The sequence below is a fragment of the Parapedobacter soli genome (assembly GCF_025460835.1).
Lineage (GTDB): Bacteria > Bacteroidota > Bacteroidia > Sphingobacteriales > Sphingobacteriaceae > Parapedobacter > Parapedobacter soli.
In genome coordinates, this window is sequence record NZ_JAMXAY010000014.1 from 1 (window position 1) to 57,671 (window position 57,671).

The 57,671-nt window shown below is 50.0% G+C and carries 45 protein-coding genes and 1 tRNA gene (1 of these 46 running past the window's edge); 19 read left to right on the plus strand and 27 right to left on the minus strand.

All coding sequences use genetic code 11. The features are described 5' to 3' along the window. Positions 1–862, plus strand: an 862-nt coding sequence (locus tag NGM62_RS08140) for a PorP/SprF family type IX secretion system membrane protein (protein ID WP_262247029.1), incomplete at its 5' end; no start/stop codon positions are given. Positions 863–883: 21 nt separating this feature from the next. Here the strand turns inward: NGM62_RS08140 and NGM62_RS08145 are convergent. The 6 genes from NGM62_RS08145 to NGM62_RS08170 all read right to left on the minus strand — a co-directional run bounded on the left by NGM62_RS08145 (position 884) and on the right by NGM62_RS08170 (position 5,324). Then, positions 884–1,249: a DUF2200 domain-containing protein gene (locus NGM62_RS08145; protein WP_262247030.1), complete on the minus strand. Its 366-nt coding sequence runs from the start codon at positions 1,247–1,249 to the stop codon at positions 884–886. 175 nt (positions 1,250–1,424) lie between these two features. Further along, entirely contained in the window at positions 1,425–2,711 is a 1,287-nt protein-coding gene (locus NGM62_RS08150) for a citrate synthase (RefSeq protein ID WP_262247031.1), read from the minus strand. 119 nt (positions 2,712–2,830) lie between these two features. After that, positions 2,831–3,400: an aminoacyl-tRNA hydrolase gene (gene pth / locus NGM62_RS08155; RefSeq protein ID WP_262247032.1), complete on the minus strand. Its 570-nt coding sequence runs from the start codon at positions 3,398–3,400 to the stop codon at positions 2,831–2,833. Positions 3,401–3,499: 99 nt separating this feature from the next. Next, complete coding sequence (locus tag NGM62_RS08160; RefSeq protein ID WP_262247033.1) at positions 3,500–4,084, minus strand: 50S ribosomal protein L25/general stress protein Ctc; 585 nt, start codon at positions 4,082–4,084, stop codon at positions 3,500–3,502. 109 nt (positions 4,085–4,193) lie between these two features. After that, a complete protein-coding gene (locus tag NGM62_RS08165; RefSeq protein ID WP_262247034.1) occupies positions 4,194–5,138 on the minus strand; it encodes a ribose-phosphate pyrophosphokinase in 945 nt (314 codons plus the stop codon). A 115-nt stretch (positions 5,139–5,253) separates the two neighbouring features. Further along, positions 5,254–5,324, minus strand: a tRNA-Gln gene (locus tag NGM62_RS08170). Positions 5,325–5,525: 201 nt separating this feature from the next. Here NGM62_RS08170 and NGM62_RS08175 point away from each other — a divergent pair. The 11 genes from NGM62_RS08175 to NGM62_RS08225 all read left to right on the plus strand — a co-directional run bounded on the left by NGM62_RS08175 (position 5,526) and on the right by NGM62_RS08225 (position 22,245). Further along, positions 5,526–8,552, plus strand: coding sequence for a glycosyltransferase family 117 protein (locus tag NGM62_RS08175; protein ID WP_262247035.1), 3,027 nt, complete (start codon positions 5,526–5,528; stop codon positions 8,550–8,552). A 223-nt stretch (positions 8,553–8,775) separates the two neighbouring features. Then, positions 8,776–9,327 carry a bifunctional pyr operon transcriptional regulator/uracil phosphoribosyltransferase PyrR gene (gene pyrR / locus NGM62_RS08180; protein ID WP_262247036.1) on the plus strand — a complete coding sequence of 184 codons (552 nt, stop codon included), beginning with the start codon at positions 8,776–8,778 and terminating at the stop codon, positions 9,325–9,327. A gap of 32 nt (positions 9,328–9,359) precedes the next feature. Next, a complete protein-coding gene (locus tag NGM62_RS08185) occupies positions 9,360–10,298 on the plus strand; it encodes an aspartate carbamoyltransferase catalytic subunit (protein WP_262247037.1) in 939 nt (312 codons plus the stop codon). A 148-nt stretch (positions 10,299–10,446) separates the two neighbouring features. Continuing rightward, a complete protein-coding gene (locus tag NGM62_RS08190; RefSeq protein WP_262247038.1) occupies positions 10,447–13,479 on the plus strand; it encodes a tetratricopeptide repeat protein in 3,033 nt (1,010 codons plus the stop codon). Between the two features lie 15 nt (positions 13,480–13,494). After that, the gene (locus NGM62_RS08195) at positions 13,495–15,981 is read left to right on the plus strand and encodes a tetratricopeptide repeat protein (protein WP_262247039.1); all 2,487 of its coding nucleotides are present in this window, start codon (positions 13,495–13,497) and stop codon (positions 15,979–15,981) included. A gap of 18 nt (positions 15,982–15,999) precedes the next feature. Continuing rightward, entirely contained in the window at positions 16,000–17,736 is a 1,737-nt protein-coding gene (locus tag NGM62_RS08200; RefSeq protein ID WP_262247040.1) for a hypothetical protein, read from the plus strand. A gap of 69 nt (positions 17,737–17,805) precedes the next feature. Then, positions 17,806–18,846, plus strand: a complete 1,041-nt coding sequence (locus tag NGM62_RS08205; protein WP_262247041.1) for an SPOR domain-containing protein — start codon at positions 17,806–17,808, stop codon at positions 18,844–18,846. 47 nt (positions 18,847–18,893) lie between these two features. Next, positions 18,894–19,595, plus strand: a complete 702-nt coding sequence (locus tag NGM62_RS08210; protein ID WP_262247042.1) for a MotA/TolQ/ExbB proton channel family protein — start codon at positions 18,894–18,896, stop codon at positions 19,593–19,595. A 14-nt stretch (positions 19,596–19,609) separates the two neighbouring features. Continuing rightward, a complete protein-coding gene (locus NGM62_RS08215; protein WP_262247044.1) occupies positions 19,610–20,017 on the plus strand; it encodes an ExbD/TolR family protein in 408 nt (135 codons plus the stop codon). A gap of 66 nt (positions 20,018–20,083) precedes the next feature. Continuing rightward, on the plus strand, positions 20,084–20,905 hold the full coding sequence (locus tag NGM62_RS08220) for an energy transducer TonB (protein ID WP_262247045.1): 822 nt from the start codon (positions 20,084–20,086) through the stop codon (positions 20,903–20,905). A 29-nt stretch (positions 20,906–20,934) separates the two neighbouring features. Beyond that, complete coding sequence (locus tag NGM62_RS08225; RefSeq protein ID WP_262247046.1) at positions 20,935–22,245, plus strand: bifunctional folylpolyglutamate synthase/dihydrofolate synthase; 1,311 nt, start codon at positions 20,935–20,937, stop codon at positions 22,243–22,245. A gap of 14 nt (positions 22,246–22,259) precedes the next feature. Here NGM62_RS08225 and NGM62_RS08230 read toward each other — a convergent pair whose 3' ends face one another. The 16 genes from NGM62_RS08230 to NGM62_RS08305 form a co-directional block, all read right to left on the minus strand. Then, complete coding sequence (locus NGM62_RS08230) at positions 22,260–23,276, minus strand: asparaginase (protein ID WP_262247047.1); 1,017 nt, start codon at positions 23,274–23,276, stop codon at positions 22,260–22,262. Beyond that, entirely contained in the window at positions 23,277–24,044 is a 768-nt protein-coding gene (locus NGM62_RS08235; protein WP_262247048.1) for a TatD family hydrolase, read from the minus strand. A gap of 109 nt (positions 24,045–24,153) precedes the next feature. Further along, complete coding sequence (locus NGM62_RS08240; protein ID WP_262247049.1) at positions 24,154–25,122, minus strand: FKBP-type peptidyl-prolyl cis-trans isomerase; 969 nt, start codon at positions 25,120–25,122, stop codon at positions 24,154–24,156. A gap of 17 nt (positions 25,123–25,139) precedes the next feature. Next, positions 25,140–26,150 carry a DHH family phosphoesterase gene (locus NGM62_RS08245; protein ID WP_262247050.1) on the minus strand — a complete coding sequence of 337 codons (1,011 nt, stop codon included), beginning with the start codon at positions 26,148–26,150 and terminating at the stop codon, positions 25,140–25,142. Positions 26,151–26,224: 74 nt separating this feature from the next. Continuing rightward, on the minus strand, positions 26,225–26,980 hold the full coding sequence (locus NGM62_RS08250; protein WP_262247051.1) for a 3-keto-disaccharide hydrolase: 756 nt from the start codon (positions 26,978–26,980) through the stop codon (positions 26,225–26,227). Continuing rightward, positions 26,977–28,131, minus strand: coding sequence for a Gfo/Idh/MocA family protein (locus tag NGM62_RS08255; protein ID WP_262247052.1), 1,155 nt, complete (start codon positions 28,129–28,131; stop codon positions 26,977–26,979). Before NGM62_RS08255 ends, NGM62_RS08250 begins: the two co-directional genes overlap by 4 nt. A 74-nt stretch (positions 28,132–28,205) precedes the next feature. Next, a complete protein-coding gene (locus tag NGM62_RS08260) occupies positions 28,206–29,456 on the minus strand; it encodes an MFS transporter (RefSeq protein WP_262247053.1) in 1,251 nt (416 codons plus the stop codon). 113 nt (positions 29,457–29,569) lie between these two features. Then, positions 29,570–30,427 (minus strand): sugar phosphate isomerase/epimerase family protein, encoded by an 858-nt coding sequence (locus NGM62_RS08265; RefSeq protein ID WP_262247054.1) that lies wholly within the window; start codon positions 30,425–30,427, stop codon positions 29,570–29,572. 34 nt (positions 30,428–30,461) lie between these two features. Then, positions 30,462–31,511, minus strand: coding sequence for a ThuA domain-containing protein (locus NGM62_RS08270; RefSeq protein ID WP_262247055.1), 1,050 nt, complete (start codon positions 31,509–31,511; stop codon positions 30,462–30,464). 21 nt (positions 31,512–31,532) lie between these two features. After that, a complete protein-coding gene (locus tag NGM62_RS08275) occupies positions 31,533–32,570 on the minus strand; it encodes a sugar phosphate isomerase/epimerase family protein (protein WP_262247056.1) in 1,038 nt (345 codons plus the stop codon). 53 nt (positions 32,571–32,623) lie between these two features. Continuing rightward, a complete protein-coding gene (locus NGM62_RS08280; protein WP_262247057.1) occupies positions 32,624–33,841 on the minus strand; it encodes a hypothetical protein in 1,218 nt (405 codons plus the stop codon). A gap of 64 nt (positions 33,842–33,905) precedes the next feature. Then, positions 33,906–34,985, minus strand: a complete 1,080-nt coding sequence (locus NGM62_RS08285) for an aldose 1-epimerase family protein (protein ID WP_262247058.1) — start codon at positions 34,983–34,985, stop codon at positions 33,906–33,908. A 2-nt stretch (positions 34,986–34,987) separates the two neighbouring features. Continuing rightward, complete coding sequence (locus NGM62_RS08290) at positions 34,988–37,684, minus strand: c-type cytochrome (RefSeq protein ID WP_262247059.1); 2,697 nt, start codon at positions 37,682–37,684, stop codon at positions 34,988–34,990. A gap of 331 nt (positions 37,685–38,015) precedes the next feature. Continuing rightward, entirely contained in the window at positions 38,016–41,207 is a 3,192-nt protein-coding gene (locus NGM62_RS08295; RefSeq protein WP_262247060.1) for a PVC-type heme-binding CxxCH protein, read from the minus strand. A gap of 315 nt (positions 41,208–41,522) precedes the next feature. Then, the gene (gene panD, locus NGM62_RS08300) at positions 41,523–41,891 is read right to left on the minus strand and encodes an aspartate 1-decarboxylase (RefSeq protein WP_262247061.1); all 369 of its coding nucleotides are present in this window, start codon (positions 41,889–41,891) and stop codon (positions 41,523–41,525) included. Between the two features lie 49 nt (positions 41,892–41,940). Further along, positions 41,941–43,002 (minus strand): DUF6695 family protein, encoded by a 1,062-nt coding sequence (locus tag NGM62_RS08305; protein ID WP_262247062.1) that lies wholly within the window; start codon positions 43,000–43,002, stop codon positions 41,941–41,943. Between the two features lie 294 nt (positions 43,003–43,296). Here NGM62_RS08305 and NGM62_RS08310 point away from each other — a divergent pair, with 294 nt between their 5' ends. Both NGM62_RS08310 and NGM62_RS08315 read left to right on the plus strand, forming a co-directional pair. Beyond that, positions 43,297–46,209 (plus strand): ThuA domain-containing protein, encoded by a 2,913-nt coding sequence (locus NGM62_RS08310; protein ID WP_262247063.1) that lies wholly within the window; start codon positions 43,297–43,299, stop codon positions 46,207–46,209. A 3-nt stretch (positions 46,210–46,212) separates the two neighbouring features. Further along, positions 46,213–47,235, plus strand: coding sequence for an LLM class flavin-dependent oxidoreductase (locus NGM62_RS08315; RefSeq protein WP_262247064.1), 1,023 nt, complete (start codon positions 46,213–46,215; stop codon positions 47,233–47,235). A 19-nt stretch (positions 47,236–47,254) separates the two neighbouring features. Here the strand turns inward: NGM62_RS08315 and NGM62_RS08320 are convergent, their stop codons facing one another. Genes NGM62_RS08320 through NGM62_RS08330 form a run of 3 tightly spaced genes read right to left on the minus strand, consistent with a single transcriptional unit; the run spans position 47,255 to position 49,801 of the window. Then, the gene (locus NGM62_RS08320) at positions 47,255–47,980 is read right to left on the minus strand and encodes a hypothetical protein (protein ID WP_262247065.1); all 726 of its coding nucleotides are present in this window, start codon (positions 47,978–47,980) and stop codon (positions 47,255–47,257) included. A gap of 20 nt (positions 47,981–48,000) precedes the next feature. Then, positions 48,001–48,723, minus strand: coding sequence for a DUF4397 domain-containing protein (locus tag NGM62_RS08325; protein ID WP_262247066.1), 723 nt, complete (start codon positions 48,721–48,723; stop codon positions 48,001–48,003). A 40-nt stretch (positions 48,724–48,763) separates the two neighbouring features. Then, positions 48,764–49,801: a cytochrome-c peroxidase gene (locus tag NGM62_RS08330; RefSeq protein ID WP_262247067.1), complete on the minus strand. Its 1,038-nt coding sequence runs from the start codon at positions 49,799–49,801 to the stop codon at positions 48,764–48,766. Positions 49,802–50,011: 210 nt separating this feature from the next. Here NGM62_RS08330 and NGM62_RS08335 point away from each other — a divergent pair, with 210 nt between their 5' ends. Beyond that, positions 50,012–51,067, plus strand: coding sequence for an NAD(P)-dependent alcohol dehydrogenase (locus NGM62_RS08335; protein ID WP_315975857.1), 1,056 nt, complete (start codon positions 50,012–50,014; stop codon positions 51,065–51,067). 245 nt (positions 51,068–51,312) lie between these two features. Here the strand turns inward: NGM62_RS08335 and NGM62_RS08340 are convergent, their stop codons facing one another. Then, the gene (locus NGM62_RS08340) at positions 51,313–52,044 is read right to left on the minus strand and encodes a hypothetical protein (RefSeq protein ID WP_262247068.1); all 732 of its coding nucleotides are present in this window, start codon (positions 52,042–52,044) and stop codon (positions 51,313–51,315) included. Positions 52,045–52,164: 120 nt separating this feature from the next. On the opposite strand from NGM62_RS08340, the gene NGM62_RS08345 reads away from it, so the two are divergent. Both NGM62_RS08345 and priA read left to right on the plus strand, forming a co-directional pair. After that, positions 52,165–52,554, plus strand: coding sequence for a DUF423 domain-containing protein (locus tag NGM62_RS08345; RefSeq protein WP_262247069.1), 390 nt, complete (start codon positions 52,165–52,167; stop codon positions 52,552–52,554). 26 nt (positions 52,555–52,580) lie between these two features. Further along, a complete protein-coding gene (gene priA, locus NGM62_RS08350; protein WP_262247070.1) occupies positions 52,581–55,064 on the plus strand; it encodes a replication restart helicase PriA in 2,484 nt (827 codons plus the stop codon). Here priA and NGM62_RS08355 read toward each other — a convergent pair. Next, positions 55,058–55,795, minus strand: coding sequence for a hypothetical protein (locus NGM62_RS08355; RefSeq protein WP_262247071.1), 738 nt, complete (start codon positions 55,793–55,795; stop codon positions 55,058–55,060). The genes priA and NGM62_RS08355 overlap by 7 nt on opposite strands. 98 nt (positions 55,796–55,893) lie before the next feature. Here NGM62_RS08355 and NGM62_RS08360 point away from each other — a divergent pair, with 98 nt between their 5' ends. Both NGM62_RS08360 and NGM62_RS08365 read left to right on the plus strand, forming a co-directional pair. After that, positions 55,894–56,550, plus strand: a complete 657-nt coding sequence (locus NGM62_RS08360) for a protein-L-isoaspartate(D-aspartate) O-methyltransferase (RefSeq protein ID WP_262247072.1) — start codon at positions 55,894–55,896, stop codon at positions 56,548–56,550. 17 nt (positions 56,551–56,567) lie between these two features. After that, positions 56,568–57,671, plus strand: partial view of a MutS-related protein gene (locus NGM62_RS08365; RefSeq protein WP_262247073.1) — the 5' portion only. It continues 696 nt past the right edge of the window; 1,104 of the gene's 1,800 nt are visible here — the first part of the coding sequence; the start codon lies at positions 56,568–56,570; the stop codon falls past the right edge of the window.

Below are 57,671 nucleotides of genomic sequence, written 5' to 3' on the forward strand. Positions count from 1 at the left end.
GTTATTTGTGAGCCTTGAGTTACCCGCACAGCAACCCCTCACACATACGCAACACGGGCAGCTGCGCACGGTGGTGAACCCTGCCGCAAGCCTGATGCAGCTGGGTGGCGAGGTATCAGTAATCGGCCGGAGGCAATGGGTGGGCATCGAAGGCGCGCCAACGGTATTCTGGGGCAGCGGACATATCGGGTTCGAAGGAATCGGATCGACGGCGGGGCTGAACATCCGGCATGAAAGCCTTGCCGTGGAAAAACTGACCGAAGCGAGTGTGTTTTTCGCCAAGTCGGTCCGGATTTCCGAAAACGAATACCTGGGGCTGTCGCTGAATGCGGGATTCAGCTACCTCGACGGCCGCTTTTCACAGCTGGACCCCATGGATCCGGCGTTCCAGGAGGACATCCGGGAAACGGATGCGTTGGTGGGCTTCGGCGTGATGCTGTACCGCCCGGAGCGCTACTATGTGGGCCTATCGCTGCCCCGATTGATGCTGGGTAACCTCGGGTTGACCGGCGACAGCCGGTATCAATTTACCAACGTTTACCACCTCACCGCCGGGGCGCTCTTCCACCTGGGGCCAGACTTCCAGTTCCGGCCCTCATTACTGGTTACCTACTCCGAAAGTCTGCGGCCACAGGCGGAAGCCTCGGCGATGTTCTTCGTCAAGGAGGTGTTCGGCATCGGCGCAAACGTGCGCACGTATGGGGAGATTGCAGGCATGGCACAATTCAATTTCCCGCGTTTCGGCTTGGGTTACAGCTATCAGTTCAATCCGGGCAGTGAACCATTGAACAGGCGTATCAACAACACAACACACGAAATCGGGCTGAGCTATCGATTTGCCGCGGGTGCCGGACTGCTTTGACGTCGTTGGTCGGGCAGGTGATTACTTTCGTAGAATTTTCTCCATGGCCTTTCCTTTGGCCAGCTCGTCGATCAACTTGTCCAAATAACGGATTTTTTGCATCAAGGGTTCCTCGATTTCCTCGACCCGGTAGCCGCAGATCAGACCCGTGATTTTTGATGCATTTGGATGGATTTGCGGCGCTTGGTTGAAGAACGTTTCAAAGTTGGTTTTGTCGTTGATGTGCTGCGTTAGGCTTCGTTCGTCGTATCCGGTAAGCCAATGGATGATTTCGTCTACTTCAGCCTTGGTTCGGCCTTTCCGCTCGGCTTTGTTAAGGTAATGGGGATAAACACTTGCAAACGACATGTTGTATACCTGCTGTAAATTGTCTGCCTTGTTAGCCATTGATTATCCATTTGATTCAGGTTTAAATTTCCAGATTTTTATTGATATACGCAAATGGTTCCATGTATGGGTGAGGGCGATCGTTGATTAGCTATGAAGTTTTGCTCATGAGCTTTGGAGCGTTGTTAATGAACAACAGCACCTTTTAAACGATAACGGTTCTTCACCGTATCACCTACCGCTTATCCAGCGGAATGTAATCGCGTCTTGTACTACCTGTATAGATCTGCCGGGGACGTCCGATCGGCTCCTTGTTCGCTTTCATCTCTTTCCACTGTGCAATCCAGCCGGGTAAACGTCCCAATGCGAAAAGTACGGTGAACATATCGGTGGGGAAACCCAGTGCCCGGTAAATGATACCCGAATAGAAGTCGACATTAGGGTAAAGCTTCCGGTCTACAAAATACTGGTCTTTCAGTGCTGCCTCTTCCAGTTCTTTTGCGATATCCAATACCGGGTCGTCGATGCCCAGTTTCTCCAGTACATCATCACACGCCTGCTTGATGATTTTGGCTCGGGGGTCGAAGTTTTTGTATACGCGGTGCCCGAAGCCCATCAGGCGGAAAGGGTCTTTTTTATCTTTTGCTTTGGCAATCCACTTGGCACTGTTCCCACCGTCTTTACGGATGTTTTCGAGCATTTCGATAACGGCTTGGTTCGCGCCGCCATGCAAAGGGCCCCAAAGGGCCGAGATACCCGCAGATATGGAAGCATAAAGGTTGGCATTTGAGGAGCCAACGATGCGTACTGTAGATGCCGAGCAGTTCTGCTCGTGGTCGGCATGCAAGATCAGCAGTTTGTGCATGGCGCGGACAACGGCAGGATCTATTTTGGTGTCTTCGGTAATCTGGCCGAAGGTCATGTTCATGAAGTTGTGGACGTAGTTGAGCTCATTACGCGGGTATATTACCGGATGGCCTAGTGATTTCTTATATATCCACGATACGATGGTTGGCATTTTTGCCAACAACTTCATAATAGTCAGATTTTCTTCTTCCTCACTGGGGTTTGGATCGAGCGATTCGGGATAAAAAGCAGATAACGCCCCCACCAGGCAAGAAAGCTGCCCCATGGGGTGCGACTTCGACGGGAAACCGTCAAAGAATTTCTTCATATCTTCGTGGATGAGCGTGTGCCTGCTGATTTTGGCCCTGAAATCTGTCAATGTGTCGGGCGCCGGCAAATCGCCATATATCAGCAAATAGGCCACTTCCAAAAACGTAGACTGCTCCGCAAGCTGCTCAATCGGATACCCGCGGTAGTGCAATACTCCTTTCTCACCATCCAAAAAAGTAATCGCACTTTGCGTGGCACCGGTATTCTTGAAACCGGGATCGAGCGTAACTGCACCCGTTACGTCACGCAGTTTCGAAATGTCGATGGCCTGTTCGTTTTCCGTACCCGTAATGACGGGTAATTCGTGAGATTTACCGTTTATTGATATGGAAGCTTTTTCTGACATATTTTTTTGGATGAAGTGCAAACATAGATAAATTAGCGTTTATATGCAACTTATTATGCCGTAAATGACGCTTAATTTACCTGCATTACGAGGCCCTGTGTAAGGCCTGTCGTTCCTCGTTATCCGTTAAACTGCGACATTGTCAGATCTACGCCGATATTGATGAAGCTATTGATGATTTGGGTGGAGCGGTCGATAAGGGCCGGCAGTTCTGCAAGTTCATCGTCATCGAAACCGCTAAGTACGTAATCGACCTGGCGGCCTTTCGGGAAATCGCTCCCGATGCCGAAGCGGAGCCGTGGGTACCCTTGCCCGCCGCACAATGCCTCGATACTCTTCAATCCATTGTGTCCGGCACTGCTGCCTTTGGGACGGAGCCTGATCTTGCCAAAAGGTAGTGCAATTTCATCGACGATGACCAATACGTCTTGCAAGGGGATTTTTAATTCATGCATCCAATAGTTGACCGCTTTGCCGCTCAGGTTCATGTAGGTGGTGGGTTTGATAAGGTAAACGCTGTTGCCACGCTGGCGGTATTCGGTATAGTAAGCGTATCGTAGGGTGGAAAAACTAGCGTCCGCCTGCTTGGCCAGTTCATCAGCAATCATGAAGCCAATGTTGTGTCTGGTGTCTGCGTATTCGTGGCCGATGTTACCGAGGCCGACAATCAACTGTTTCTTTGAAGCCATATCCGTGCAAACATACAATTATTTGTGTTTTACCAATTAAAAAAGCACCAGCGTGATGGGCTGATGCTCTTCTATTTTTCCTATGTTGATTACCGAACCTTACTTGGTAGCCTTCGCGGCTTCTTGTTCTGCTTGGCGCAACGCACGTGACATGATAACCGATACGATGGTATCGTCACCATTGTTGAGTACTTTGCCGTTTTCAACTTGCACATCCTCCACACGGACGGAACTGCCTACCTCAAGGGTATCGATGTTTACCTCGATGTATTGCGGTAAATTGTTCGGGAGTGCTTTAACGCGTAGGCTGCGGAGTTTTTGGACTAATTTACCACCAACTTTAACCCCGGGTGAAACACCAACAAGTTTGATGGGGATGTTCAACGCAACCTCTTTACCGTCGCTCAGCTCCAGGAAGTCAACATGGCGCACTTGGTCGGTAAGTGGATGGAACTGGGCGTCTTGTAGGATCGCCTTGAATTTTTTACCCTCGATGTCGAGGTCGACGAAATGAACATCCGGTGTATAGATAACCGGCTTCAAATCAGTTGCGGACACAGAAAAGTGGTATTGTTCTTTCCCACCATAGAGTACTGCTGGTACCTTACCTTGGTAGCGCAGCTCTTTCGCGTCGCGTTTCCCTACGTTCTTTCTTGAAGAACCGCTAATAGCAATTGATTTCATTGTTTTTTATTTAAAAAATTGAGGATGCAAAGGTATGCAATGTTTTCATATTTCGAAAACGAATCCGTTAAAGTTTTGTCCGCCTGTAGCTCCACGCTAATTTATAGCGTTAGTCCACTTTGAATAGATTACTGATGGAGCCATGTTCATTGACATTCTTGATCGCACTCGCGAATAGACTGGCTGTTGAAAGCACTTTGATTTTTTCGCTTTGACGTTTCAGAGGGATGGTATCTGTGACAATCAGTTCGGTCAACTGCGATTTTTCGATCGTATCGTAGGCTTCGCCCGAAAGGACGGGGTGGGTACATACGGCGCGTACGCTGGCGGCACCATTTTCCATAATAAGGGATGCCGCTTTGGATAACGTGCGGGCCGTATCGCAGATGTCATCAATCAATACGATATCCTGGCCGGTCACATCGCCGATGATCGACATGGACTCGATTTCGTTTGCCCGTTTGCGCTGCTTGTCGCAGATGACGACTTCGGCGTTGAAATATTTCGCAAATGTGCGTGCGCGGTACGAACCGCCCATATCCGGTGAGGCGATGGTAAGGTTGGGGAGGTTTAGCGACTTGATGTGCGGTACGAAAATCACCGATGCATCCAGGTGATCTACCGGAATGTCAAAAAACCCCTGGATCTGTGCCGCGTGGAGGTCCATGGTCATGAAACGGTGTGCGCCGGCGGCTGTAATCAGGTTGGCGATCATTTTCGCGCCGATGGCCACACGGGGTTTGTCTTTGCGGTCTTGGCGTGCGAATCCGAAATACGGTACTACCGCGGTGATGTAATGTGCCGAGGCTCGCTTGGCAGCATCGATCATTAATAACAGCTCGAACAAGTTGTCGCTCGGCTGGTTTGTCGACTGGATGAGGAACACGTCGCATCCGCGGACCGATTCATTATAGAATGGCTGGATTTCACCGTCGCTAAACCGCGAAACGGTCATTTCGCCGAGGTCTTTGCCGTAGGCGACTGCTATTTTTTTGGCTAATTCGATAGCGCCGGTGCCTGAAAAGAGCTTCACCGGATTGAATTGCAATGGCATGGTGTTGTAGTTGTTTTGAGGGTCAGCAATGGATTGGGGTATTGTAATATTCTTGCGATAAATATACGTTAAAAAATTACGGATTGCCAAGTGACAATCCGTAATTTTCTTTTTGTTGCCCGACCAGGATTCGAACCTAGACAAACAGAACCAAAATCTGTCGTACTACCATTATACTATCGGGCAATCCGAACTGTTTTACCACCCTTTCGAATGGGTTTGCAAATATAGGAGGAAGGAATAATTAATGCAAAAATATTTTGTTTTTTAGTAGAATGCCCTGATTGCATGCACAATGTGTTAAAAATCTAAATATTATGTCGCTCTTATCAGACTATTCTTTATTTTCGGGGCGTGAATTTTCAGGGAACGTACGCGAAAAATGATATGAACTACAATAAAATCAATAACATTTTGGGTTGGGTGTGTGGTTTGATCGCCATGATTGTCTATGTAATGACCGTGGAGCGGACCACCAGTTTTTGGGATACGGGCGAGTTTATCGCTTCCGCTTATAAGATGCAGATCGTACACCAGCCGGGTGCCCCGCTCTTCCTGATGCTACAGAATGTTTTTTCGAACCTTGCTTTCGGCAATCCGGAGCGGATAGCCTATTGGATGAATATTGGTTCGGCTGTATCCAGCGGACTCACCATTTTGTTTTTATTTTGGACCATCACCGCATTAGCAAGGAAAGTGGTATGGAAGCCGGGGACGGAACTTTCCCAAGCAGGGCTAATCCAGATTATGGGTGCCGGAGCGGTCGGAGCATTGGCATATACCTTCACAGATACCTTTTGGTTTTCTGCAGTTGAGTCGGAAGTCTATGCGATGTCGTCACTCTGCACGGCGGTGGTATTCTGGGCCATCCTCAAATGGGAAGCACACGCCGACGAACCCCGTGCAGATAAGTGGTTATTGTTCATTGCGTATATCATGGGGCTCTCCATAGGTGTACACTTATTGAATCTCTTGGCTATCCCAGCCATTGCACTGGTTATTTATTTCCGCCGCACAAAACAAGCTGCCAGTGGAGGGGCTATCAAAGCATTGCTCATCGGCTGTGTGGTGGTAGCCATCGTCTTGTGGGGGATTATCCAATACCTTATTAAGTTTGCCGCTTATTTCGATTTGTTTTTCGTGAACACATTGGGCATGGGCTTCGGTACCGGTGTAGTAGTGTTCGCACTGTTGGTGCTCGGCGGAACGGCGTATGGGATATGGTATTCCATCCAAAAGGTTAAACCGTTGCTTAATATTATCCTCTTATCATTTGCATTCATCTTATTTGGCTACAGCTCATTCACCATGATCCTTATCAGGGCTAAAGCCGACCCGACGTTGAATAACAGCGACCCCGATAATGCATTTTCATTTCTCAGCTACCTCAACCGCGAACAATACGGCGATAACCCCCTTATAAAAGGGCCTTACTTTGATTCGCGACCTATTGATATAAATTACGGAAGTAACATCTACCGTAAGGGTGCGGAAAAATATGAAGTGGCGGGGCGCAACTTCGACTATGTGTACGACCGGGAGACCGTATTCCCGCGTATCCACAGTAGCCGGGAGACGTCGCATCAGCAATATTACCGCAATTACCTGAACCTCGGTGAGAATGAACAGCCGACCTTCGGCGATAACCTGCGTTTCTTCTTCAGCTACCAGGTGGGGCATATGTATGGCAGGTATCTCCTTTGGAATTTCGTAGGCCGGCAGAATGACCAGCAGGGTCATGGCGACTTCACCACTGGCAATTGGATCAGCGGCATCAAGTTTGTCGACCAATTGCATGTGGGTGGACAGAATGCACTACCCGAATCATTGAAGTCTGACCCCTCGCACAACCGCTTTTATTTCTTGCCACTCATATTGGGGCTGATCGGTGCCTTCTGGCATTTCAAACGCCGTCAGAAAGACGCTGGTGTGGTGGGCTTATTGTTTTTCTTCACCGGATTGGCAATCGTGCTTTACCTCAACCAAAACCCACTGCAGCCCCGGGAGCGCGACTATGCGTATGCGGGATCATTTTACGCATTTGCCATTTGGATCGGCTTGGGAGTGATCGGTATCAGCGAATGGCTAAAGAAGCTCAACGGGAAAGCTGCCGCGTGCGTGGCAACGGCCATCGGTCTGCTGGCCGGGCCTATTATCCTTGCCAACGATGGTTGGGACGACCATGACCGTTCGCAAAAATACCTTGCCCGCGACATCGCCAAAAACTACCTGGAGTCTTGTGCGCCTAATGCTATTTTATTTACTTATGGTGATAACGATACCTACCCGCTGTGGTACGCACAGGAGGTAGAAAATGTTCGCCCAGATGTGAGGGTGGTAAACCTAAGCTTGCTCAGCGCTGATTGGTACGTACGCCAGATGACGAAGAAGGTGAACGAGGCCGACGGGCTACCGATCAACATCCCTGAGGAAAAGTACGTAAAAGGGGTGCGCGATGTTATTTATTATCAGGATGCCAAAATCCCCGGGGCAGTGGAATTGAAAGACATCGTGGCACTCATGCTTTCGGACAACCCGAACGATAAGCGGCCGATGCAAAGCGAACAGCCGGAAAATTTCCTGCCTACCAAAAACTTGCGGTTAACAATCGATAAGGAAGCTGTTATCGGAAATGATGTGGTGCCGGAAGCCTGGCAGGACAGTATCACAGACGTTATGCAGTGGACGTATAACCGAAATTACGTATCGCGGGCAGAATTGGCTATTATGTCGATTTTGGTCAACAATAAATGGGAGCGGCCGGTTTATTTCGCCAGTACGGTTCCGAGTGAAAACTTCATGGGACTGGACGACTATCTCGTTTCAGAAGGGTTTGCCCTTCGGCTGATGCCGATAGCTATGCAGCCCAATACGTCGCAGGGGCTGGTGAATGCGGAAGCGGTCTATGACAATGCGATGAACAAATATGTGTGGGGCAATATCAAGGATGCTTCATATATCGATCCGGAATCCTATCGGATGATTAGCTTGATATTGAATAATATATATGCTATGCCAGCCGAAGCACTCATCGCATCCGGTAAAAAGGAGCAGGCAAAAGAACTGTTGAACAATGCTTTGGAGTACATGCCGGAACGTATTTACCGCATTATGGACTCGTACGGATATTCGTTCGTCGCAGAGAACCTGTATGCCGTCGGGGAGAACGACAAGGCGAATGCGCTGATTGAGCGGAATGTCGATTACTTGGCAGGCCAGCTCCAATACTATGCCGCAATAGCCGAAACCAAGCCGAACTTGGAGATGCAGAATATCCAATCCAGTATGTTTACCCTGAATCGGTTCGCAGCAGCAGCGCAAGAAAATGGCGAGGATGAGTTGGCAGCGCGCGTATCGGATGTTTTCAGCCAATATGAGACACGTTTTTTCGGCGGATTGCCGACTAGCCCATAGTTGATCCGGTATTGAGGAGGGCGTCGGGGCCTAGCCGACATAGCGGCTGGAGGGGAAGTGGCGGGGTATTACGGGCCCGGGAACCGGTTGTGTTCGACGTAGATGGCCGACTGTGGGACCGGCTGCCATGGCGTGAAAAATATCCCTGTAGCAGCCCTATTAGTGAAAAAAATATAGTAGTTTTGCACCCGTATCCCGTGTTCAATTTGAAAGTTCAGCTCAGATGAAACGATCCATTTTATTGGAAGGCCAAAAGTTCCAAATTACCATCCAGCGGCTGTGCCACCAGTTGATCGAAAACCACGGTGATTTTTCCGATTCCGTTATTGTTGGCATCCAGCCCCGTGGTATCTACTTGGGCCGCCGGATTGTTGAAGAGTTACAGCAGATACCTGGTTTGCCGAATATTGCTTACGGCGAACTGGATATCACTTTTTTCCGCGATGATTTCCGGCGGAAAGATAGTGGCTTGCTTGTGCCCAGCAGTACAAATATGGATTTTATCGTAGAAGGGAAAAAGGTCATTCTGATGGATGACGTGCTGTGGACAGGGCGTACCATACGTGCTGCCATGGATGCATTGCAGGCATTTGGCCGGCCGGAGAAGATCGAGTTATTGGTATTGGTAGATCGCCGGTTTTCAAGGCAGCTACCCATTGAACCCGACTACATCGGCATCCAAGTGGATTCCATCGACTCGCAGCGGGTGATTGTCAGCTGGAATGAAGTGGATTCGTACGATCGGATTGAATTATTGACAGAAAGGAATAATTAGCGCCATCAAAGCGATGGTGCCTCGGATAAAAAATGACAGCATCACCAAGGCAACTGAGTACCAATCATCTGTTGGGAATCAAGGATCTCCAGGCGACCGATATCGAACTTATTTTCGAGACTGCCGACAATTTCAAGGATGTTCTTAACCGGCCGATCAAAAAAGTACCTTCATTACGTGATATCACGATAGCGAATGTGTTTTTCGAGAACTCCACCCGTACGAGGCTGTCTTTTGAATTGGCTGAAAAGCGGTTGTCTGCAGATATCATCAACTTTGCGGCGTCCTCTTCGTCGGTAAGCAAGGGTGAAACGCTTATTGATACGGTGAATAACATATTGGCCATGAAGGTGGATATGATCGTGATGCGCCACCCATACCCCGGTGCCGGTGTTTTCTTGAGCAAACACGTGAACGCCCAGCTGGTGAATGCGGGCGACGGTGCCCACGAACACCCGACACAAGCCTTGCTGGATGCGTTCTCGATCCGGGAGCGGCTTGGAGACGTAGCGGGTAAGAAAGTTGCTATTATCGGGGATATCCTCCATTCACGCGTGGCATTGTCTAACATCCTGTGCCTGCGTAAATTGGGTGCGGAAGTGATGGTGTGTGGACCTACCACTTTAATACCCAGGTATATCGGTTCTTTAGGGGTGAAGGTAGAATATGACTTGCTCGCAGCATTGAAATGGTGCGATGTGGCGAATATGCTACGTATCCAGTTAGAACGGCAGGATATTGCATATTTTCCGTCGTTGCGGGAATACTCCATGCTTTATGGTCTGAATAAAAAAATACTCGATTCGCTCGATAAGGAAATTACCATCATGCACCCGGGGCCGATCAACCGCGGAGTGGAAATCACGAGTGACGTAGCCGACAGCCACCATTCCATTATTTTAGATCAGGTGGAAAACGGGGTTGCTATCCGAATGGCTGTGCTATACCTCCTCGCTGGTAAGCGAGGATAGGGCGCCGCAGTACGTTATCAACATTTGTGGACAACTTTTGAGGAAAACTCTAGCGTTTCCCGCTAATTTAGCGGGTTAAATTGGGTGAGGTGTATTTTATGGCCCTAACTTTGCATAAAAAATAGAAACAGTAGCATAATTTGACGGCATGTTTAATCGGATTTATCAGTTAGTTGTTGCGTTCAGTTTGGTTTCGTCGGTTGCGTTAGCGCAGCAAAGTGCCTGGCAGGAAGTGAACCAGGCATACAAAACGGGGATGGAGTTGTTTGAGAAAGGGAAATATGCGGCTGCCGCTAAACATTTTGATCAGGTAGAAGCTATCCGGATAAAGTCGACATTGCAACAGGATGAACATGTCGAATTGTCCCTGCTGAAAGAAAACGCTCGTTTTTACCAGGCTATATGTGCTTTGGAACTTGGCGAATCGGATGCGGAGAGCCAATTCTTGCGTTATATCAAAGATTACCCGGCAAGTGCCAATGCTAAAGCCGCTTACTTCCAAGTGGGGCGATCATATTTTGCCAAGAAAGATTACGAGCGCGCACTCGAGTGGTTTACCAAATTGGATAGCCGGAACCTGGCTGGCTTGGAGAGTAAAGAATTCCGGTATAAGATGGCGTATTCGTATTTCATGACGGACGATTACGATTCGGCGAAACCACTCTTCGGACAACTGAAGGATGAAGGCGGTATATACCAGGAAGCATCTATCTACTACTATGCTTATTTATGCTACCTGGACCGGGAATTCAAGGTTGCGCTGGCAGAGTTTGAAAAACTGAAAGGTTCGAAAACGTACGAAGCAACGTACCCGTATTACATTACAGCGCTTTATTACCTTGATAACCGGTATGACGACGTACTAGATTATGCGTTGCCGATTTTGGAGCAGACTAAACAGGCCCACGAGACCGACATGTTCCGTATTATAGCAGCTACCTATTTCGCTAAAAACGATTTTGAAAACGCATCTGCATACTACGATAAATTCCAAGCGGACGACCGTGGCCGGACCCAGAATAATCAGGATAGCTACCAGATTGGGTACATCGCATACAAAACGGGCGATTATGAGCGTGCGATTTCGGAATTGGAGAAAATGGAAGAACCGGATGCTTATTATCAAAGCGCGATGATCGCATTGGGCGACGCATTCTTGAAAACAGGTAATAAACAAAGCGCACGCAATGCATTTTTCAGGGCCTCGAAGCTCGACTTTGATCCCGCGCTGAAGGAAGAGGGGTTGTTCAACTATGCAAAACTGTCGTCCGAGCTTGAGTTTCACCAGGTGGCGTTGGAAGCAGCCAAGGAATACTTAGACACTTACCCTAATACGAGAAGACTGGAAGAGGCAAAAACGCTATACGCCGAAACGCTTCTCGGCACCAGTAACTACCGTGCCGCGGTGGATATCCTTGAATCTATTAAAGACCGGGGGCCGGAGGCCGATGCTGCCTATCAGCGGGTTACGTATTACCGGGGGCTCGAATTCTATAATGAACGCGCTTTCGAGAACAGCATCTCCCTGTTCATGAGGTCAGAACAATACCCTATCGATGCACGTATCGAAGCGTTGGCGACCTATTGGAAAGCGGAGGCGATGTATGAGGTGCGCAAATATGGCGAATCGGTCCAGGCGTTTTCGCGTTTCCTAAGGATGCCTGCTGCCCGCCAAACGGATGTATACAGTTATGCAAATTATGCGTTGGCTTATGCCGCGTTCCGTAACAATAGTTTCAATACCGCCGCCAATTACTTCGAGCGTTTCCTTTCAACCGGTGGGAATGCTATCGAGACCAACGTGCGCAATGATGCGATTGCCCGGTTGGGCGACTCGTATTTTTCGATGCGCAATTACAGTCGGGCGATGCAGTATTATGACCGGTTGATTAACAGTAAGGCCCAAAGCCAGGACTATGCGCTCTTCCAGCGTGGTATTATCCAGGGACTGCAGGGCAACAACGAGGCGAAACTTAGTACATTGCGGGCCGTAGTGGAGCAGTTTCCGAATTCCAATTACGCCGACGATGTTGCCTTTGAGGTGCCATACACCTATTTCACGATGGGCGATTATGAAACGGCCATCGATGGTTTGCAACGGATGATCGAGCAGTATCCCCGCAGTAGTTATGCACCGCGTGCACTGATGACGATCGGCCTTGTGCAGTATAACAACGACGAGACGGAGGCAGCCATGGCTACGTTCAGGAAGGTAGTGGAGGAGCATTCTACTACCGATGAAGCCCGGCAGGCCCTGCGTTCCATCGAAAACATCTACCTGGAGCGTGGGGATGCCTCGGGATACATCAATTACGCTACAAGCGCCAATATCGGTGACCTCTCCAAAGAGGAGCAGGACAATCTTTCCTTCCAAGCGGCACATACATTGTTTGCCAGAGGAGAGTATCAGGGAGCGGTGGAAGCCATCAATGCTTACTTTGATAAATTCCCGAATCCGCTCCGGGAAAAACATGCACGGTACATCCGGGGCGTAAGTTACTATCGGACAGGCCACCCGAAAGAGGCATTGCACGACCTCAATATCATCCTGAATGATTGGACCAGCCAATACACAGAAAACACACTGCTCACGGTATCTGAACTATACCTTGGGTTGGAACAATACAATGAAGCTATTGTACATTTGAAGAAACTGGAGCTGACGTCTGAATACAAGGCGAACTATGGCTACGCGGTAAACAACCTGATGCTGTGCTACGACAAAATCGGCGATATGGAGCAGGTCGTTAAGTACGCGGATTTGATCAAGGCTTACGATCGTTCGTCGGAAGAGGATATCGCCAAGGCACACCTGTATACTGCCCGGGCTTTACTAAGGAAAGGTGATGTGGCGCCTGCGATGAAGGAGCTCAACCTTGCTGCGTTGAAGAGCCAAACGGTGACTGGTGCCGAAGCACGGTACCGCGTTGGCCAGTTGCAATATGAAGCGGGCGATTATGACAAGGCCATCGAATCAGCTTTCGATGTCATCAATAACCTGGGCTCTTATGAATATTGGGTGGCCAAAAGCTTTATCCTCCTTGCGGATGCATATGCCGGCAAGGGCGACGACTTTCAGGCAAAGAGCACTTTGGAGAGTATCATCGAGAATTACGAAGGAGAGGATGATATCATCCCGGCGGCCAAGGAACGGCTGGCTAAGTTGAACAGTAAAGGATAAGAGTTTAAACAAGCGATGATAACGCGAGGACCGATCGGCTATAGATATTTGCTTACCGGGGCTTTTTCGGCCTTGCTCGCAATAACTTATGCGCAGGAAGGGGAGAAACAGGATCCCGTTACGATCGATTCTATCGACGTGGTACGCGACTACCGCCCGATGCTGGAGGATGCTGTGAAGGTTCGCCGGAGCCCGGACATGGGCATGGACCGGCAAACACTGGAGACCGAGCTGCGATGGAGTGTCGCCACTGCCTATTTCGTAAAGAGCAAATTCAGAAAACCGTATTACAGTAGATTGCTTGAGCGGCACCCCGATGCAGCGCCAGACAATATCGATAACTACCGGATCGGATACATGGCCTACGAGAACGGTGAATATGAACGGGCAGCTGCCATTTTGAAGCAATTGGAGGAGTCGGATGCCTTTTACCAGGGCTCATTGATAGCGTTGGGTAATATCTACATGGCAGCCGGAGATAAATATGCCGCACAGGATGCGTTTGTCAAGGCATCGGAACTGGACTTTGACCAAGCATTGAAAGTGGATGGCCTGTTTAATTACGCTAAGCTTTTGTTTGAAGCGGATTCCCCGCGGGTTGCCTTGGAAGCCGCCCGCGAATATGTCACTCAGGTACCCTTGGCTGCGGCGCCGGATAGTGAAAAAACGGAAACCCCCGAGACCCTGCTGGCAGAAATCTTGCTAGGCACGAGCAATTTCGAGGCTGCCGTGAATATGCTGGAATTAATCAACAACAGGGATAGGGACGGTGATATGATCTACCAAAAGGTGGCATATTACCGTGGACTGGAATTCTACAATGAGCGAGCATTTGAAAACAGTATTTCCTTGTTTATGAGGTCGGAAGGATTCCCTATCGACCCATTGATAGCTGCCCTGGCTACCTATTGGAAAGCGGAGGCGATGTACGAAGTACGGAAGTATAGGGAAGCGGTGGAGGCATTTTCCCGTTTCCTCCGGATGTCCGCGGCGCCTGAAACGGAAGTGTACGTTTATGCCAACTATGCACTGGCGTATGCGGCATTCCGCAGTAGTAACTTTGACACCGCGGCCAATTATTTCGAGCTCTTTTTGTCGGCCGGTAAAAGTTCGATGGAAGAGAATATACGAAATGACGCTATGGCGCGTTTGGGGGATTCGTATTTATCCTTACGCAATTACGGGCGGGCAACCCAGTATTATGATCGGTTGATTAGCACCGGGGCGCCAAATCAGGACTACGCCCTGTTCCAACGCGGGATTATCCAAGGACTGCAAGGTGACAACCAGGAAAAGATGAATACACTGCGGTCGGTTACCGAGCAATTTCCGAATTCGAATTATGCCGACGATGTGGCCTTTGAAATACCGTATACCTATTTCGTGATAGGCGACTATGATACAGCCATTTCGGGGTTGCGGCAGATGATTGAAAAGTATCCGCGCAGTAGTTATACCCCCCGCGCATTGATGACAATAGGCCTGGTGCAATATAATAAGGGCGACAGTGAAGCAGCAATGGCTACATTTAATAGGGTAGTAGCAGAGTATTCCACCACAGATGAGGCCCGCCAGGCACTACGCTCCATCGAAAATATATACCTGGACAGCGGAGATGCGTCGGGATATGTCGACTATGCGACGAGCTCGAACCTCGGAGACCTGACGAATGCTGAAAAGGATAATCTGGCATTTAGGGCAGCCCAGACGCTGTTCTCCCGGAAACAATACCAGGCAGCAGTAGAAGCTGTAAATGCTTATTTTGACAAATTCCCCAATCCTGCACAAGAGAAACACGCCCGTTACATCCGAGGAGTGAGCTTATACAACGCTGGCTATCCGGAAGATGCACTGCACGACCTGAATATCATCTTGAACGATTGGACCAGCCCGTATACCGAAAAGACGCTGCTTGCGGTAGCAGATTTATATCTCGGATTGGAACAGTATAATGAGGCCATAGTGCATCTCAAAAAATTGGAAATCACATCGGAATACAAAGCGAGCTATGGGTATGCCCTGAATAACCTCTTGGTGTGCTACTATGAAATCGGGGATACCGAACAAGTACTCAAATACGCAGAATTGATTAACGCGTATGATGGATCGGCTGAGGAAGATATTGCCAGAGCCCATCTCTATACCGGTTATGTATTGCTCCAAGCGGATGATCCAGCGAAAGCAACGAAGGAGTTGAATCTTGCAGCGTTGAAGAGCCACGAATCGGTCGGCGCTGAAGCGCAATACAATATCGCCCGTTTGCAATACGAAGCCAAAAGATACGACAAGGCAATCGAAAGTGCCTTCGACGTGATTAACGATCGGTCGCAGTATGACTACTGGGTAGCGAAAAGCTTTATCCTGCTTGCCGATGCCTATGCCGGAAAAGGCGATAGTCTGCAGGCAAAAAGTACCTTGGAGAGTGTCATCGGAAATTATGAGGGTGAAGATGACATTATCCCAACGGCCGAGGAGCGTTTACAGATGTTTAACAATAAGTGATAGGAGTTTTTACGGATTATGATCTTTCAGGAATCAATACGATATCGGTTTTTATTCACCACTGTTCTGTGTGGGGTAGTACTGGTTGGATACACACAGGAGGTAACGCAACGGGATGAGCGGCCCGCTACCATCGACTCCATTGACGTGGTACGCGACTACAGGCCGATTTTGGCCGATGCCGTAAAGATTCGGCAGAGTCCCGACATGACCAATAAGAGGCAATACCAACCCGATTTTAGCTATAGCATCATCGATAAAAAACTCGACATCAATACCGGTACGAAACGGTTGACCATCCAGGAGATGCCCTTTTCACGTACCCAGCAATTGACAAATAATTATGTCAAATTCGGAGCGGGAAACCTTGGAACCATTTTAGGGGAGGTGTACCTTAGTTCGGATTACTGGGTGGATACGCGAGTGGGGGGGTATGTGAAGCATTTGAATCAACAAGGCACATTTGAAGAGCAGAAATTCTCATCGCAACACTTGGGGGTGTTCGGCCGCACAGTGTACGGTCCCATCACGCTCGATGGTGAAGTGGGCTTCAAACGGTACGGTACACGGTTTTATGGCACGGTGGCGGATGCGGATGGTACATCGCTTAACGTCAGCCCGGCTAAGCAGGCATTCAACGATATTTATTTTACGGGGGAGATAACCAGTAACTACGACGACCAAGCGACAGATGCCCTTGTTTATTCAGCGAAAGCAGATGCTTATATCTACAGCAATGCCTTCGAAACAAAGGAAAACTCCTTTGCATTGGCAGGTTACATCAACAAACAGATCAATGCATTTAACGTCGGTCTCAATGTATCGGGAGACTTCACAACGGTAAAAGATGCGTCTTACAACCTTGCTAACCATATCGGCCGTGTCAATCCATATATCCGCTTCCAAGGCCCCAATTACAACATCACGTTAGGCGCCAATTTCGTCGCGGAATTCGGCGACTCCTCACGGACCAATATTTTCCCTTCTGCGGAGGTGGATTTCGCATTGGTTCCGAAATATGCACACCTTTTCGGAGGGATTGGTGGAGATGTGAACAAAACGTCGTTCAAGACACTCTCCGGCGAGAATCCGTGGCTGGCAGCATTGGGAAGTTCAAATGATATCCGCAATGCAGTTGACCGTATGTACGTGTTTGGTGGTATCAAAGGGAATGCCGGCGCAACGTTCGGCTATAAGGTAAAAGCGTTATACCGCCGCGTTGAGGGGATGCCTTTTTATGCTATTGCTCCCGGCAGACCGTATGAGTTCAATCTTTTGTATGAAAGCGGCGAAAACGCCAGTACCGTTATTGGGTTGGAGGGTGAGTTGAATGTCCGTATCTCGGAAGTGGTAACCGTTGGCGGCCGGGTGAACTTCAATGAGTTTGACCTCCAGCAGCAGGAAGAGGCATGGTATACACCGAAGATGCGGATGGCTGCCAATGCCCGTTTCAATATCAGCGATAAACTTTATATCGACGGTGAGCTCCTGTTCCAGGGGCAGACCTACGGGCTGGTGCCCGACGGTAATATTGATTTGTCGGATTATGCCATTACAGAAGTAGGGACCACGGGCATGCGTAAAGCGACTATCCCTTCTTTTGCAGACTTGAGTGCCGGAGCGGAGTACCGTGCTACCGACCGCATTGGGATTTATGTGCGGCTGAATAATATGCTGGGTGCTAATTACGAACGATATCTATTCTACCCCCGTTTGGGCCTGAATGTAATCGGCGGTATTAATTTTTCATTTTGACGTTGTGCGTCGAAGGTGTTAGCTTTGTAGGAGCTTGATTGAGCAAGAAGTGAGAATATGAATTTGGGTGTGAGTATTGCGAGTCTGTTGAGGCGGTACCCAGCGGTAGACGTGCCAGGCATCGGTGTCTTCAAGAGGACCCGTTACCCGGCTTCGTACGACTCCGATCGGTCTACCTTTAATCCACCGGTTGAACACATAGAGCTCGTGGCCGACCAGCCTGCCCATGGGTTTCCTATTACTACCTACTTGAAGGCACAGCAGCAGGTGGATGAGGCAACGGCTGTGGCCATGCTGGAAGCCTCGGTCAATACATTGATGGACACCATCAGCCGGAATGGTGAGGCGCTCTTAGAGGGGCTTGGACACCTGTTTGCTGACGGTGCCTCATTCGTATTCAAGCCATTTGAGGCTAACGGATTAGTTATGGAACCGGTTGCTGCCCCGTTGCCGCCAGACGGTGAGACATTGGATACGGAGCATGCTGGGGAGGTGATAGGCGCCGAATTGATAGGTGCAGATAGCGAAGAAGAACCGGTAGTTCAGCCCGAAGAGACCGAAGCAAATGAAGCTGGCATTCCCGTGAAGCGGCGGAGCCCGTGGATTATGGCAGCAGCGGTCGTGGTAGCACTGTTGATCGGAGCGGGCTTGGTATGGTATTATCAACCGGCCGGGTTTGGTAGTATCATCGCTGGCGATGTAGTCGAACACGGGGCTGGTAGACCAGACGAAGTAAAGCCAGTTATCTCCGGTCTCGGGAATGATTCGGTGGAAGTTGCAGATACTGCGCAGTTAACAGCCATGGCAATCGACGCTGATTCGGTTCAGGTAAATACCAAACCCGAGGTCAATAGCATACCAGCTGAGCCATCGGTAACCTATGAGATTATCGTTGGATCATTTGCTACGATGCGGCAGGCAGATAAATTTGTGGCAGAAATGAAGGCGAAAGGATACGACCTGCATGCAATCGACAGCCGGATGCCGGGTAACCGTAAGAAAATTAGTTGGGGATCATTTGCCACGGAGGAGGAAGCCTACAAGGAATTGGCGCGGGTGCAAAAAACATTTGAACCCGGAGCTTGGATAGCGAAGATAGAACATCAATAACAAATACATAATAATTAAAACAATACAGGAACATCATACGACGATTTATGTTACTTTTACAGCAAGACACCATTTATCCGCTAGATACATTGGCGGGCGCAGCGCAGCAGACGGTAGAACTAGCAAACGAGAAAATAAGCCTCATCGGCTTGCTTTTCAAGGCGGGCTGGATCATGATCCCACTGTCGCTTTTGCTTTTCGCTACACTTGTGGTATTTATCGAACGCTACATCACGATTAAAAAGGCCTCGAAATATGATCCGAGCCTGATGTCGCATGTCAAACAAAGTGTGCTTTCAGGACGCCTGGACTCGGCGTTGTCGGTTTGCAGGGCTAGCAACAGTGCATTGGGCAGGATGCTTGAGAAAGGGTTGGTACGTATCGGTCGGCCTATCAAAGACATAGAGGGCGCTATAGAGAACGTTGGTAAGCTCGAGGTTGGCAGGTTGGAGAAAAACCTTAATATACTAAGTATCATCGCCGGTGTTGCGCCGATGTTGGGTTTCGTGGGAACAATTTTCGGTGTGATCATTATCTTCCGCGACGTGGAAGCGGCCGGAGGCATCGACATTGCTAGTGTGTCGGGGGGACTGTACGTGAAGATGATTGCTTCAGCTGCCGGACTTACAATCGGTATCTTGGCATTTGCTGGTTACCATTGGTTGAATACCATGCTCGAACGCCTGATTCTCCGCATCGAAACAGATGCCATTGAATTTGTTGACTTATTGGATGAACCCGGCTCATAAACCTTGTTTTACGAATGAACTTAAGAGCGAAGCGAAATAAATCGGAGGTAAGGGTTTTTACGGATTCCCTGAACGACATCATGTTCTTCCTGATGTTGTTTTTCCTGTTGGCGTCGGCGGTTTCAAATCCGCAGGTGGTGAAGCTGCTATTGCCGCGTTCGAGTGCAGGCGAACAATCCGTAGCGAAGAAGACGATTACGGTATCGGTTACCCAGGATTTGAAATACTACCTCGATAAAGAGGAGGTGCCCTATGAGAACTTGATGAGTGCGATACAGGCATACGTGCAGCCGGGTGAAGAGCTTACCATCATGCTTTATGCAGACAGCACGGTGCCTATCCAAAATGTGATATCGGTTATGGACGTGGCCAATAAGTTGAGAATTAGGCTCGTATTGGCTACCGAACCGTTGCGCGAATGAGTTCGGATTTATGGAATTCAGTGAGGTTTAGCATCCTACAGGAAACGTAAAAGATAAGGAGATAAGATGGGTTACTATCATTTACAGGAAGAAAATAACTACCCCAAAGCGTTGTGGATATCCAGCGGCATCATGGGTGGGTTATTGATTCTCAGTTTCATCATTATGATCGGTTCGGCCTTCCCTGAGATCGGAACCGGGGGTATCATCGTGAACTACGGTACTTCGGACGTCGGGATGGGCGACGATTACATGACAGTCGATGATGCTTCGATGGATCCCAATGCCAATAATGTGCGGCCCGACAAGATTGACCCGCAGCAGGAGATTCAGGAAACGCCATCGCAGCAGGTTACCGAGCAAAGTGTGGCGACACAGGATATGGAAGATGCACCGGCGGTGGTTGCCAATGAACCTAAAAAGGCCAATGCAGCCGAAGCAACCGCTACGAAGGAAGAAAGTAAACCAGCGATCAATCCCAATGCGCTTTACACCGGGAAGCGAAACAATTCAACGGGTAGGGGAGACGGTACCGGTACAGAGGCCGGCAACCAGGGCAGCAACCAAGGCGACCCGCTTGCGTCCAATTACGGCGAAGGCGGGTCGGGCGATGGCGATATCGGGCTCTCCATCCAGAATAGGGGGTGGGCTGTGCCGCCCAATATCGAAGACAACGGGCAGCAGGCCGGAGTTGTAATGGTGGAAGTGCGTGTGGCACGGGATGGCCGGATAACCTTTGCCCGGGTGAGTTTGAAGGGAACAACCCTGACCGATAAAGCCTTATGGGATAAATGTGAACGTGCGGTGAGGAACGCCCGGTTTAACGAAATTGAGCGCGCACCACGCGAGCAACGTGGACTGATACCATTCCGGTTCAGGTTGAAATAGGGATTTAATTTAAACAAGCCTAATCCGCAATGAATTACGAGGAAGCGGTTGAATGCCTCTACGCGCAACTTCCCATGTTTACACGGGATGGCACTTCCGCATTGAAAAAAGATCTCACCAATACGTATCGGCTTTGCGAGGCCTTGGGTAACCCCCATGAGCGGTTTAAATCGGTTCACATAGCAGGTACCAACGGTAAGGGGTCTACCTCGCACATGCTGGCGGCTGCCCTGCAACAAACAGGCTATAAGATAGGTTTATATACGTCTCCCCATTTATTGGATTTCCGAGAACGTATCCGTGTGAATGGCTCAATGATCCCCCGGACCTGGGTCGCAGAATTTGTCGATTCGCAGCAATCGTTGATTGAAACTATCAAACCTTCGTTTTTTGAAGTTACGGTAGCCATGGCATTTGCTTATTTCGCAAACCAGGGGGTGGATATCGCTATCGTGGAAACAGGATTGGGAGGCCGGTTAGATTCCACGAATGTCATCACACCGTTGCTGGCTATCATTACAAATATCGGTTATGACCACACCGCTATATTAGGGAATACATTACCTGAAATAGCCGCCGAAAAAGCTGGGATCATCAAGTCAGGGGTACCTGTGATTGTTGGTGAAAAACAGCAGCCGGCAGTGGCGGAGGTCTTTGAATGCGTGGCAGGAGATAAGCGCAGTAGGTTGGTGTTCGCAACTGAACAGTGGCATGTAGATAATTTAGGCCGCGATGGACAATACCTTGATCTACGTGCTACGCGGCATCAATCAGCCGAACAGACAACCTACACACTGGATCTGACCGGCATGTACCAAGCTAAAAATCTACCTGCAGTGCTGTGTGCCATCGATGAATTAAGGCAGCAGGGGTTTTCCATCCCCGCTAACGATGTGAAGTACGGGCTGGCACATGTACAGCAGCTTACCGGTCTGATGGGGCGCTGGCAGACGTTGGCGACTGGTCCCCTGGTCATCTGCGATACCGGCCACAATGTGGATGGTTGGCGGGAAGTTTTGGCTAACATTGCCTCCACCCCGTATCTATCCCTCCGCATGGTCATCGGCGTGATGCGCGATAAGGATTTGGATCACATGCTGCCCATGCTGCCAAATGATGCCCATTATTATTTCTGCCAGGTTGCCATGCCTAGAGCACTTCCTGCGGGAGAGCTGTGTGCGATTGCTTCCCAATATGGATTGCAGGGCCAAGCATTTGCTACGGTGGCTGAGGCCGTTGAAGCAGCGGAGCGCTCGGCATCGCCCCAGGACTTGGTATTTATCGGCGGAAGTACGTTTATAGTAGCCGATGCCTTATTAGCTAGGCAATACAATTCCTGAGTTGTGATTAACTGTTACGCGGTAAGCTCCCCACGGATATTCTGTTCGGCCCAATAAGCCACATCACGTTGCTGTTTGAACTCCCCTTGCAGGTACATCAATTTGGTTACCGCGGCCTCGAATGTCATGTCGTACCCACTGATCACACCCATTTCCTTCAGGTATTTACTGGTTTCATAACGTCCAAGTTCTACGCTGCCAACCTTGCATTGTGAGATATTGAGGATGTTTTTGCCTCCACGGATGGCTTGGTCGATAAGGTCGAGGAACCATCGGTTGGTTGTGGTATTACCCGAACCGAACGTTTCCATGATGACCGACCGGGCAGGCGATTCCAGTACGGCGCGCACCACCTCGGGGCTGATACCGGGATATAATTTGAGTACAGATACAGAATTGTCGAGCTGGGTGTGCAGTATGAATTCCTTGCCACTATTGTCGAGTAGCGCATCGCGGTTGTATTTAAGGTGTACGCCTGCCTCTACAAGTACGGGGTAATTAGGTGAACGGAATGCTTCGAATTTGGCCGAATTGTATTTGAATGACCGGTTGCCACGGAAGAGCTTGTTGTCGAAGAAAATACATACTTCATGGATGAGCGACTTGTCCTTTTTCTTTGCCGATGCCAACTCCAATGCAGTGATTAGGTTTTCCCGGGCGTCGGTGCGGATTTCGCCTATGGGTAGCTGGGAGCCGGAGAGGATAACCGGCTTCTGCAGCCCCTCAAGCATGAAACTCAACGCAGAAGCTGAAAAGGCCATCGTATCTGAGCCGTGTAGAATAACAAACCCGTCGTAGGCGTCATAGTGCTCCTTGATGATATTTGCCATTTCAACCCATATAGCTGGTTGCATATTAGACGAGTCTATGATGGGGGTGAACGAATGTACCGTGAGGTTATAATTGAGCCGGGCCAATTCGGGGATGTTTTTTGCAATCAGGTCGAAGTCGAAAGGCATGAATGTATCATTCCGTTCGTCTTTGACCATCCCGATGGTACCGCCCGTATAGATTACGAAAACATTGTTCATTTAAATACTGAATATCCGTTTAGCATTTTCCGTGGTTGCCGCTGCTACTTCTTCAATGGATATCCGATGTAAATCGGCTATCTTCTGTGCAATATAAAGTAGGTAACTGCTTTCATTTTTCTTTCCCCGGTGTGGTACGGGTGGGAGGTAGGGTGAATCGGTTTCGAGCACTAAGTAGCGGAGGTCGAGGTTGGCTACCACGGCATCGAGCCCAGCATTCTTGTAAGTCACCACACCGCCGATACCGAGGTGGAGTCCGAGATCTATGGTGCGCTGTGCCTGTTTGGCATCACCCGTGAAGCAGTGCAATACTCCGGTCAAGCGGCCATCCTGCACCTCTTCCAATAGTTCAAATAACTCGTCAAACGCATTACGGCAGTGGATAGAGACCGGTAGTCCCAATTCTTTCGCCCAACCTGTTTGGATGCGGAATGCTTGTTGCTGCAGGGGGAGTGTCGATTGATCCCAATGCAGGTCGATACCTATTTCACCGATACCGTATATTTTATGGGCTGTTAGCGCTTTTTCAATCACATCCAACTCGTCGCGGTAGTCTTCCTTTACATCGCATGGATGCAGGCCCATCATCGCATAACAATTATCGGGGAATGCCGACACCGTACCCATTACTTTACTGATCGATTCACGATCAACATTTGGAAGCAGGCAATACCGTACCCCATTTTTGAAACAGCGCTGCATTTGGGCGTCCAATTCAGCAGTGCCGTATAGATAATATAAGTGGGTATGTGTATCTACAAGCTCCATAGTTAATTGTGGTATGGTGCAAACTTAGCTAACTCGCCTTTTAAAACCAAGGGTGTGCAGTCTTAATGCAAAAAACGCCCTCCGTGTCGGGAGGGCGTCTGTTTTCCTGTTATTCCTGGGTGTTTTCCTGTGCTGTTGAATCCGGTGCGGTGGGTTTCAGGATATCGATAAGTTCGATATCGAATACCAGTGGGGCAAACGGTGGAATTACACCGCGGCCGTCACCGCGCTCACCGTACCCGAGTTCGGATGGGATGATGAGCTTCGCTTTGGTGCCTTTGGGTAGTAAAAGTAGGCCTTCGTCCCAACCGGGAATAACTTGGCGGACGCCTATAGCGAATTTCGCCGGCTCATAGGGGCGCATTGCATTATATATTTTGTGCTCCTCGGCTACTTCCTTAATGGATGTGTCGAACACTTCACCTGTGGCCACCAATGCACCCGTATAGTTTACCTGTACGGTATCGCCGGCCACCGGTTTTTCACCGGTTCCTTCTTCGGTGATAATATATTGCAAACCGGAAGCTGTTGTCAACGGCTCAAGGTTGTTTTTTCCGATATAGCTTGTTATTTTTCCCTCTTCCGATGCTTTCAGTTTCTCAATTTCACCGTCGAAATAAGTATTCACCTCTGCATACAATGCGCTATCAGTAAGATCCCCTTTTTTGAAGTGTTTATTTACCTTGACATTGAAGGTTACGTATTTATCGGCAAAATCGGGCTTAGGTTGCATCGTTTTTGCCGCCATCGTGTCAAGATCGAGCTTGAAGATGGCACTGTCGCCTTCGCCAAGCATTTTGAACATTGAGTTATAGTCGCCCGGATAGAGTCCGGGGAGCGAATCGGCTGCGATGTTGACAATCTGGGGCAGTCCGATTTTGTATGTGCTGGAAAGCAGCGAATCCCGGTCCGTTGTTACGGTCAGGTTCACGGAAAGCAGGTCGCCCGTTTGCGCTTTGGGCTGGCCGTTGTCTTTCACAATCCTGTATTGCAAGCCGCCGTCGCCTTTCTCGAACTGCTGGCAGGCGCTACCCATTATCGTGACGGCAAGCCCTAAACTAAAAATTGATTTCTTCATGTTTTGACTGTGATTAATTATTGTATTAAACGTGTTTTATACTCGGGTAATAGTGATTTGAATTTTTTTACGACGGTTTGTAGCGGTTCATTTGAGTTTCCACCTGCTGCATTACGGTGCCCGCCGCCGTTGAAGTGGTCTCTGCATACCTCGTTGCAAGGAAAGTCGCCCACCGACCGCAGTGAGAGTTTAACCTGGTCAGTTCGATCGATAATCAATGCGGCAAGTTTGATGCCACTAATCGCGAGCGCATAGTTTACCAAACCTTCCGTGTCGCCGGTGGTGATATTGTACCTGGTAAGGTCTTCTCGAGACACACTGAATAGCGCTGTACGGTACTCGTGTAACACTTGGAGCCGGTTTTCCAAACAGAATCCGAGGAATTTTAGTCGAGCCTCGGTGTAGCTATTGTATACGTGTTCATGTATTTCCCAGTTTTTAGCGCCCTGTGCGATGAGGTCAGCCGCAATCAGGTGTACCAAAGAGGTAGTGGTCTGGAAGCGGAAAGAGCCCGTATCGGTCATGATTCCTGTATAAAGGCAGGTGGCTATCTCCGGTGTAATGCCATTGTGGTCGTCCATAGCATTGACGATGAAATCATAGACCAATTGTGCTGTTGCGGCGGCTCCGCTGTCCCAATGCCGATAATCGTCAAACCCCTCGGGGTCCAAATGGTGGTCGATCATGATTTTCAGCGCGGATGCGGCTCGTACGCTATCCGCCATGGCATGGATACGCGGCAATCCATTGAAATCGAGGCACCATATCATATCAGCGGCCGCGATACGGGCATCGCTGCTTTCTCTAGCTTCTGTATATATGATTACATCTTGCCGGCCAGGCATCCAGTCCAGGAATGTCGGGAAGTCCGACGGTACAATTACATTGACGGCATGCCCCTTGGCTTTCAGCCAATGATACATTGCCAACGATGAACCTAAGGCATCTCCGTCGGGTTTGTGGTGCGTGGTGACAACAATCTGCTTCGGTTTGGCGAGTTCCTCCCTAAGCGCTTCCGGTGTAAACATTCAACTGCTAAAAGGTTGCAAACCTACTATAAAAAATCCGATTATCGAATTTTTGAATGCGAAAAGAGCGATATTTAATCGAGGTACTTCAGCCGGATGTTTCGGTATTCGATTTTCATTGGGGGACCTACATGAACTTGGAAACCAATCAACCCCTCTTGTTTACGGTTAGCAACGTCGTGATCCTCCACTTTACTCATTAAGGTGCCATTGATGTAGTGCTCCAATTGGTTGCCATTTGCAACGATCCGGATTTCATTCCAATCATTTTCCTTAACCAACGTGCGCAGGGAGTCCCGGTTACCCAGAGATTCTACTTCCTCTGCAACAGTCCATATATTTCCTTTCGCATAGTCGGCTATCGGCCCTGTTACCTCGGGAAGCCTAACGTGTTGTCCCGGAAACGCGAGTATGGTGCGGCCACGCTCTTCGTAGTTTTGTCCGGTATATGTATTTGCAGCATCGATATCTGCTTGGTAGCCTTTCAATGCGAAAGACGGCTCCATTAGCTCCTCGCTCCTGTAGTTGATGCCACTATTACCCTTGCCGGTCATCCGGTATTCGGCGACCAATTCGAAATCAGCGGGCTTGCCACCATCCCAAATGATGAACGAATTGTGGTCCAATTCTGCACCCGGGGCAATCTCGCCTATTAGCACGCCGCCTTCGGCCCGCCAAAGGGATGTGTCACCCCGCCAGCCTGTTAAACTTGACCCGTCAAACAGTGATATATACGCTGACGGGTCCTGCTGGTTTTGGGTAGCACCTGATCCACATGATGAAATGGCCAAGGCTGATATGGCAATCGCACCGATTATCGGCAATTTCATATTTCTACATTTGTATTTTTCCATGACTTTGAGTTTGCCGATTCGATGACGGCATCGCATACTTTCTGTGTTTCATACGCATTTTTGAAATCCGGTTGGCAGGGAGTTCCGGTCTCTAGGCTTTTGAGGAAATCTGCGGCTTGGTGTACAAAGCTATGCTCATAACCGATCCCGAGTCCCGGTACCCACCACTTGTCCATATAGGGGTGGTCGCCGTTGGTGACATGGATTGAGCTCCATCCTTTTACGTCGGAGTCACAGTCATTATCAAAATACTCCAGCCTGTTCAGGTCGTGTAAATCCCAGCGGATGGAAGCATTTTCGCCATTTATTTCAAACGTATATAGTGCTTTATGGCCCCTAGCATAGCGTGTGGACTCGAACAAGCCCAGTGATCCGTTTGAGAACTTACAATGAAAAATGCAGGCATCGTCAATCCCAACGTCCTGCAGCTTTCCGGTGTCGAGGTGCACCCGTTGCTTCACAAATGTTTCAGTCATTGCCGATACCTCGGTAATGCCGCCATTGAGCCACATAGCGGTATCGATACAATGGGCCAATAGGTCGCCGGTTACGCCGGATCCCGCAACATCCACGTCCATGCGCCATGCGGCGTCGCCCCCTTGGGGTAGGTCGGCATTAATGGTCCAATCTTGCAGGAAATTAGCACGGTAATGGAATATTTTCCCCAGTTTCCCGGAGTCGACGATTTTCTTGGCCAGGGTAACGGCCGGCAACCGCCGGTAATTGTACCAAACTGTGTTGGCCACACCAGCTTTAGTAACGGCGTCGACCATGGCTTTAGCTTCATCCAGGCTCCTTGCCAGCGGTTTCTCGGTGAGTACTATCTTTCCGGCCTCGGCTGCCGCGATGGCTATTTCCGCGTGTAAGTGGTTGGGTGTACAGATGTCTACCGCATCGATATCGTCGCGGGCGATGAGCTTACGCCAATCGGTTTCGTACGATGCAAACCCCCATTGGGCTGCGAAAGCCTTTACTTTTTCTTCGCGTCGTGAGCATACCGCTTGAAGTACCGGTTGGTATTGGAGATCGGGGAAAAAGTTTGGTATACGGTTATACCCATTGGAGTGGGTGCGGCCCATGAAGCCGCAGCCTATCAGACCTATTCTTAGTTGCTTTTTTTTGTCCATAATGTTAACAGTGAATAAAACCGGCGTTGCCGATGGAAATCGACATCGCCGATGAATAATATGTTGTAAAACGATTAGTGCGCTGCCGGAGCCGCTTCTTCATTCGTTTTGATTTTTACGTTTTTTTGCCAGATAAAGAAAATGATGAATGCCACGATGAGAATGGCAGGGAAGGTAACCATTTTGCCCAAGGCATCCTGTCCGGTAGCCAGCTCCAACGCCGAGTCCGTTAAGCCTGCCGCCGCATGTTTAACCCGCGCGCCGTCAATCCAGCTGCCGATGATCGGTTGGAAGATGGCCGATGAGAACATGCCTACACCACCGATGATCGACATGCCAAGCGCGCCGCTGAGCGGTACCCGTTTAGCTGCTGCGCCCACCATCGTTGGCCAGAAGTAGCAAACACCCATCGCAAAGATGACTGCTGCGAAATAAGCCATGGGGCCTGTGACCACGCTAAACATGTAAATACCGATCAATGTAAGGATTGCGCCGCCAAGGAGCACCCCGGTTTGGCCGAGTAGCTTCACCACGGGACCCGCAAAAAAGCGGCCTACAGCCATCAGACCCGTAGTGAGCGCCAATATTAACATGCTGTCGGCCCCGCTATGGCTCATCACGATGGAAACCCATTGTTGCGGACCGAATTCGCTGATGGCGGTAAGGAACATTGCAAAGAAGAGGAACAGGAAAGTCGGCGTAACCATGGCCTTCAGGTTTTGCGCAATCGAAGTGACACCTTCCACTTTGGGTTTGGGGAATGTTTTGCCGAAGAAGAGGAAGGCATAAATCACGGTCGGTATCATCAACACCCACATCTGGGTTTGCCATTGCTGCAGAAAGCCGCCGGCATCGGTCATGAATTTAGAGATTAATGCACCGAGCAGGATCCCGCCGGGGAACCACATGTGAAACCGGTTCAGCATCTTATCCAATTTGTTGCCCTCATACATATCGGCAATCATCGGATTACAGGCTGCTTCCGTACATCCGTTGCCAAATCCGATAAAGAGGGTGGAAATCAACAATCCGGTATACCCTCCTGAATAAATGGTCAGCAGGATACCCAGGGTGTGGGCGACAAAAGCAACCCGCATAATGTTTCTCGCGCCGAAAGAATGGTAAACCAAGCCTCCGATAATCATGGAGATAGGGAACCCGAGGAACCACATGGAGTTGATAAAACCGAGTTGCTCGGCGGTCAAGTTAAATTGCTCACCCAACTGAGGCAATATGCCTGCGCGGATAGCGAAGGTGAAAGCGGTTGTAATCAGTGCAAAACAAGAGCCGTTGAATAAGGCACTTCTGTTAATGTTCTCGTTCATCTTTTTAATGTTTTAACCGGTTAATCCTGATTTTTTCTAATATCAATTCTAGTTATAAATGAAGCGTTGAAAATACAATGTTTATCGTCAGTTTCTAAATTTTGTTTATAAAATTAAAAACCCGTCATAAAATGGTTACGTAAGAAGGCTACCCCCTTGATTGCGATATCTTCTCTGGAAGGTTCGAAGTCGCGCCAGATGGAAGCTGCCTTGGCCACTACTTTGACTGCGGGGGTAAATGACTCGATGACTAGGCTTCCACGATAATGGACCTCCTTCAGGGCGTCGCGTATACTGTCCCAATTAATGTGGTCGCCTCCGGGAGCCCCGCGGTCGCACCCGCAAGCATGGACGTGCAGCAGCCTGTTTCCGGTTTTCCGGATAGCGGCGGCCGAGTCTTTCTCTTCGATATTCATGTGATAGGTGTCCAAGAGGATGCCTACGGCACGATGACCGATTTCGTCGACGAGTGCCACTGCTTGATCGGCGGTATTGATGAAGTCGGTTTCATAACGGTTGAGTGGCTCCATGGCTAGCTTAACGCCAAGGTTGTCTGCCCGCACTGCCAGGCGGCGAAGGTGGGCAACCACGGTATCCCATTGCCTGCGGTATTCGTCCTCGGGAGTTTGCTCTGCACGGCCCACTGTAGAATACATCGGTCCGGCCATAACCGGACAACCGATTTGTGCCATCAGCTCCATGGCTTGGGTGATGTATTCGACAGCCGCCTCCTGTTCGGCAGGTGTGCCCCGTAGGTCGCGCCCGGGACCCATGGCGGCACAGATAGATGAACAGGCTATGCCGTATTCATCCAATGCCCGTTTGATGATGTCGGCATCGATATGGGAGGCATCTTCCAATGCGATTTCCACCGCGTCGCAGCCCCAGGCTTTGAATTGTCCAAAGATATCAACCTGTTCACTGGTAAACGGTGAAGTAAGCAGAAATGTGTTGACTCCTATTTTCAGCATATTTATCTTTTTTTGTGATTCACTTTTTCGCTCGTCAATCCGTTGCTAACCGGAAATCTGCAGGGAACTGCCCGCGTTTGAATTCATCGAAACCAAACATTGTGGGTGTATATGTCGAAATGAACGACACGTCCACTTGTTGGGGTATGGCATCCTCCAATCCGGTAGCCCAAAAACAAGCGTTGATCAGTAACCGTCTTAGATCCGCGCTTTCGAAGTCTACCGATGCGCCCATGGTTGTGGTAAAGGCCCTTCCCGGCTTCCCGCCGGGTAATTGGTATGTCCGTGTCCAAGCAATAGGCATCGTTCCCTTTTCAGTGTTGATCGGCGCGTCGGCATCCATTCCACTTGTAGACTGGCCCAAAAGCAGTACGGTGGCATCCGGTAGGGCACCTACAGTATATACGTCTGTTGGCCCCCAAATGTCGGCTATACCATTCAGTACCGGGTGGGTAGCTTGGGCTTCGTTGATGACGGCCCTTGTTCCCTCACTACCGTGGGCCCCATGATGGCTTACCCAGGTTTCACCAAGTACAACCTTACCGAAGCCATTTTCCCATCCAGGGATGTCGCTCTGGAAATCATACTTGGCATACTGGTTTTCCGCATCTTTAAAATGAAAAGCATGTGTGGCTGTACGAAGGCCTATTACCGGTTTTCCAGCCATCAGGTATTCGTCGATATAGCGCATCTGCTCGGAGGGAAGCGCCCGGAAGCGGGTGGAAATCACCATGAGATCAGCGTCTTCCAGTGCTTGGAGCCCGGGAATGTTGGATTGCTCGTTGGGATTGATTTCACCGCTTTGAGGATCGAGAGAAAATAATACGGTACAGGTGAAGCCCATCCGCTTAGCGAGGAGTTGTGCCAACATGGGGAGGGCCTCTTCCGAACGGTACTCTTCGTCTCCGCTTACCAACACGATGTGTTTGCCTACCCCCGGCCCCGTTTCACCCACATAGGTAACCCACTGCTCTGATTGTGGGTTTTGCTGTTCGGTCTGCGAAGTGGTTCCCCCTGCACAGCAGGAAAGAACCACGCATAAAACCGCCAACGGAAAAGAAAACATACGCTGTTTGTTATGCATACTTCAACTAGTTGATGTAACTTATGCTTCTTGCCACCCGTGTGCATTTTGCACACTTACCAATGCGGCAAGTATATCATTCCATGTTTCCTGCTTGTTGAGTACGGCATTGGGGAACATGCAGCCGTCCCAGCAGATATGCTTGAGCTTTTTGGTGAGTTCACCATTTTCGTCGCGGAGCCAGTGCCCTGCGTCTGTTGCTATATCCAACTTGCCGTTCGGGTCGTTGGGTAGGCAATGGCGCCCGGTTTTGTCGTGCGATCCGGAGCCGAATACGGTGCCGTCGTTCTGTGCGACATGGAAGTCGATGGTCCATGGGCGCAATGCACGGGTAAGCGTCTTTAATCCTTCGGTGAGTGTTTCGCGGTCGCTCCACTCAAAGTCACTCGGAAGGATGCGGTCTTCGGGTTTGTTATACCCTAGCAGGTATAAGAACGTGTGCGACATATCGGCTTGGAAACCGATGTTGGGCCGGTCTACAGCTTCCAGTGTATCCAACATCGCACGCCAGCTGTGCATGCCACCCCAGCAAATTTCACCTTCTGCGGCCAGCTGCTCGCCATAATCCGCGGCAACATCACACGCCGCTCTGAATGTTTCGGCTATCAGCTTGGTGTTGCCCGCGGGGTCTTCTGCCCATGCTTTCGGTGAGCAGGATGAGTCGATGCGTACCACGCCATACGGACGGATGCCGAGTTCGCGTAACTGTTGGCCGAATTGGCATGATTTGCGTACCATCTCGATAAATGTCTTCCGGCTTTCTTCACTGCCTATGGCCGAGCCGGCCCAGATTGGCGCAACAAGCGAGCCGATATTCAAACCATGGCTGCCTACCTTATCGGCTAGTCGTTTCACTTCATCGGTACCGCCATTGATATCCACATGGGGTTCTAACAAGCCAATGTCGACACCATCGAATTTTACACCATCTACTTCCGCGGCAGCGGTAAATGCCAGCAAGTCGTCAAAAGGGATGACCGGTTCGGAATCGGGGCCTTTACCCACGATACCCGGCCAGGTTGCATTGTGCAATTTCGGAAATCTAGTCGTCTTATCCATATCTTTGCTGTTAAAGTACGTAAATTTATAAAAATAAACGGTTCATTACCGGATTATGATATCACGAGGTCGGGATTACCGGGTCCAAAGTGTTTTAGCATCACGATGGGGTCGGTTTTCGATAGGTTCACGATTTTAACACCCGTTTGGGCGGCTGCTTCACTCACGAAATACTCATCGTGTGTAAGCTGGCCATAGCGGATGAGCGCGGGTGTCTCGATGTCCCAGTTGCCCATTTTACCGTGCCCCTGCATCATGATCATGCCGTATGCCGCAGCATCGTGGATGGTGACCGTTGCACCGGGGAAGACGGTCAGCTCCTTGGCACTGAAAGCTTCCGATTTGTAGCATATCCATTTTTCGGAGTACCCTGCTGCGTTCATTTCTGCTTCGTTGCGAACGGGTAGGGGGGGCATAAAGCGGTTCTGCATCGTGTTGGGATCGAGGTTGAGGTCCCAGTCGAGTACATCTATCAGCTCGTCGAAATCGCCCAGTTTATCCTCAGGTGTACATTTCCATAGCAGCTCCTCCGGGATGATGGCCTCGTTGACCAGCGATTGGTACATGGCGAACACGTCTGACGCTTTCTGTGGTTCGTAGGTACACAGGCTTCCCGGGGCATGGAGCAGGCCCGGGGGAACGTCCCATCCCGTTCCCGGTTCCAAGCGATAGGCTTGTGAATAATTGGTGATTTTGTTGTCGCCCTTCGTAAAGTTTTCCAAGCATTCGCGTATTTGTTCCTTGGTGGTGCCGGGGGCCAGCCCAATGAACGTATAGGGGTAGTCGCCGCCGTGGTTATTCAGTTGCGGCGGGAAGTAGTATGCCTCGGGCTTTCCTTTCTGGCCCACTAGCGCGGCTTTCTCATCGTTGTGGTGTACGTGGTGGGGTAGGGGCCCCATGTTGTCGAAAAACTTGGAGTACATCGGCCAACTGCCATGTTCGTCCCAGATCCGCGACCCGATCAGTTCACCTTTCAGTTCGTCTACCGCATCGCGGAGAAGGAATTGGCTGGTTTTGCCATCGTTATCGTACACCACCTGGCTTAATCCCTCATGCTCGCCGGTAAGTGGTCCGTTCTCTGCTGGAGTGGTAGACGACAGCCAGCGCTCGTCTATACCGCCCCGGACGCCTCCGAGCACATAGTAATCATCCGGGTGGAGTTTGATGCGCCGCCCCGGCACGCAAAATGAGCGCGGAACCCATGTGGGGGCCAACCGTAATATTCCGGATCCGGAATCAAATGCATCGCGAATTAACTGTTTTGTATTCATAATTGTTGTATTTTTTTCTGTTTATCTTTTGCTCTTCTGTTTGCTTACAGTTATCGTGTATTAGTTATCGTCCGTTGCCTGTTTGTCGTAAAAACTGTGCGATGTCATCAGGGTTTTCGTGTACCTTAACCATAACGCCATACCGGCGCCGCTCACCGGGTTGCAATACAATCAGCGATCCCTCACGGCGGGCCTGCGTTTGTCCGATGGGCGGATGCGTGCCCGGTTCTAACCCTACCACATACTCACCGGGGCCCCAGTGTTGCCAGTTGGTCATCCATGGAAGCTGGGACTTTTCGAATTCGACAGCCAAGGCGATACCCAGCCGCGCATTATGTATGCCGCATCGGCATATGCCATCATTATCTGCGGTTATATCGATAAATGCGGCTTCCTCACCGCTGCCGGCATGGTCGTCCAACGGTGGTTTCCCCTTTTTAAAGGAGGAGCCTTCTTTGAAGATTTTCGCTTTGCCAGCCCCTTCGCGCGACGTCCACGGACCTTGCCAGCAGATATCCACATCTTCATCCACCAAAGGCCACCCCAAATTCATATGGTACAATAACATATGCGGAGCAGCCACATTTCCGGTATTGACTACTTCGTCATCAACACGGATAGCGGCCTCGCCCAATCGGCTCGAGATGGTTCGTCTGAGGGTGAGTTGCGTACCCAGGGGCTGTGACTGCCTTACCACCCCGGTGATCCGCATATCCAGTTGGCCATTGGCGGGGTCGGGCTGGATGATGGATTCGATCGCGGCAGGGAGGCCACTAAATTGGCTGTGGAGTCCCCGTTCGCCGGTGCCGTCCGCTTCCGGCCCGCCAATGTGGTCAAGGCCACAGGTCGTCAGCAACCCACCCCCGAAGGCATGCAGCCACTCTATTCCCCGGTAGGGCCGGTGGGTTGGGGCAGTGATGCCGACATGGCTTATCCAGGCCAAGCCATGGGCGTTGTATTGGGCGTCGGCGATATCCATGCCGCGGTCAATCACCACCTTGTAACGTAACCCGGTTCCTGTATTTACCCAGGCTATCCGTGTCCCTTTTCCGGCACCGTTATCGAGCACCGCGGTTTCAATGCCGCCCACTTGCAGCGGATTGGAAACCTTCTTTACCCAATTTGTTGTCCTGCCGTTATCCATTATCACTTTTTGTAAATTGGACTATTCTCGTTTCCACCAGCCATGAGGTAGGCCATGAGGTCTTTCAGTTCCTCTGGATTCAACACATTCAACGTGCCCGGGGGCATAATGGATACCGTCGATTCTTTGACCTCCGTTACCTCTTTCTTCGAAATCTCCCTCAGCTCTTGGGGGGCATAGGGATTTTGGGACACCGAGTAGGTGTTATCGTCTTCACGGATCAATCTGCCCATTATCGATGTGCCGTCTTTGAGTACGAATACTTTACTTCCATACTGGTCGGAGATAGCATCACCCGGTTTGATAATGGCCGTAAGCATATCCTGCACGGAGAAGCGGGTGCCCAATTGTGTCAGGTCGGGACCGATATCGCCACCTTCGCCCCGCATAGTGTGGCAGGAAGCGCACCTTACGGCAGCAAATAACGACTTGCCGTTTTCGTAGCTGCGCGATGCTTTGGTGTCGTCCTCTTCGACGGTTTTGAGGGCGTCTTCTATTTTCCAGTTTTTACCGGGGCCCTTAGGCGGTACGATATCGGCAAATAGGTCTTTGCCCGATTTGGTCAAAAGGGAGTCGCCTGAAATCACATTGTAGTGGTCACGTTGGTCGTCGGGTACGAGATCGAGCGCGCTTTTCCGCGCGGCATTGATATAACCCACGTAGCTATTGCCGCCTTTGTAACCAAAGGCATCATAAAACCAGTTGAAGTAACGTTCATATAATTCGGGTGTCCAACCCGTATCCGCTTTACTCAGTGCAGTGGCAAAATAAATCTGTTGCGCCGGTGGTGTTTTGGCCAGTACGGTGGCTATGGTCATTCCATAATCAGGGTTGCGTAAAATCAAGTCTGCCGAGCTGGTCAACATAGCCTGTGTGGTTGTCGAATCATCAAGGCTGTTTTCGAGAAGCGCGACGGTTCTCCCGGTCGCATACGGTGCGCCGATATGGATAAGTAATTTACTTAATTCCCGGTTCAGTGCGTTATCGTTCGCCGGATAGTGGTCGGCAAAGTAACCGATGAGCCGGTTGGTGATTTCCGGTTTCACATTGCCCATCCGGTAGAACGACACTTCCATTGTCCGTAGGAGTGCGATCTTGTTTTCTTTCGATATACGGCCGAAATCGATGGTCATCAATTTGCGGAGAATGACGGGCTGTAGTATGGGGTCTCCCATTTTGGCCATGGCCAGCATGGCGTGGGTTGCTGTACGGATGTTCCGCTCGCGGAAGGCTTTTTTACCCCAGACGGTAACAGGCTGGTGCATCAGTGCCATGGTGGCTGCATACCGGATATGGCGGTCTTCATGATTCAGGTATGGCCATACCTCGTTAACGATGTTGGTGTCTGGAGCTGACCCGAAGTAACCCTCTATTTTCCTGCGGATAGCCATTTCTTCGGTAATCCGGGGTTCCGCTGTTGACGCTTCCTTGATTTTCTGGTAATCTTTATAGGAAACGCGGTACAGGTCCGATTCCAGCCGTCGTCCGCCGGTAAGGAAATAAAGTGCACCATCCGGCCCGATTTCACCATCGGTGAGCGGGAGGGGCACACCGGAAAGGAATTCTTCTGCCGCTACCGTGTATGATGCGCCCTGTTGTTTTAGCTGTACCGAATAGATGATTCCGAAGCTCCAGTCAAAAGCAAATAAGCTGTTGCGGTATTTGTCGGGGAATTTGGCCTTTCCGCCATCCATCAGGTTTGTTGGTGATCCTTGGCCGATGTTGAGCAGGGGAGGCAGGTTGTCGGGGTAATATGTTGCCCATTTGGCCGTTCCGGTGCGCCATCCAAATTCGGCACCTTTGGTAACGTGCAGCAGTCGGGTAGGGCGATACCAAGGCATGCCAAAATCCCACTCCATGTCTGAGTCATAGGCAAAAAGTTCACCATCGTTGTTAAAAGAGATATCGAAAGTGTTGCGGAAGCCTCCAGCAACAAATTGCCATTCTTTTCCCAGCGAGTCTGTTTCCACAACGAAGCCTCCCGGGGCTTTCCGGTCTACCGCGTGTCCACGGGGATCCGTAATGAGTTGAATGATGTTGTCTTCGTCCCAATTGGAAGGAAGGAGATAACTGTCCATCTCGGGTACATCGGTATGGTTGCCCAGCACGAGGTAGAGCGACTGGCCATCGGGAGCGAGGATGATGCTGTGCGGTCCATGTTCGCCTTGGCCATCGAACAATTTCAATTGGGTGATTTCGTCAAATTGATCATCATTGTCCGTGTCTTTCAGTCGGTACAGGCCGCTGCTTTTTTCCATTTTATCATCGCCTTGGTGGTTCACTACGACGTACAGGCTGTTGAATGCCCACAGCAGCCCCTGGGCGTAGCCCATACCTACCTTGGTTTGTGTGCTGTCGTTTTCCCATTTATCGTCTGGAAAAACAAGCTGTTGCGGCTCGTTGGTAAGGGTGTCGGCACCTATTTCGGGCATTTCCAAGCGATACAGCGCCCCATATTGGTCAGACACAATCATCCTTCCTTTACCATCGAATGTCATGGCTACCCATGAGCCTTTTTTGTTTTCGGAAGGGCTGTATAGGTGTTCAACCACAAAATCCCGGGCCACCGTGATCTTCTCAACTTTGGGCTTTTTGGCTTCTGGTTCCTTCTCGCTGTCTTCCGTTTGGCACGCCGCAGCCAGCAGTAGCGAGAGGCATAGCGCTACGAGCGGAGTGTTGTTTCTGATAGGTGTTGGCATATATCTGTTTAGCATGAAAATGATGTGTAACAAATGCGTTGAAAATGTATGTTTACCATAAATCTGTTCACCGATCCGGTTGGTTCATTGACTGGATATGGAAAATCAAAATTGAACTATGCGGGTAAGTATTTAACGATTCCAATTGTAATCGGCTTTTGTATGGTCGGTAACATCATTTTAGTATTGTAGTTGGTATTTAGTAACATAAAATAAAAGCTCACTGGTGAACACAATGCTACTATGTATATAGCAAAATTTCATCCTGTACTGTCCTGAATAGCCTCTTGCGGTGCATTTATTGTGCCTCGCTGCGCGCGTGTAGAGCTCGCTATTTCAGCGGGTGCTCTTTTAGCAACTCTTCTGGTGCATAGAAGCCTTTCTTATCTGCGATTGCTGTGCGGACAGCATTTACCTGCTCTGCGCTGATAGGCGTTCCTTTGTTTCCGAAAGAGTTTTTTACGTAGGTAAGCACTGCAGCCACTTCTTCATCGTTCAGCAAGCCGCCGAAGGGCGTCATGGGTACTTGTCCAGGGTATTTCTGTCCCAGTACCTCGATTGGCCCATGGAGGCCATTCAGGGTCAGTTTAATGAGGCGGACATCATCATTGAGTACCCACCGGGTTCCGGCCAATGGCGGGAATCCTGAGTTAGGTAGGCCTTTACCATCGGCTTGGTGGCAGGTGATGCAGAAGCCCTCTCGCTGGAAAATCAGCTGGCCCTGTTTAAAGCGGGCTAAGTCGGTACCTTTCAAATTGGTATTAGCAGTTGTCGGCGATTCGGTGCCAGTGGGAGCAGGTTTGTCTGCCAGCCTTGCGGCTGCGGTTTGGTAGGCATCGGCCATCCAGCTATCGATCGGGTGCTTTGCGGCTTCTTCCAAGATTGGTCTAGTTTCCGTGCTGTCTAGCCACGAAGCCGCTACGATTGCTTCCAGTCGTACGCGCCCATGCTCATCGGCCGCCGCTTCACGCAGCAGGTCGGCTTGGTCTTTTACCTGGTGGCCGGTATAGCGCAGTACCCGTACGGCGGCTGCCCGCACACGGTGATCGTTGGCATGCAATAGTTGGCGCAGCAGCGCCTGGTCAACACGGTTGAGGCCCCAGGTTACCCATAGGCCCTCAAGTAGGTGGTGTTCGTAGTCGGGGCTGCTTCGGTCCAGCCCATCCAGCCACGGGCGGAGCTGCTTCAGTACGTCGTCGGCGTTGCGGCCACGCAGCTCGCGGCGGGTGCGGTAGCGGGTACGGTATTCAGGCAGCTTCAGGTTATCCAACAAGGTATTGATGTCGGCCCCGGCGATGGTAGCTGGTTTTACAAGCGGCCGCGCAGGGTAGGTAATCCGATATATGCGGCCGTGGGTATGGTCGCGAAGCGGATCGCGCTGGTTGTGCTGCATGTGGCCAATGAGTACGTTGTGCCAATCTACGACGTAAAGAGATCCATCGGGTGCAAATTCCATGTCGACCGGCCGGAAGTTCGGGTCGTCCGAGCGCATGAGGTCCTGGCGGTGGTGGCTGCTGTAGCCTGTTCCGTCCTCGGCCATGGCATGCTGTTTCATACCCAGGAAGCCAATGGTGTTGTTGATGAGCATATCGCCCTGCACCTCGTCGGGGAAATGGCGGCTCGACACGAATTCCAGCCCTGAAGTGGGCCTTACACGATGGGCATCTTCAATCAGGTTCCTCGCCTTCGGGTTCGCTTTCCCATAGACTGGTTTGAGTGATCCGGGCATCATCCACGTAGCATCGGGCCCTGATGTTTCTGCATAGAAGTTTTGCCCCCATTCATCGAAAGCGATACCCCATGGATTTGGGATAGAGAGCTGGGCGGTATACTCCAATTTGTGGCGGGCGGGGTTGTATCGGAAGAACCCTCCGTTGGTAGCGCGTACGGGTCCATAGGGCGTTTCGATATCGCTCAGCAAGAACACGCCCTGCCCCATGTAGATGGCGCCCGATGGGTCACTCGTATATGCATGGTGTGCATGGTGCGTGTCGTGGTCGTCGAAGCCGCTCAACAGGACTTCCCGTTTGTCGGCTTTGTCATCGCCGTCCGTATCGGTCAGTAGGATCAGGTTTGTCCCTTGCGATACATACACGCCTTCGGGAGCCAGTTCGAAGCCCATTGGCAGGTGTAGGCCATCGGCAAAGATGGTCTGTTTGTCGGCTTTGCCGTCGTTGTCGGTATCTTCAAGTATCAGTAGTTTATCCGTGGGTTTCGGGTCGCCGGGTTTCCAGTGCGGATAGGAGGGCATGGTGGCCACCCAAAGGCGTCCTTTGTTGTCGAATGTGAGCTGTACAGGTTTCTGTAGGTCGGGGAATTCCTGTTCTGAAGCGAACAGATCTATTTTATAGCCGGGCGCCATGTGGAACTTGGCTAATGCCTCTTCGCCATAGAGATATTTGGGCAGAGGTTGGTTGGTGTTCCGCGGTAAGTAGTTGGTTTCCACTTTGGGCAGTACCGTGGTTGTTGCATCGGCACTGTCGAGGTCCATCCGGATTCCCTTGGATGCTTTCCAGATGGCCTGGTCGCGTAGGGCCGTCATCTCCCGGATTTTAATAAACTCGGCCGGGTAGTTATCGGGACCGAAAGGATCGTACCTTCGTCCGAATGCCTGTACGCCATTGGGGTGTTTGAAATCCTGGAACCAGACCCAGTTTTTTTCCATCACTGCATCGTGGACCAATTGCCGGTTGGTGTCGTCTATTTTTTTCATTCGGCCGAATACGGCGTCAGCGAGCATCGTGGAGAACTCCCTGTAGCCGGCATCGTTGAGCTGCGTGCCGTCGATGGTAAGCGGGGAACTGCTCCGGCGGAACAGTTTACCGAAGGGACGATACATGTCTACAAAGAGTACATCGTTGTTTCGAGCTACCTCTGCCATGGCTTCGGTATACATCGCCAGGCGTTTGTTTTCCGCTATGCCATCCGGTAGGTCGTGGTCGTCCGAGCGGTCTTCAAAGGCTATGGGAGACACGATGGCCAAGCGCGGTGGCTTGACGCCGTTGTAATGTTGTTGCAGGGTATACTTTATAAAAGCATCTAGTTCTTTGCGGTATTGCTCAAGCCCTTCTGTGTCACGGAAGGATTCTGTGTAGCCGAAGAATGCGATGATGACATCGGCCTTATGCCGAGCGAGCCACTCGTCTGGTGTTTCCCAATGACCTTGGGTATTGGGGTCATTGAGCAGATCTGTATCGGACTGCAACGTGTCGGCTCCGGGAAATGCCCATGGAGAGGGACGGCCGGAATGGGGGCGGAAGCCCGGTGTGTTCCCCCCGTCGCACATGTTACGGATATATAGTAGGCTATCCGGATACCGTAAATACATCTCGGTTTCGAAGTGGCCGTAGTCCATCATGCGCGATCCGAGGTTATTGCCTATGAGAATAATATGATCTCCGCGTTGCAGTGTCAACGGAGCAGGGGTGGGGGGGCTGCATTGGGAGAGGCAGACCAGGGCAATGAAAACGCCAGCGAATATAACCGGTCTTAAATACCTTTCCATGGTACGTTTTGCTGCCATAGATTTCATTGGTTTTACTGGCGCTCGCATGAATGGGGATTATTATTATTTCGTATCATAATTTAAAACTAGTACTTATAGCACAATAGCTAATTGGAATTTGCAATGCTACCATTTTTGTGGTAAAACGTCATCCTGCCCTGTCCTGTGTATGCTCGGTTGGCCCACTGTCGTTATCTTTGGTTGCCAGCCCGCTAAGGACTAACGATATTGCCATAAGTTGCCAAGGGGTAGGGCGGTTGGCCAGCGAGTTTAGGGAGTAGTATTATAGGAGTAGTATTAAAAATATTCGGGCGAGTAAGGCCCGCATCGGTATCAATAGGTATACTTATCTATCTTGTGGATTTGGTTATTGCCTTCGGTGAATACCAAAACAGGCTGATAGTTATCTGCCTCTTCTTCACTAACCTTGAAGAAGCTGAGTATGTGGACAGTATCGCCCACTTTAGCATGCAGTGCTGCACCACCATTCATGCATACTTCGCCACTGCCGCGTTTACCTGGCAGCACGTAGGTCATGATGCGGCTTCCGTTTATGGCATTATTGACATACACTTGCTCGTATTTTTTTATTTGAGCTGCGTCTAGTAAATCGGCGTCAACGGTAATAGATCCATTATATTCAACATTTGCCTCCGTTACTTTGACCGTGTGGATTTTTGATTTTAAAATAGTTAACTCCATATTATTTGTGTGTGTTTCTGTTATTGTGTGTGGTTCTGTTATTCGTCCTTTATGCTGTTTTAGCCTGTCTACTGGGTTTTTCAGATGTTTCTAGTTCAATTTCCTTGCCATATTGCGTTATTATGTGGTATTGGTGGTGGCAATGATAGGTGAACTGATAAGGCATGTTTGGATTTATGGGGTGATTGCCCGAACATGCTACGCGATATTCTTCGCTGCCGTTGGCTGCATATTTTGCTATTACAAGTGTGTTTTGGTCCATGTCATGTTCAAGGATAAACCACGCTCCTTCTCCGATGCCACCCAACCACTGTGCTGCCGCCGGTACCGTTTCTGGCCGTTGCGGTTCGGCGATAGAGCCCGGTTCCTGATCGCACGGGAGGTCTTTGGACTTGTCGGTGGAAAGGTTATGCATTAATTGGTCCAATTGGAAGCCCAGCGATTGCCAGCGGGTCATCTGCCGCGACTGCAATATACCTTCATGGTATAGGTAAACCATCCCGTTGGGCGATGCGTTCACTACATTACTCATTGGGCTTGGTTTGATGGTTTCGGGCAGACTTATCCGTCGTCGTACGCGGTGCCTGTTTACAAAGCCAGCCAATAATACCTGGGCAACGAACCGTGAACAGCTATTATTCCCACGGGCGATGGCACCATACTTTACCGGACCTTTATTTACGATTTGCTCAGCAAGTCGGTTTGCCATGGTATATGATAAACCTTCGGCGACAGCGAAAAATAGCCTTCCGCTGCCGTGGGTTGCGTCTTCTATTTGGTGTAACTCATCCAGAATAGCCTTTAAGTTATCGATATGGTTATTGTCATCAAAACGTGCCCGCGTGTTTAGCACAAGCCGAGGATCTGACGTAGCGGAACGCGCGCGGCCATATCCCCTCGGTGTGATGTATCTGCCGAAATCGAAATAAGCCAATAAACCGCTTTGACGGTGTATCAATACAATAGCTGCATGGCCCACTTTGAAATTCAGGTTTTTTACAATACCCAGTTGTTTGAGTATTGCCATCCATCGCTCGTCGCCACGAGCAGTCTGGTCTGGCCACGCCATCACCAATGCTAAGTCTTGGTTTTCTTCCAACTTGCCCTCCATTCGCGGTTTTTTCCTCGGCAGTGAAATAACCGTGTAAATCTGTAAAGAATTGGGAATTGAGGTTTATTAGCTGATGTCTGCCCTTTGTATTGAGAAACTTACGGAACCAATTTCATATTTATCACAATAATAGCGTAAAATTTGCCACTTTTGCAATCCAATATATATTTGAGGCCCATCATGGAAAGAATTAGTAATGGAGGTATAACAAAATCTTTTTTGTTTTTTTTATCGGTAGCCCTATTGTTTGGTAGCTACTCATGCAATAAGCGGAGTGGCAAACCGCGGCTTTTGGTGTTTAGTAAGACGGCGGCTTTTTACCACGAGTCTATCCCAGCCGGGAATGCTGCTTTGATTAAACTTGCCCATGAAAACGGCTATGATATCGATACGACTACCAATGCCGAATGGTTTAATGAAGATACACTGGAGAACTATTCGGCTGTTATCTTTCTGAGTACAACTGGCGACGTCCTTAACCACTACCAAGAGGCTGCGTTTGAGCGGTATATTCAGGCGGGAGGTGGTTTTGTGGGCATCCACGCTGCATCGGATACCGAATATGATTGGGGATGGTTCGGCCGGCTTGTAGGCGGTTATTTTAAAGGCCATCCGCATCCACAGGAAGCTACGTTCCATGTGGTGGATACCCTCCATCCGGCTACGGAAGGGCTCCCGGCTGCCTTTACTTACCACGACGAATGGTACAACTTTAAGAAACTCAATCCTGACAACAATGTGTTGGTGACGATTGATGAAGGCAGTTATGAAGGGGGCGATAATGGTGCGGAGCACCCCATGGTATGGTACCATGAATATGACGGTGGACGATCGTTTTACACAGCATTGGGACATTCCGTCGAGTCATTTAGTGACCCGCTGCACTTAAAGATGATATTGGGAGGCATCAAGTATGCCGTTGGGAAGAACCTGAAGCTTAATTATAATAAGGCGAGAACCCAGCTGCCACCCAATCCACAGCGTTTTGTGAAAAGACAACTTCTTACCGGGGAGCTTTTTGAGCCAACAGAGATGGCGATACTGCCGAATTATGATATCCTCGTCGCCCAACGCCGCGGTGAGCTGATGCTTTTCCAGCAGGATAGCCAAACCGTAAAACAAGTGGGCTTCCTCGACGTGTACCACCAATCGGGTGTGCCGAATGTAAATGCCGAGGAAGGATTTATGGGGCTGGCGCTAGACCCGGACTACGAGCAGAATAAGTTTCTTTACGCGTTTTATAGCCCGGTGGATACTTCCGTAAATCGGTTGTCGCGGTTTGTTTATGACGATGGTAAGCTTGATCTGGAATCGGAGCAGATCATTCTTCAATTTTATTCACAACGGCAAATCTGCTGCCACACGGGAGGTTCTATCGCTTTCGGGGGAGATGGGCTACTCTACCTATCTACCGGCGATAATTCGACACCGTTTGACCAACCGACTCAGTATAAAAACCATGGCTTTGCGCCCCTTGATGGACGCCCGGGATACGAACAGTATGACGTGCGTCGTTCTTCTGGGAACACCAATGACTTGCGGGGTAAAATCCTCCGTATTGACGTGCAGGCAGATGGCAGCTATAAAATACCTGAAGGCAACCTTTTCGCCGAAGGCACTGAAAAGACCCGCCCCGAGATATATGTGATGGGAAATCGGAACCCTTACCGAATTTCGGTCGACCAAAAAACGGGCTACCTCTATTGGGGTGAGGTTGGTCCGGATGCGGCCAACGACAGTCTGGCGACACGAGGGCCGCGTGGTTACGATGAGGTAAACCAGGCCCGAAAAGCCGGGTTCTATGGATGGCCCTTTTTCATCGGTGATAATTATGCTTACCGGCCGTTTAACTATAATACGGGCGAATTTGGCGAACCTTTTGACCCGGCACATCCGGAAAACCACTCACCGAACAATACCGGTTTGCAGGTACTGCCTCCCGCGCAGCCTGCCTTTATCTGGTACCCGTATGCGGCGTCGCCGCAATTCCCCCAGGTGGGTACAGGTGGGCGTAATGCCATGGCTGGTCCGGTATACTATACCGATATGTTTCCCAAAGAGACCCGTTATCCGGAATACTACAATGGTAAACTGATCATCTATGATTGGATCCGTGGGTGGATCAAAGCGGTAAGCCTATTGCCGAATGGTGATTTCGACAAGATGGAGCCTTTCGTGGAAGATGCGTCATTCGCCAACCCAATTGATATGGAAGTGGGAAAAGACGGCAGGATTTACGTGCTGGAATACGGTAAAGGTTGGTTTGCCAAGAATGCCGATGCCGGTATCTCGCGGATCGACTATATCGCGGGAAACCTCCCGCCGCAAGTGGGCGATATCGAGATCGAAAAGCTCAATGGTGCCACACCGTTTACCGTGAAGGCGTCGGTTACGGCTACCGATAATGAGGGTGATCGGCTCACATATACCTGGAAGATTGGCGATGTTAGCCAAGTAACTAATGAGCCGACACTCAGCTACACCCTGGAAGAACGGGGGGAATATGCTATCAGCGTGACGGTGTCTGACGGAAAAGGGCAGGCAGAAAGTAATCCAGTATTGGTTTACGCAGGTAACGACAACCCTGTGGTGAATATTGTGCTTACCAATACCACCGGCTTTTATACACCCGGAGAACATGTCGGTTACACAGTGGAGATAGATGACCACGGGCGGCCCATTGATACGGCGAATCTTGTGGTTGCTATTGACTATATCACTGGTTCGGACCTGGCGGGTGCCTCACTCGGCCACCAGCAAGTATCTGAGATTGTGTTGGGGCGTAGCTTGATGATGGCTTCCGACTGTCAATCGTGCCATAAGGTGGATGAGCCAAGTATTGGCCCTTCCTATATGCAGGTAGCTTCGCGGTACCGCAACCAGAAAGACGCTTCGCCTTACCTTACTGAAAAAATTATGAAAGGTGGCAGCGGCGTGTGGGGCGAAGTTGCTATGGCAGCACATCCCGACATGAAAGAAGCTGAAGCACGCCAGATTGTGCGTTGGATCATGTCGTTGGGAGATGATCAGGCGGGTAAGCAGAAATCGCTCCCGGCGACAGGTGCTATCATCGCGAAAAAGGCAAGTGAAGGCGATAAAGAAACCGTACTACGTATTCATGCACAATACACCAATGCGCCGGGCATGGGTATCAAGCCGCTTACCGGCTCGGAGACGGTGGATTTGAAACTGAAGACGGAGGAGTAGCTCATGAAGAAAATAGGATTTTTATCTTTCGGGCATTGGTCTGACCACCCTGCATATAAAACCCGAACAGCAAGCGATACCCTGCTTCAATCCATTGATTTAGCTGTTGCTGCCGAGGAAATCGGTTTGGATGGCGCATATTTCCGTGTACATCATTTTGCAGCGCAGCTGGGATCACCGTTCCCGTTGCTTTCGGCTATCGGTGCGAAAACAAGCAAAATAGAGATTGGAACAGGGGTAATCGATATGCGGTATGAGAATCCGATGTATATGGTCGAAGACTCCGGTGCGGCTGATTTGATTTCAGGAGGACGGCTGCAATTGGGAATCAGCAGGGGTTCGCCAGAGCAGGTAATCGATGGTTGGCGTTATTTCGGTTACGAGCTTGCCGAAGGGGAGAGTGATGCCGATATGGGGCGACGGAAGGCCTTGGAATATTTGGAGCTGTTAAAGGGAGTTGGCTTTGCCGAGCCAAATCCGTACCCGATGTTTCCGAATCCGCCAGGCCTTTTGCGATTGGAGCCGCATTCGGAGGGGTTGAGGGAGCGTATTTGGTGGGGGGCAGCTTCCAATGCAACAGCTGTTTGGGCTGCCGAGAACGGAATGCACCTCCAAAGCTCCACCCTGAAATACGACGAGAGCGGCAAGCCCTTCCATGTACAGCAAGCCGAGCAGATCAGGCTTTATAAAGAGGCCTGGAAGAATGCAGGGCATCAGCGTGAGCCACGGGTGTCGGTGAGCCGGTCTATTTTTGCGTTGGTAACTGACCAAGACCATTATTATTTTGGGCAAGAAGCCAATCGTGTCGATAAAATCGGATTTATCGAAAATAATAGGCGAGCGGTTTTCGGGAGAAGTTACGCTGCGGAACCCGATAAGCTCATTGAAGAACTGGCCCGCGATGAAGCTATCCAGGAGGCTGATACGCTTCTTTTGACAATACCGAATACCTTAGGGGTTGAATACAATGTGCACGTACTGTCTTCTATTTTGGAGCACGTGGCACCCGGACTAGGCTGGCGTTGAAGCGCTGTTGCGGAAGTTGCTAATTAACCCCGCGATGGCGAACGATGCCGATATAAAAGGGCGTCGAGTCATTTCCATTACCGGTTAGGAATATGGTCAGGTAGTCGCCGGGGTCTAATGCAACACCGGTTCGCCTTGCCAGCTGCCCTCCGTTTTCATCTCGCACGGTTAATACGTGCGTACCTGTATTTGATGTCAAGATAAACTCCGCAGCACCCTGTCCGGTTTCGGATGTCTCGGTGGGCCTGTCTTGGAATGCTGGAATAGGCTCTCCGGTAGCTATCTGAAGTGTCACGCGGTGTGGTGTTTCGGCCAAGTTGAAGAATCGCAAGCCAGCTATAGCGGTGGGGTCTTCCGTGCCGGCAGGCAATCGGTCGTCGGTAAGGAAATGCAGCGGTGCGGCTTCCGTGCCGAAAAGAAAAGATGTATAATATTTGTTCTCCTCTATTGTAAAAGCTGTATCCACAAGCTGGGCCGACTCGTTGGACGAGATGATTTCCAGTCTGCAGTTTTCATGACTGGGTATCGCATAGAAGTCAATACCCCGGTAGCCTAAACCTTGGCCCAGTGACTGGAGGCCGAGTCCGACATCCACCCGATGGAGCACTGCCTCTGCTTCCAAAAATGAATTAACCACTGTTACCCCAGACCGGACATCCGGTGTCGGTTCTTCATCTTTTATGCATCCGGCGACTAATACCATGCCTGTAAACAGGGATAGACATACAATAAAATTGGCTTTCATCCACATTGTAGTTAATTGACCTAATTGACCCATTGGTACACCCTGGCTACATAGAAAGTAGTTGGGTCGCGTTCATCGCCCGTTAAAAAGATGCTGACGTAACTGCCTGCAACCAAATCGACCGGGTCGTTCCTCGTCGCCACGGTTTCGCCGTTTTCATCTACCACGCTGACTATATACGAGCCAGTAGCCACCGGGATAAAGCCTTCTCTTTCTTTTCCGGTCTGTGGTGTTTCCGTAGGCCGGTCGCTAAAGGCGGCTATCGGGGTAAGGTCACCGATATGCAGCGTAACGCGCCGGTCGGTATTCGCCAAGTTATAGAACCGCACAGCAGCGATAGCACTTGCGTCGTCTATGTCCTCAGGCACCCTGTCGTCTGTGATGAAGTGCCGGGGGTCGTCATGTGTGCCGTATACGAAGGATGAATAAAATACGCTGTCTTGCACGGTGATGGTCGTATCCACGAGCCTGTTATTTTCGTATGTTGAATAAAGCTCCAGCCGAGCCTCCCCGGGGTACATGTATATTGGTGGAGTAGGACCGTAAGTCCGATAAAATAGCGGATTCAATACCGATATCGTATTGCGGTCAACATAATAATATACGGCATCAGTCTCGATAAATGCGTTTATAAATGTTGCCCCTCCGACCTGCTTCGGCTGTGGGTCGGTCCCCTTTAAACAGCCCCCTAAAAACACGACCGTGGTTAATAGGGCAAATATCAAATTCAATCTTTTCATCATACCCTATCTAACGCATGGGAAAGAATAAATGCTACAGCGCTTATTCTTCAAATGGCGACTTTTTCACATCATCCGGAATATCGGATGATAAACTGCCTAAAAACACAGTGAGGTCTGCTACTTGGTCGTCTGATAAGTCTACCCCCCGCTGCAGTTTTCCCATAATGCGGACGGCTTCGTCCAAGCTATCTACAGAGCCATCGTGGAAATAGGGCCAGGTATGCGTTACATTTCGCAGACCGGGAACCTTGAAAAAGTATTTCTCTGCTTCATTCTGGCTCACGTCAAACACACCCGCATCCACCTTTTCAGAACCGGTCTGTTTCCAGTAATCTTCAAAGAGTCCGAATTTCTGCAGCATTTGCCCTCCCAGTGCAACCCCATTATGGCAAGTGATACAGCCCGCGGAAATAAAGGTTTGTAATCCGGCTTGCTCTTGTGCGGTCAATGCAGAGATATCGCCCTCTAAATATTTGTCAAATCGGCTTTCCGGCATCAGTGTTCGTTCAAAAGCGCCGATAGCGCGGGTGATGTTATCGAATGTAATAGCGTCGCTATCGCTTTTAAAAGCTGCAGGAAAGAGTTCTTGGTAGATTTCCACTTTTTTGAGGCGGTCTACCAGTTGCTGTTTGTCTTTGATGTTATGTTCAATGGGGTTCAGTATTGGTCCGGCAGCCTGCTCTTCCACATCAACAGCCCTGCCATCCCAGAACTGCATCTTGTGTAAAGCCGCATGGAAGACGGTGGGCGAATTTCTTGCTCCAACAGACTTATCGTCACCAAGTGAAAACTGGAGGTTGTCCACTCCGTAATTGCTTAAGCTATGGCATGAATTGCAACTGATGTTTCCTTCGCCTGATAACCTGGTGTCGAAAAATAAATATTTGCCCAATTTTACCATGGCTGAATCAGGTCGGCTAACCGCGATGGCGGAGATGGGTTGGAAAAGGACCTGTGCTTGTGCCAATAAGTCAGCGGCAGCCTCGTCCGTGACGGCCGGCGATTTTTTCTGGCTGTTGTTCATGCAGCTGATCACAACGAAAAGGCCGATAGAGGTGATGGTTAATAACTTCTTCATTTTTAAAATATTATTTTTTTATATCTGACATAATCCGGCTATTCTATATCGTAAACACCATAGCCGAGAGAATGTTTTTTGTATCCTCGCCACTTTTGTAATAGGCCACCCGAGTCTACTAAAATAAGTTGTACCCTGGAAAGTTTTTTCAGGTGCATTTTACGTAAATTATTGTAGCTTGCATCGTAATTGGAAATAATTGGAGGTATTATGAGCATATACACGGTGAAGGCTTTCGGGACCGCCGCGCCGGAGGCGGATTTAAAACAAATGACCATTGATCGCCGGACAGTGACGGCCAAGGACGTTGAAATAGACATTCTGTATTGTGGCGTATGCCATTCTGATTTGCACACCGCTCGCAATGAATGGGGTGGCACGGTGTATCCCAACGTTCCGGGGCATGAAATTGTCGGGCGCATTACCCATGTTGGTAGCGGGGTAACCAAATTCAACGTAGGTGATCTGGCGGGTGTAGGCTGCATGGTAGATAGCTGCCGCGAATGCGATAGTTGCAAAGGAGGGTTAGAACAGTATTGTGAAAAAGGTAATATCCAGACGTATAACGGGCATGACACACATTTGAACCGGCAAACCTTTGGTGGTTATTCCGAACGGGTGGTGGTAGATGAGGATTTCGTATTAAGGATACCCGACAAGCTGGATTTAGCCGCTACGGCTCCTTTGCTCTGCGCGGGCATTACCACGTATTCACCGCTGCGGCGCTGGGATGTGGGCGCCGGGAAACGGGTGGGTGTCGTTGGCATCGGCGGCTTAGGGCATATGGGCGTAAAAATAGCAAAAGCGATGGGTGCTTACGTGGTGGTTTTCACCACATCACTTTCCAAAGTGGCGGACGCCAAGCGGTTGGGTGCTGATGAAGTTATACTGTCTACAGACAACGAGCAAATGAGAACACATGCAAAAAGTCTGCATTTCATTCTAGACTGCGTATCGGCCCAACATGATATTAACGCATATTTAAAGTTGTTGAAAAGAGACGGTACGCTTACGCTCGTTGGTGCGCCCGAACTCCCGCTTCCGGTGTCGCCGTTCAGCCTGATTCCCGGGCGCCGGAGTTTAGCGGGCTCATTGATTGGCGGTATTGCCGAAACACAGGAGATGCTCGACTTCTGCGGGCGGCATAACATTGTTTCGGATGTCGAAGTAATTCGAATGCAAGACATCAATGAAGCGTTTGACCGTATGTTGAAGGGCGACGTGAAATATCGTTTTGTTATTGATATGGCGTCGTTGAAAGATTAATTAATCCCCACCATATCCCAATCAGTTTCCCCTGGGTTAGACTCAAACCGGGTTAGGTAGGATGCTCGTTCGGGGCAGATTGACACCTTGGACTTATACTGGATTTAATATGTTTTTGTAGCGAAGTAGGTGTTAACCGGTCACGAAGCAGTTGTCCAGATGACGTTAACGAAATACGAACGGCGTATGTAACACGCGAAATTATAGGATGATTTTACCGGACAAGCGGTGGATACGACGGGACGTCAATACCGGAAGCACTGCAATTCCCCGTCACTTCTGCTGCAGAGCAGGTAGCGTTGACCGTCGTCATATAATGGGCCGACGTAGGCCAATGGACCGCAATCGTGGGGCAGCGGTTCTGAAAGCGTATCGTCAGGCGGCTCGACATCGTTGGTTCGGTTAGTACGGCTACCCGCTTGCCGCTGGAGCAGTCTTCCACGGCCATCATACGATAGTCGCTGCCGGTCCGTTCCAACCTCGATGCGTACGGTCTTATCGTTGCTGGTCAATAGAGCGCCCTGCGTAGCCCGCTGTGGTAGTTTCAACGAGAAACCGGGCAGGGGATCTCCATCTGTATCGATGCGGTAAAGCCTTTCGGCCGTGGTAAATACCAGGCTCCGATCGGGTAGCTGGGAAATACTGTCCACGATTGGTCCCGGTAATTGTGCATTCCATAGTTTTTGTCCCGCTGGCGAAATGGCATGGAGGATATGGTAGGCATCTTGTACCAGGATGAAGCGGCCACTGTCACTATACAGGCGTACAGAAGGGGCTGTGATAGCCCTGACGTTGAGGTCGAATGTCCACAATGCGCCATAACTGGTTTGTGGTTCCTCCTCTGTTACAATGGTTTCTTCCGGTATATGCTCTGGTAGCTGTACAACATCTTTTTTAGCTAAATTTGAAAAATAGAAGTATGAAACGGCTATAATAGTGACAAAAAGCACCGAGATAATAATGATCAGATTTCTCATCTTTTACAAATCTAACACAAAAAGTGCCAGTTTCCAATCTTGCATATCAAACCAATTATAATTAAGTTTGGCAAAATATTGCAATCGAAAGTTGGCCTTGAAAAAATCACAGACATACCGATGAATAAACGAATTATTCTCACCGCATCATTCTTTGGCTTGGCAGCAGTGATACTGGGTGCCTTTGGGGCACACGGTCTGGAAGATAAAGTTAGCAACGATAGCCTTGAAGTGTGGAAAACGGCAGTGGATTATCAGTTTTATCATACGCTCGCCCTGTTGTTTCTAGCTACTTTCTCAAGAGCAAAAAACACCTATATTCGCTTTTCCTTCATTACTTTCACACTTGGGATTTTACTATTCTCCGGTTCGTTGTATATACTGAGCACCCGTGCGATTACGGGCTTCGGAGCGGCTGCCATCCTGGGGCCTATTACACCCATAGGTGGATTGTGCTTTATTTTGGGATGGATAGGCTTGTTTGTAGCCACCATCAAGAATAAGGGGTAACACACATACCCGATTTTTTATTTTTTATGCTGGAGTTCACCGATGGGAAGACACAAACCCGCGTTACGCTATTTGTCGAGGTAATATTGCCGCTGGCTATTGCCAAGACATACACCTACCGGGTACCGTACGAATGGAATGCCAACGTAGCCGTGGGCAAGCGTGTCATCGTCCAGTTCGGGAAAAGTAAAGTCTATTCTGCCATCATCAGCCGGGTGACGGACCAAGCCCCTCAATTGTACGAAGCGAAATATATCCTCGATGTGCTGGATGAAGCACCGGTGGTAGATAGCACTCAGCTCCACTTATGGGATTGGATATCATCCTATTACCTCTGTTCGCTTGGAGAAGTGATGCAGGCCGCACTCCCGGCAGCACTGAAGCTGGCTAGCGAAACGCGGATTGTTGCCGCGCAAAATACCGGAGTAGATCGATCTGAGTTGAGTGACAAAGAATTCTTAATCCTCGACGCGCTTGACATCGCGCCCGAACTGAAGGTAAGCGACATCGTAAAACTATTGGGTCAGAAAAGTGTTTTCCCCTTGTTGAAGCGGCTTTTTGAAAAGGGGCTTATCCTGATCTCCGAAGAAATAGCACCTAGATATCGGCCAAAGATGAAGGTGTTCGTTAGCTTGCACAGCGACTATACAGACAATGCCGGTAGAAAGGCGTTGTTAGAGTCACTGGCTAGGGCTCCAAAGCAACAGGACGCGGTGATGGCTTATATCCAGCTGAGCCGCCAACAACCCGAAGTAGCAAAGACCGATATCATGGAGGCCAGTGGCTGCAGCTCAGCCATAATCGCTTCGCTGGTTGAAAAAGGGGTGTTTGTCGCCGAGGAGCGGGCAGTAAGCCGGTTAGCGGGTGAGGATGTGGAGGTAACGGCTAGCTTTACCTTCAGTGATGCACAATCACGTGCTTTTGACGATATCAATAGGCAATTTGCAGAAAAGGATGTCGTGCTGCTACACGGTGTCACCGCGTCGGGTAAGACGCAGGTGTACATCCGGCTGATAGAGGCAGCTATGGCCTGTGGCCGGAACGTCTTGTATCTATTGCCCGAGATTGCGCTGACTACACAGATCACCGAGCGCCTGTGTAAGCATTTCGGTAACAAACTGGGGGTATACCATTCGCGCTTTAGCGACAATGAGCGGGCTGAAGTATGGCATAAGGTACTCCAAAATGAATACCAGATCATCATAGGGGCACGGTCGGCGGTTTTTCTTCCTTTTCAGTCGCTGGGATTCATCGTGGTAGACGAAGAGCATGAGACGTCATATAAACAATTCGACCCTGCACCAAGGTACCACGCGCGCGATACGGCGATTTATCTTGGCCACCTGCACGGAGCGAAAGTGCTGCTGGGTTCCGCTACACCGGCTATCGAAAGCTTTTACAACGCCCGCGCCGGCAAATACGGGTTGGCCACGCTGACACAACGGTTCGGCGATGCCAAGCTGCCTGAAATCGTAACGGTAAATATCAGCGAAGAGAGCCGCAAAGGTACTATGTTTACCTATTTTAGTGCCGTACTCTTACAGGAGATGGAGAAGGCGTTGGCTGAGGGCCAACAAGTAATCCTTTTCCAGAATAGGCGTGGGCACACGCCACTGCTGCAGTGCAAGACGTGTGGTTATATCGCCAAATGCATCCATTGTGATGTGAGCCTCACTTATCATAAAAGCAGCGGACATTTGCACTGCCACTATTGCGGGTTTACCGAAGCACCGCTGCAGGTTTGCCCGGCATGCGGCTCAACTCATATCGAAAGTAAGGGCTTTGGTACTGAGCGGATAGAGGAAGAGCTGGAAACGCTGCTGCCGCAGGCCCGCATCGGTCGCCTCGACCTCGACTCGACCAAGGGCAAGTATGGGTTTGAGCGTGTGTTGACGGCTTTTGATGAACATCGGTATGATGTATTGGTGGGTACACAGATGGTAGCAAAGGGGTTGGACTTCGGAAAAGTAAGCGTTATCGGTATCATCAATGCCGACGGTCTGATTAATTACCCCGATTTCCGTGCGCATGAGCGGGCATTTTCGTTACTAGCCCAGGTGAGTGGTCGCGCCGGGCGCCGAAACAGCAGCGGGAAGGTAGTCATCCAATCCTACGCGCCCAACCACCGTGTTATCCAACAGGTAATTGCCAACGACTACGAAGGCATGTTCATGGCGGAGGTCGCCGAACGGAAAAATTTTGGTTATCCGCCGTTTTTCCGGTTGTTTAAGGTGGAAGTGAAACACAAAGAACAGCAAGCTGCGCACGAGGGGGCACTCCGTTTAGTGGCGCTGCTGCGCGAGATACTGGGCCACCGGGTTTTCGGGCCTGAAGTGCCGCTTGTGGGGCGCGTGCGAAATTACTATATCTTTGGTGTGCTGCTCAAAATTGAGCGGGCAGGCATCAGCATTGTCAAAGTAAAAGAGCAGATTTCCGTCGCCCTGCAGCGTTTTGAAACCAATAAAGCTAACCGCGGCGTGCGGGTACAGGTCGATGTGGATCCCTATTGATTGATCAAGCCAAAACTATACTGGATAGTGATGGCCGCAACGGGGGCGAAGAAGTACTCCCAACGATACCGTTTCACCTGGTCAGGAGCGCCGGTAAAAGAGTCGTCGGTGTAATTGTTGGTTTTCTGGTAAGTGTATGCAATATTGAAATTGGCCTCAGCCCCCACGGCGACCCGGGGAACCACGTATACTTTGGCTCCTACAAATGGTGAAAATAGCAGGGCGTTTTTTGTGTCTTCGGCAAAAACCGAAGTGTTGGCGAACCCCTGTGTGTTGAGTTGCTGGAACATGAAGCCCAAATCGCCGCCGAAGTAAGGCTGAACGCGCGAATAATTCACGCTTTTTTCGACACCCAGCTTTATAGCTGTGTTCCGGAGTTTGCCGCCAACGTCTGGCAGGCACCCCTCACACTCATCACTAAACACAATGTCATTACGGAAATGCGCGGCTTGTAACCGATAACTGATCTGGTTGTCGTTGATTTTGAAGAGCAGACCATTGAAATAGGACGTGTGGTATTGTTTCCCTGAAGGCTGGTTGAGTAATTGCGGGAACTGCTCGTAGGCGTATGCGCGAACCGCAATAGTATACCAGAAGTCGGTATTGAAGTTGTGTGTATTGCTTTTTGGAATAATCGGATCCGGATAATCAACGGTATCAATGTTTGTTACCTGTGCTGACAATTGCACGGCTCCGAAGCATAGGAGAATAACCAAAAGTAAATACCTCATTCGTCGCATCGTTTATACCGTGCGAAAATAATAAATAAAATCGGGTATCGATTACTGCCTCGTTAATCTCGGGTAATCTGTGTATTTTTGGGACCATAATGGCATATAAGTTTATTGATAATTACCGCGAACGTGGCGCACGCAAACAATTGGTAGAGCTGCTGAAGCGGCGTGGGATAGCAGATAAGCGGGTGCTGGCGGCTATTGGGAAAGTACCGCGGCACTATTTTTTCGACGAGACATTTTGGAACCAGGCCTACCGCGATATCGCTTTCCCCATTGGTGATGGGCAGACCATTTCACAACCTTATACTGTAGCTTACCAAACAGAGCTGTTGCATATTGAACGGGGCGACCGCGTATTGGAGGTCGGTACCGGATCAGGTTACCAAACATGTATCCTGTTGGAACTGGGAGCCGAAGTCTACACCATTGAGCGTCAACCCAACCTATATAATCGTACCATACAAGTGTTGCCCTATATGGGCTATAAACCACACTTTTTCTTGGGTGATGGGTCGAAAGGAATACCCGACCATGCACCATACGACAAAATTCTGGTCACTGCCGGGGCTCCGTTTGTGCCCGATGTGATGCTGAAACAGCTCCGTATCGGGGGATTATTGGTTATTCCGGTAGGTAGCGAGAAGGAGCAGAAGATGATGACCATCCTGAGGGTGGGGGAACAAGAGTACGAGCGGATCGAGCTGGATACGTTCCGATTTGTTCCTTTAGTGGGCGATCGTGCATGGTAATCGCCAAATTAAATTGAATGGAAGACATATTTGATACTTACGGCAAAAATATAGCCGATGCCGATGGTCGCATAGCAAGCTTACGGAAATCGGTTAATGGCAATTCGCTCCTGCGGCTAGCCACTATCGTGGGTGGCGGTGCGGCACTATTTGCTGCAGTGCAGACGGAGAATGTGTCGTTAGTGATTGGCCTATTCCTGCTGATTATGGTCTGTTTCATGATGCTCGTGTGGCGACAAAGCAAGCTCGAGGCACAGAAAGCAGCGTGGGAAGATTTCCGTGAGGTAAACCGGAATGAAGTAGCTATGACTGAAGGCAGGCCTAACATGTATCCTAATGGTGCTGCTTATGCGGACCGCCGCCACCCCTATAGCGGGGATTTGGATATTTTTGGTCCATCGTCCGTATTTGCACTTATCAACCGGTGCGCGACTTCCACAGCAAACCGATTGCTGGCGGGGTGGCTTGCTGCTCCGGCGAGCCGGGAAACTATATTGTTGCGGCAAGAGGCGGTACGCGAATTGGCACCAGATGCGGAGTGGTGCCAACAATTCCAGGCAGGGCTCATATTCAACCTTACCCGAGATGCCGATTTTAAACAGCAGTTTGCCCATTTTTTGGAGGCTGGAGATACACTGGAGAGCAAGTTTCTAAGACGATACGTGAAAATTGTTCCCTGGCTGATGGCTTTCGTTATCGTACTTGCCATTTTTTGGGCACCTGCAATACCACTGGCCGTTGTTTTGGCGCTTGCCCATCTGCTGGCTGCAGTGGCCTATGGTGGAAAGGTAGGGCGCATAGCAGGCCAGCTGGACCGGGTGGGGCGTATTTTGGGTGCTTTTGCCAAGTCGTTTGAAAAAATAGAAAACCGCCATTGGGAAAGTGAATGGGGGCAAAGTGTATTGCAGGGTACAGGTGGATCGGTTCCTGTTTCGGTGATTTTCCTTAAACTGGCGATACTGATTGATCGGCTGGATTACCGGTTGAATATGCTGGTTGGGGGTGTGCTCAACATGTTTGCGTTGTGGGATTTCAAACAGGTTTTTGCGGTTCTCGATTGGCGTAAGCAATACGGTGGCCGGTTGCTTGCCGCGTTGGATGTCGTGGCCGAGGTTGAAGCA

Excerpts from the sequence above, each read along its gene's own strand:
- NGM62_RS08235 (WP_262247048.1), bottom strand. The coding sequence starts at position 24,044 with ATGGAGCTTGTAGATACACATACCCACTTATATTATCTATACGGCACT.
- NGM62_RS08280 (WP_262247057.1), bottom strand. The coding sequence starts at position 33,841 with ATGAATACAAAACAGTTAATTCGCGATGCATTTGATTCCGGATCCGGA.
- NGM62_RS08275 (WP_262247056.1), bottom strand. The coding sequence starts at position 32,570 with ATGGATAAGACGACTAGATTTCCGAAATTGCACAATGCAACCTGGCCG.
- NGM62_RS08295 (WP_262247060.1), bottom strand. The coding sequence starts at position 41,207 with ATGGCAGCAAAACGTACCATGGAAAGGTATTTAAGACCGGTTATATTC.
- NGM62_RS08150 (WP_262247031.1), bottom strand. The coding sequence starts at position 2,711 with ATGTCAGAAAAAGCTTCCATATCAATAAACGGTAAATCTCACGAATTA.
- NGM62_RS08200 (WP_262247040.1), top strand. The coding sequence starts at position 16,000 with ATGATCTTTCAGGAATCAATACGATATCGGTTTTTATTCACCACTGTT.
- NGM62_RS08255 (WP_262247052.1), bottom strand. The coding sequence starts at position 28,131 with ATGGACAAAAAAAAGCAACTAAGAATAGGTCTGATAGGCTGCGGCTTC.
- NGM62_RS08260 (WP_262247053.1), bottom strand. The coding sequence starts at position 29,456 with ATGAACGAGAACATTAACAGAAGTGCCTTATTCAACGGCTCTTGTTTT.
- NGM62_RS08245 (WP_262247050.1), bottom strand. The coding sequence starts at position 26,150 with ATGTTTACACCGGAAGCGCTTAGGGAGGAACTCGCCAAACCGAAGCAG.
- NGM62_RS08315 (WP_262247064.1), top strand. The coding sequence starts at position 46,213 with ATGAAGAAAATAGGATTTTTATCTTTCGGGCATTGGTCTGACCACCCT.
- NGM62_RS08185 (WP_262247037.1), top strand. The coding sequence starts at position 9,360 with ATGACAGCATCACCAAGGCAACTGAGTACCAATCATCTGTTGGGAATC.
- NGM62_RS08165 (WP_262247034.1), bottom strand. The coding sequence starts at position 5,138 with ATGCCATTGCAATTCAATCCGGTGAAGCTCTTTTCAGGCACCGGCGCT.
- NGM62_RS08240 (WP_262247049.1), bottom strand. The coding sequence starts at position 25,122 with ATGAAGAAATCAATTTTTAGTTTAGGGCTTGCCGTCACGATAATGGGT.
- NGM62_RS08325 (WP_262247066.1), bottom strand. The coding sequence starts at position 48,723 with ATGATGAAAAGATTGAATTTGATATTTGCCCTATTAACCACGGTCGTG.
- NGM62_RS08360 (WP_262247072.1), top strand. The coding sequence starts at position 55,894 with ATGGCATATAAGTTTATTGATAATTACCGCGAACGTGGCGCACGCAAA.
- pyrR (WP_262247036.1), top strand. The coding sequence starts at position 8,776 with ATGAAACGATCCATTTTATTGGAAGGCCAAAAGTTCCAAATTACCATC.
- NGM62_RS08215 (WP_262247044.1), top strand. The coding sequence starts at position 19,610 with ATGAACTTAAGAGCGAAGCGAAATAAATCGGAGGTAAGGGTTTTTACG.
- NGM62_RS08210 (WP_262247042.1), top strand. The coding sequence starts at position 18,894 with ATGTTACTTTTACAGCAAGACACCATTTATCCGCTAGATACATTGGCG.
- NGM62_RS08265 (WP_262247054.1), bottom strand. The coding sequence starts at position 30,427 with ATGCTGAAAATAGGAGTCAACACATTTCTGCTTACTTCACCGTTTACC.
- NGM62_RS08355 (WP_262247071.1), bottom strand. The coding sequence starts at position 55,795 with ATGAGGTATTTACTTTTGGTTATTCTCCTATGCTTCGGAGCCGTGCAA.
- NGM62_RS08250 (WP_262247051.1), bottom strand. The coding sequence starts at position 26,980 with ATGAAATTGCCGATAATCGGTGCGATTGCCATATCAGCCTTGGCCATT.
- NGM62_RS08345 (WP_262247069.1), top strand. The coding sequence starts at position 52,165 with ATGAATAAACGAATTATTCTCACCGCATCATTCTTTGGCTTGGCAGCA.
- NGM62_RS08175 (WP_262247035.1), top strand. The coding sequence starts at position 5,526 with ATGAACTACAATAAAATCAATAACATTTTGGGTTGGGTGTGTGGTTTG.
- NGM62_RS08160 (WP_262247033.1), bottom strand. The coding sequence starts at position 4,084 with ATGAAATCAATTGCTATTAGCGGTTCTTCAAGAAAGAACGTAGGGAAA.
- NGM62_RS08195 (WP_262247039.1), top strand. The coding sequence starts at position 13,495 with ATGATAACGCGAGGACCGATCGGCTATAGATATTTGCTTACCGGGGCT.
- priA (WP_262247070.1), top strand. The coding sequence starts at position 52,581 with ATGCTGGAGTTCACCGATGGGAAGACACAAACCCGCGTTACGCTATTT.
- NGM62_RS08270 (WP_262247055.1), bottom strand. The coding sequence starts at position 31,511 with ATGCATAACAAACAGCGTATGTTTTCTTTTCCGTTGGCGGTTTTATGC.
- NGM62_RS08340 (WP_262247068.1), bottom strand. The coding sequence starts at position 52,044 with ATGAGAAATCTGATCATTATTATCTCGGTGCTTTTTGTCACTATTATA.
- NGM62_RS08230 (WP_262247047.1), bottom strand. The coding sequence starts at position 23,276 with ATGAACAATGTTTTCGTAATCTATACGGGCGGTACCATCGGGATGGTC.
- NGM62_RS08335 (WP_315975857.1), top strand. The coding sequence starts at position 50,012 with ATGAGCATATACACGGTGAAGGCTTTCGGGACCGCCGCGCCGGAGGCG.
- NGM62_RS08305 (WP_262247062.1), bottom strand. The coding sequence starts at position 43,002 with ATGGAGGGCAAGTTGGAAGAAAACCAAGACTTAGCATTGGTGATGGCG.
- NGM62_RS08220 (WP_262247045.1), top strand. The coding sequence starts at position 20,084 with ATGGGTTACTATCATTTACAGGAAGAAAATAACTACCCCAAAGCGTTG.
- pth (WP_262247032.1), bottom strand. The coding sequence starts at position 3,400 with ATGGCTTCAAAGAAACAGTTGATTGTCGGCCTCGGTAACATCGGCCAC.
- NGM62_RS08190 (WP_262247038.1), top strand. The coding sequence starts at position 10,447 with ATGTTTAATCGGATTTATCAGTTAGTTGTTGCGTTCAGTTTGGTTTCG.
- panD (WP_262247061.1), bottom strand. The coding sequence starts at position 41,891 with ATGGAGTTAACTATTTTAAAATCAAAAATCCACACGGTCAAAGTAACG.
- NGM62_RS08330 (WP_262247067.1), bottom strand. The coding sequence starts at position 49,801 with ATGAAGAAGTTATTAACCATCACCTCTATCGGCCTTTTCGTTGTGATC.
- NGM62_RS08320 (WP_262247065.1), bottom strand. The coding sequence starts at position 47,980 with ATGAAAGCCAATTTTATTGTATGTCTATCCCTGTTTACAGGCATGGTA.
- NGM62_RS08285 (WP_262247058.1), bottom strand. The coding sequence starts at position 34,985 with ATGGATAACGGCAGGACAACAAATTGGGTAAAGAAGGTTTCCAATCCG.
- NGM62_RS08290 (WP_262247059.1), bottom strand. The coding sequence starts at position 37,684 with ATGCCAACACCTATCAGAAACAACACTCCGCTCGTAGCGCTATGCCTC.
- NGM62_RS08225 (WP_262247046.1), top strand. The coding sequence starts at position 20,935 with ATGAATTACGAGGAAGCGGTTGAATGCCTCTACGCGCAACTTCCCATG.
- NGM62_RS08145 (WP_262247030.1), bottom strand. The coding sequence starts at position 1,249 with ATGGCTAACAAGGCAGACAATTTACAGCAGGTATACAACATGTCGTTT.